Below are 57671 nucleotides of genomic sequence, written 5' to 3'. Positions count from 1 at the left end.
TCGGCAAGAACATGCCAACGCGCATGGCCAACGCCCACGCGGTACGTTGGCCGCTAAAGCGCGATTTGATGGCGGCCGCTTTAAATCGCCCGTATATCGCGTTTGCGCGAAGGCGATTTAATTACGGCGTTGGCGGGAGCGCGGCAGATGCCGAAGCCCCCCGGCATGATTTCAGGCTTTGCGGAAGATCTCTCCGGCAGCGCCAACATGCCCTGCCCCGCTACCTGGCCGAAGCCCAGTATGTTTTGTCGTTGAGCAGGTTCCAGAAGCGCTCTGTGTCAATGTCCAAAACAACGTCGGCGCGCTGCGCCCCGACAGGGGGGGCTTCTTCATAGGCCAGGGATTGCCCGTAGGAAAGTCCGTACTGGTCATTCACGTCGACAAAGACATTTTCCTTTCGGACAATTAAGGAAGGGTCAATGATGATGGCCGCAACAATCACGTCCCAGTCAAAGAAGGTAAAGTCCTCGTTTTTTTCAAAACTTTGCCCGACAAAGGAAGCTCGCAGCAATTGCGCCTGCCCGCTCTTGCCGAGGGTTTTCAGCAGACGGTCATAGTGCGCGCGCCGAAAAACGACCTTTTCGCACACGTCCAGCCCTACTATTGTTTGCTCTTTAAATGGCGCCCGCAATGATATTTTGGCTGCTTCGGGGTCAAAATACCAGTTAAATTCCGCTGCGGGAGTAATGTTGCCCGGCCTGTAGAAAGCGCCTCCCATGTAAACCACCCGTTTAATCAGGGGAACGATGTCCGGGGCTTTTCGGATCGCCAGGGCCAGATTGACGCAAGGGCCGATGGCGGCAATGGTTATTTGGCCGGGGTTGGCCCTGACCGAGTCGATGATAAAATCCACGGCGTGCTTTTTTATCGGTTTGACCGCCGGATCCGGGGCGATGCCGTAGCGCTTTATATAGTCCTCCTGCCAGGATTTGGGTTCAGGCAGGCCAAAGCAGCCCACCCATGCGTCCTGCCCCCTGCCGAACAGAGGGCGTTCCAGTTCAAACAGTTCATGCCGGTTGGGGCGCAGTGGATAAGCAAGGCCAGCCGCCACCGGGACGGAGCTTTTGCCCTCGATTTCAAGCTGGCGCAGGGCGGACGCGACCCCTGCCTTCACCCAACTGTTGCCGCTAACGATCGTTACCCCCACCAGTTCCACGCGGGGAGCATTGGCCAGCAAAATCATGGCCACGCCGTCGTCAAACGAGTCTACCATATCTGAGTCCAACAAGACCATTTCTTTTGACAAGGCCGAGGGTGCGTGAACCGTAAAGATAAAAAAGAAAAACAGGAAAAATGCAATCTGTTGCGCGATTTTCACTCTATACACCTCATTCCTGCCATATAGCCGGCTTGTGCTTCCCTCGGCGCGGCAAGAAAATTGTCGATTCCGCCGCCTGCCCCCCCCCCCCGCCATTGAAGGAAAATAAACTATCGTAAAACTTGGCGGCGCGGCCTTTTTATGTCCCGCGGTCAGCGCAAGTTGTAGAAAACCTCATGGCCGCGGTATTGGGCGGCTACGCCCAGCGCTTCCTCGATCCTGAGCAACTGGTTGTATTTGGACACCCGGTCGCTGCGCGCCGGGGCGCCGGTCTTGATCTGCCCGGCGTTGACCGCCACGGCGATATCCGCGATCACCGCGTCATCGGTCTCGCCCGAGCGGTGGGATATTACGCAGGTATAGCCAGCGCGTTTGGCCATTTCGATGGTATCGAAAGTTTCGGTAAGCGTGCCTATTTGATTTACCTTGATCAAAATCGAGTTGGCAACGCTTTTAGCTATGCCTTTCTCAAGGCGCTTGACGTTGGTCACGAACAAGTCGTCGCCTACCAATTGCAGTTTTTTGCCCAATTTTTTCGTCAGCGCGGCCCAGCCCGTCCAATCGTCCTCGGCCAGCCCGTCCTCAATGGAAATGATCGGGTAGCGTTCCGCCAAATAGGCGTAATAGTCGATCAATTGTTTAGCCGTAAATGTCTTGTTCTCGCCCGCGAAAGAGTATGTGTTGGCCTTTGCGTCGTATATCTCGCTGGCGGCGACGTCAAGCGCCAGCGCCACCTGTTCGCCCGGACTGTAGCCGGCTTTTTTGATCGCCTCGACGATAACCGCCAGGGCTTCCTCGTTCGATTCCAAGTTGGGCGCGAAGCCGCCTTCGTCGCCGATGGACGTGCTGAGTTTTTTTTCTTTAAGCACGGTTTTCAAGTGATGGTATATCTCCGCGTTCATACGCAGGCCTTCAGCGAAGGACGCCGCCCCTACCGGCATGATCATAAATTCCTGTATGTCGACGTTGTTGTCGGCGTGCGCGCCGCCGTTTAAGATGTTCATCATCGGAACGGGCAGTTCCTTGGCGTTGGCGCCGCCCAAATAAACGTACAGAGGCAGCCTGGACACGATCGCCGCCGCCTTGGCCACCGCCAGCGACACGCCCAATATGGCGTTGGCGCCAAGTTTCCTTTTGTTTGGCGTACCGTCAAGCTTAATCATAAGATTGTCTATTTCCACTTGCTCCAAGGTGGACATGCCGACTATTTCCGGCGCGATCTTTTCGTTTACATTGGCAACCGCCTTGGTCACGCCCTTGCCGAGATAGCGCTTTTTGTCGCCGTCGCGCAGCTCTACCGCCTCATGCGCGCCGGTTGAAGCGCCTGACGGCACGGCGGCGCGGCTGCACACGCCGCTTTCAAGCTCAACCTCCACTTCGATAGTCGGATTGCCGCGCGAATCCAATATTTCCCGCGCATAAACATCAACGATTTCCGTCATCAGCCAACATCCTCCTTGTTTTCTTGTAATGGCCGGCCCATGCCGGCCTCCCTATCCGGCGCGCTTGCGCCGAAGATTTTAAAAGCTTGCCCGGCCGCAAACTATAATTTCCCCTCTTTTGCCGGGCAAAGCGGCGCCTCATTGAGGGGACAGGGAAGGCAAGTCGTCCGCAAAGGCAGATCCGGCATTGGAAGTTCCAAGCGCAAAGCGCTTTGCCCCGCAAAAACGCCGCCGCCGCAAGCGGCGGTCAACTGACGATCAGGCTTTCCCCCGTCATTTGCGCCGGTTTTTCTATTCCCAGGATCTGGAGCATGGTTGGGGCGATGTCCGCCAGTATCCCTTCCCGCAGTTTTGCGCCTTTGTATTCGCCGCCAACGAGAATAAAGGGCACTTTGTTAGTTGTGTGCGCGGTATGCGGCTCAGTGCCGCCCTCTTCGCGCATCTGCTCGGCGTTGCCGTGGTCGGCGGTAATGCAGGCTACGCCCCCTTTGGCGACAACCGCCCCGACCAGCGCGCCCACGCACCTGTCCACCGTCTCCACCGCCTTTATCGCGGCGTCCAGCACGCCGGTATGTCCCACCATGTCGGAGTTGGCGTAATTTATGATGATAACGTCATACAAATCCTGCGCGATCAGTTCCAACGCTTTTTCGGTTACTATGGGCGCGCTCATTTCCGGTTTGAGATCATAAGTCGCGACCTTGGGCGAAGGGACAAGCACCCGGTCTTCCCCTTTATTGGGCGTTTCCACGCCGCCGTTGAAAAAGAAGGTAACATGGGCGTATTTTTCCGTCTCGGCCATTCTGAGCTGCTTCAGCCCGCAGCCGGCCAGCACTTCGCCCAGCGTCGCCTTTATGTCCTCAGGCGCAAAAGCGACCGGGAAAGGGAAGGTAGCGTCATATTCGGTCATGCAGACGTAATTGGCCGGCAGGAGGCCGTTGGGGCGGGGAAACGCCGAAAAATCCGGCAAAGCGAGGGCGCGGGTGATTTCCCGCGCCCTGTCCGCCCGGAAATTATAAAATACAACTCCGTCATCCGCCTTTATCCCGCCAAAGGAACCGGCGTCCATCCGAAACGGCAGGACGAATTCGTCCGTCAGGCCGGCCGCGTAAGAGGCGTTAACGCCCGAGGCCGCGTTTTCGGCCGTCCCGCCCTCGCGCAGCGCCAGGACGCGGTAAGCTTTTTCCACCCGTTCCCAGCGATTGTCGCGGTCCATAGCGTAATACCGTCCCGCTACCGTCGCTATCTCGCCTATGCCCGTCGCCTTGAGTTCAGCTTCCAACCTTTCGACAAATCCTATCCCGCTTTGCGGCGGCGTGTCGCGCCCGTCCAACAGGGCGTGGACGCATACTTTTCCCACTTTTTCTTTTTTCGCCAGTTTGAGGAGGGCGAAAAGATGCTCAATATGGCTGTGTACGCCGCCATCGGACAAAAGCCCGATAAGATGCAGAAAGGACCCTTTTTCTTTGACCTGCCGCAACGCGGACAGCAGCACTTGATTTTCAAAAAAGGAGCCGTCTTTTATCGCCTTGGATATCCGCGTCAGTTCCTGGTAAACTATGCGGCCGGAACCGATGTTCAAATGCCCGACTTCCGAGTTGCCCATCTGCCCCTCCGGCAGCCCGACGTCCGTGCCGGAGGCGATCAGGCCGGTATGCGGATATTCTGCGCAAAGCTTGTCCAGGCAAGGCGTTGCGGCAAGCTTTACCGCGTTGTATTCTTTCGACTCCCGCAAGCCGAACCCGTCCATGATCACCAAAAGAAGCGGCTTTTTTTTGTTCATGGCTTTCTCCTATTTATAGCGCGCGATCGCGGCGAACCCGCCGGCGGACAGGCTGGCGCCGCCTACCAGCACACCGTCTATGTTGTCCGTGTCCATAAGCGCTTTTATGTTTTTTTCATTAACGCTGCCGCCGTAAAGTATCCTGGCAAAGCGCGCGGCTTTCTCGCCAAAATTGGCGGCTATCCAAGCGCGGATGCGGCCGCATACTTCGTCGGCGTCGGCAGGGCTGGCCGTCTTGCCTGTGCCAATGGCCCAGACCGGCTCATAAGCCACCATCGCCGGCAACTCGGCCTGTTTTTCCAGCGCGGACAGACCGGCCGCCAGCTGCCTTTCTATAACCGCCGCCGTTTCGCCTTTTGCCCGCTCCGTCTCCCGCTCGCCCACGCAAAGCACCGGCGTCAGGCCGTTGCGCAGCGCGGCCCGGACTTTGTCGCCGCTTATGGCGTCGGTCTCGCCGAAAATATGCCGCCGCTCGGAATGGCCTACCAACACATACTGACAGCCTATGTCTGAAAGCATGGGGCCTGACACCGCGCCGGTAAAAGCGCCTTTGTCTTCATAATGCAAATCCTGCCCGCCATAGCCGACATGCCGCCCGTCAATGGCTTCGGCTACGCTTTCTAACGCCGTAAAAGGCGGGAATATGGCTATTTCCGCTTCCACTCCCGCCGTAAGGCGCGCTATTTCTTCCGCTAAAGCTACCGCCTCGCTCACCGTTTTGTGCATTTTCCAGTTGCCGGCGATCAAGGGGCGGCGCAGATCGTCCAAAGCGGCGACCCCCGGCAGAGTTTTTCCTTCCAGATATTCAAGCGAAGCGCCGCCGCCGGTGGAAATGTGCGTTATGTCAGCGGCAAGGCCTAATTTTTCAATGGCCGCGACCGAATCGCCGCCGCCGACTATGCTCACGGCGGCGGACGCCGCTACCGCTTTGGCCACCTTTTCCGTGCCGGCGCAAAAAGCGTCCATCTCAAAAACGCCCATCGGGCCGTTCCAGACGATTGTCCGCGCGTCCTTTAAGGCGGCCGCAAAAAGCTCGCAAGTCTTTTCGCCGATGTCAAGCGCCATCCAGCCTTCCCTGATCCTGTCCGCCGCGCAATTTTCGCGCGCCGCGCCGTCGGCGAAGCGATCCGCCGCCACTACGTCCGTTGGCAGCAAAAACTCAACGCCGCTCTTTTCGGCTTGCGCCAAAAGCTCTTTGGCGTAGCCAATTTTGTCGCTTTCCACCAAAGATTTTTGCATGTCATAGCCGAGCGCTGCCAAGAAAGTGTTGGCCATGCCGCCGCCGATAAGTATCTTGTCGGCTTTGTTCAGAAGGCTGGCAATGACCCCTATTTTGTCGGATACCTTCGCGCCGCCGAGAATGGCGGCAAACGGCCGCGTGGGATGTTCCAGCGCCTTGCCGAGAAAATTTATCTCGCGTTCCAGCAAAAAGCCGGCGACGCTCGGCAAAAACCGGGTAATGCCGTCAACCGAGGCATGCGCCCTGTGGGAGACGCCAAAGCCGTCATTGACATAAATGTCTGCCAATTTAGCCAGTTTTTCGGAAAATTCCGGTTCGTTTTTTTCTTCCTGCGCGTAAAAGCGCAGGTTTTCCAGCATCAATATTTCGCCGGGCCGCAGCCTTGCGGCGGCTTCTTCCGCCGCCGCGCCGATGCAGTCGGGCACAAACAGCACCTTTTTTCCCAGCAGTTGCTGCAGCCGTTCCGCCGCCGGCCTGACGGTAAACGCCTGGTCGGGTTTGCCCTTAGGCCGGCCCAGATGGGTCATCAGGATTACCGCCGCGCCCGCCTCAAGCAGATAATTTATGGTCGGCAACGATTTCACTATCCGCGTGTCGTCGGTTATCGCGCCGGATTTTATCGGCACGTTATAGTCCACGCGCACTATTACTTTTTTGCCTTTTACCGCAATGTCGCGGATATTTTTTTTCTCCATGCTCAAAAACCTTTTTTGCCGATATAGACGGCCAAGTCGGCGGTACGGTTGGAATAGCCCCATTCGTTGTCGTACCAGGACACTACTTTGACCAGGTTGCCGTTAACGACCATCGTCGAAAGCGCGTCAATAATGGAGCTGCGCGGATCGCCATTATAATCGCGCGATACCAGCGGTTCTTCGCTGTAGCCCATAATGCCCCGCAAGGTAGTTTCGGAGGCGGCCTTCAGCGCGGCGTTGACTTCTTCCGCCGTTACCGCCTTGGAGAGCTGGGCGCTCAAATCGGTCAAGGAAACATTGGGCGTCGGCACGCGCATGGAGAGGCCGTTGAGCTTGCCTTTAAGTTCCGGTATGACCAGCCCCACGGCTTTAGCCGCGCCGGTGGTGGTCGGTATGATCGACATAGCCGCCGCCCGCGCCCGGCGAAGGTCGCTGTGCGGCAGATCAAGTATCCTCTGGTCGTTGGTATAGGAATGGATGGTAGTCATAAAGCCGGCCACTACGCCGAAACTGTCGTGAAGGATTTTGGTGAAAGGCGCAAGGCAGTTGGTCGTGCAGGACGCGTTGGAAATGACGTGGTGAGCCTTGGGATCGTATTTTTGCTCGTTCACGCCAATGACGACCGTTATGTCCTCGTTTTTGGCCGGGGCGGAAATAATCACCTTTTTGGCGCCGGCGTCGATATGGGCTTTCGCCTTCAAGGCGTCGGTAAACCGTCCGGTGGATTCTATGACCACCTCGGCCCCAATCTCCCCCCACGGGAGTTTGGCCGGGTCGGTCTGCGCCAGCACCCTCACTCTTTTGCCGTTGACCAAAATGCTGTCTTTTTCCGCTTTGACGTCAGCGGCGAAGGTACCGTGCACAGAGTCATATTTCAGTAAATGCGCCAAAGTCGCGGCGTCCGTTAAATCATTCACCGCCAGGATGTCAATGTCGGGATTGTTTAGCGCTGCCCGCAAGACGTTGCGCCCAATGCGGCCAAACCCATTGATTGCCAATTTTACTGCCATTCTTACCAACCTCCGTTTTTTATTTTAAATAGTGATCTTTCATGACGATCAACTGAAAGCCGCCGCCGGGCACCGGCAAACCGCCCACGTTTTTCTCGCGGCGAATTTTCCCCATTGCCTATTTACATTTTACTCTCTTTCGGCGTATATTGTAAAATGTTTTTATTTATATATACCGTTCCCATGTTAAAATCATACTGTCTTTTCGGCCAATTTGCCGCCCCGCTTCGCTCTGAAGCCTCGCCGAATGCGGGTTCGCCTATGTCTTGCGCCGCGCAAGGCGGCAAAGCGCCTCGCAAATCCTGTTCGTGTTTTAAGCTGAAAACAGCATTGATTTTATGAGACGCTTGACATAAGAAGTTTTATGCGGTTAAGCTGGTTGACTTCGCTGGTTCCCGCATCGTAGTCCAAAGCCGCCAGATTGGCGCCGGGGTAAAGGCGCTTGAGTTCTTTGATCACCCCTTTGCCTGTGATATGGTTGGGCAAACAGCCGAAAGGCTGGAGGCAAAGCACCCCGCTGACGCCGCTTTCGAGCATCGCCGCCATGTCGGCGGCAAGGCACCAGCCTTCGCCGCTCTGGTTGCCGAGCGAAAGGATCTTTTTGCCGATGTTGACAAGCCCGGCGAATTTTTTAATCTGCCCGAAGCGCGGGTAGCCGCTGAGAGCATCCCGCATGCTGTCGCGCCTTTTTTCAATAAACGCGCTCAGGTATTCGCAAATCCATTTTTTTATTTTGCCGTACCCCAATTCATCCGCCTGGAAAACATGATCATAAAGGCAGTAAAGGACAAAATCGGACAATTCCGGCAGGCAGGCTTCGCCGCCTTCCGCTTCCACCAGCGAAACGACCCGGTTGTTGGCGTCCGGGTGAAAATTGATCAGGATTTCTCCCACTATCCCTACTTTTGGCTTTGAGGGCGGGCGCAGGCCAAGGGCGGCGAAATCTTCCACCATGGATCGCATGTCTTGCGCGAAAATTTTCCGATCGGCCATCAGGATGGATTTTTCCGCCTTTTTTGCCCAGAGGCCGTAGAGTTTTTGCGCCGAACCCCCATCGTTTTCGTAAGGGCGGGAAGCGAGAAGCAATCTTTGCAGCATATCGCCGTATAACAAGCCGTAAGTCAGTTTGTTCAAAAGCCAGGGCGTCAGCCTAAGGGCCATTTCATTTTTTTTGGCGACCATGCCGACGGGAATCACCGGTATCCGTTCCAGTCCAGACAATAAGAGAGCGCGGCGCAGGAAAGCCACATAGTTGCTGGCGCGGCAGCCGCCGCCGGTCTGCGACATCAGCACCGCTGTCCGGCCAAGGTCGTGCTGCCCGCTCTGCAGGGCGTGAATGACCTGCCCGATGGATACAATCGCCGGATAGCAGGCGTCATTGTTTACATAGCGCAGTCCCGTTTCCACCGCTTCACGGCTGACTTCGGGCAGGACTTTGACCTGGTAGCCGGCCGTGGCCATAACCGGTTCCATAAATTGCCAGTGGGCCGGCGACATTTGCGGCGCGAGCAGGGTATAGCGGGAAAGGTCTTTTCGGCTCGTCAGGGCGGCGGGGGTATATTTATACGTCTCCGGGCGGGAATTTTTTCTGGCGGTGCGCCGCCTTTCCTTCACGGCGGCCAGCAGGGACCTTATCCTGATGCGGGCGGCGCCAAGGTTGTCCCCTTCGTCAATTTTAATGGCCGTATAGACTTTGCCGGCCGCTTCAATTATTTCGGCGACCTGATCGGAGCAAACCGCGTCTATGCCGCAACCGAAAGATACGAGGTTGACTATTTCCAAATTGTCGCATTTAGCGACGTAATCGGCGCTTTTATAAAGGCGCGAATGGTATACCCACTGATCCACCACGCGCAGCGACATGTCCGCCCCGCCTTTGTGCGCGATGGAATCTTCGGTCAGCACGGCCAGGCCATTGGCGGTGATGATGTCCGGTATGCCGTGATGCGCTTGCGGGTCAAGGTGGTAAGGGTGCCCGGCCAGCACAACGCCCGTCCGCCCGGAATTCGCCAGGTAGTCAAGCGCCCGCTCGCCGGCTTGCCGGACGTCGTCCCAAAATTTATGCTGCGCCCCGTAAGCTTTCTTTAAGGCGGCTTCCACTTCCCTGGCGGCCAAAAGGGGCAAAAAACCAAGTTCTTTGCGCAAGGTTTCGGCCACGTGGCCGTGATTGCCGAGATCAAGGAAAGGGGCGACAAATTTAACGCCACATTCGCGCAAAAGGTCGATGTTGAGGCGCAAGACTTCGGCGTAAGAGGTAACGAGCGGGCAATTATAGCTGCCGTCCGTGCGATAGTCGGCGGGCGGGGAAAAAGGCAGGCAGGGATAAAAAATAAAGTCGATTTTTTTCCTGGCCAGCTCCGTTATGTGCCCGTGCGCCAATTTAGCCGGATAGCAGACGGTTTGCGAAGGTATGGTGTCGAGCGCGCGGCTGAGCATCTCTTTGGAAGAGGGCGGCGAAAGTTCCACTTTCAGGCCGAGCGCGTCAAAAAACGTAAACCAGAAAGGATAAAGCTCATAAAAGCTCAGTACCCGCGGCAGCCCCACGCGGCCGCGCGTTTTTTCCGTTTCGCTTTGCTTGTAGAAATCAAACAGGCGCTCATATTTCCATTTGTAAAGATTGGGCAGGGTCGGCGGCGGCTTGGGCGATTGCCCGGCCAGGCCGCCGATTACCGGCAGTTTGGCCAGATGGCTGGCTATGCTTGATTTGTCGGCCAGGGCGCTCAAAGGATTTTGCGTCTCCTCGCCGCCCGAGCCGCGTTCGCACCGGTTGCCCGATATGTAGCGGCGCCCGTCGGGGAAACTGTTTATGGTCAGCAGGCAGCGGTTGGCGCAGCGGTGGCAGCGGCTGCTTTTTACCTTTACGCTAAAGGACAAGAGCGCGTCCTTCCCGATCATGACGGAGGGCTGGGGCGACACCCTATATTCTTCCCGCGCCAAAAGAGCCGCGCCGAAAGCGCCCATCAGCCCCGAGATATCCGGCCTTACGACATGGCGGTTTATGGACAGCTCAAAAGCCCTCAGCACGGCATCGTTTAAAAAGGCGCCGCCCTGCACGACGACCTTGTCGCCAAGTTCTTCCGCGTTCGCTATGCGTATGACTTTGTAAAGGGCGTTGCGGACAACGGAATAGGAAAGGCCGGCCGATATGTCGCCGACCGATGCCCCTTCTTTTTGCGCCTGCTTCACCTTGGAGTTCATAAAGACAGTGCAGCGCGAGCCAAGATCCATAGGCTGCGCCGCGAAAAGAGCCGCTTTAGCGAAGCCGGGCGCGTCAAGGCTGAGCGTTTTGGCGAACGTCTCAAGGAAAGAACCGCAGCCGGAGGAGCAGGCTTCGTTAAGCATCAGGCGGTCGATAAGCCCGTTTTTTACCGACAGGCATTTGATGTCCTGTCCGCCGATATCAATGATGAAACTGACGTCAGGGGCGAAAAAGGCCGCCGCTTTATAATGCGCCACGGTTTCCACTTCACCGACGTCTATGTTCAGCGCCGCCTTCACCAGGCCTTCGCCGTAACCAGTAACGCCGGCTTTGGCGACCGTGACGGCGCGCGGCATGAGGCGGTATATCTCGGAGAGAGCGTTCATGACGGACTGCAGGGGGGAACCGAGGTTGGAGCCGTAACTAAAGTGGACAAGCCCCCCGTCTTCGTCTATCACCACCGCCTTGGTGGTGGTGGAGCCGGCGTCAAAGCCAATAAATACTTTCCCGTCGGCCGGCCAGCCTACTTTGGGCAGAGTGGCCAGCGCATGGCGCTGCTGAAAAATCCGAAGGTCTTCAATATTTTCAAAAAGCGGCGGCAAAGGGCGCATCTCCGGTTGGCCGCCGGCGGCGGCCAACCGCGCGGAGCGGGCGGCCAGCCCGGAAAAAGTTTCCGGGCAGTTTTTCTTGGAATACAAAGCCGCGCCCAGCGCCACGAAATAAGGCGCTTCCTTGGGACAGATAAAGTCGCCTGGCGACAGTTTGAGGGTTTTGATAAAGCGTTCGCGCAGCTGCGGCAAAAAATACAGCGGCCCGCCCAAAAAAACGACCCGGCCGCGGATAGCGCGCCCACAGGCCAGGCCGCCGATGGTCTGGTCAACCACCGCCTGCAAAATCGATACGGCTATGTCCTCTTTGGCCGCGCCTTCGTTTAAAAGCGGCAGTATGTCGTTTTTCGCAAAAACGCCGCAGCGCGCGGCTATCGGATAAATGGCGCGATGCCTTGCCGCCAGCGCGTCCAGCCCGGAGGGGTCTGTTGACAAAAAGGAAGCCATCTGGTCGATAAACGCGCCCGTACCGCCGGCGCAGGTTTCGTTCATGCGCTGGTCGACGCCGGCGTCGAAAAACGTAAGTTTGGCGTCTTCGCCGCCCAACTCGATCGCAACATCCGTATCGGGCAGATAATGCCGTATTGCCTCGGCGCCTGCCACCACTTCCTGGATAAATGCCCCCCCCAGCGGTTCCGCAAGGGCCATGCCGCCCGAACCGGCGATTGCGAGCGTCGTCCGCCTTTCGCCAAATTTGGCGGCCGCCTCCTGAAAAAGCCCGTCCAGCGTCTGGCGCACATCTGACAGATGCCGCCGGTAGAGCTGGAAAATCAGCTTGTCGTTTTTATCGATCACGGCCAGTTTGACGGTGGTCGATCCCACGTCCAGGCCTGTGCGGAACATTTCTTCTGCCGGCGCGCCGGGATTTTCTCGCATCGTTTTTGCCTCTTTCGCCAAAAATGTTGGCTCTTTCCCCCTTAAAGCTGAAAATCCCTTTGCCGGTCGCCTGCAAACTGCTGCCCGCCAGTCAATGAAAATCCGGCTTGTCCATTTTTCAACTGGATCGGGAAAGAACCAAAATGCTTTGCCCAATATACCGTGACAGTTGCAAACCCCAAACCGCGCGCGGCCTTCAAGTCCGCCCTTTGTCCAGCCGGCAGGCGACCGCTTCTATCACGTCTTTGGCCGGTATCGCGTAAAGATAACGCTCGTTTGTGTTGGTGTCCACTTCGCCGACGCGCGGCAGGGAGCGGTAGTCGCCCGCCCAGAGGAGGGTATGTTCTGCTTGCCAGGGGTACCACTGTTTGAGGTTGCTGGGACCGAAAAGCACGACCATGGGCGTTTTTAGCGCCGCCGCGATGTGCATGGGAACAGAATCCACGCCTAAAAACAGTTCGGCTTTTTCAATAAAGACCGCCAGTTGCGTCAAGGTCAGCTGGCCGGCCAGATTAACGATCTTTGCGCCCTCGGCGCAGCCGGCGATGATCTCTTTGACCATGGCGATTTCATTTTCCGCTTTTCCCGCCGTCAGCACCACGGTTTGGCCGCGCGCGTTCAAATAGTCAATCAATTGGCTAAACCCGGCGGTTGACCAAGTTTTAAATGCCCAGCGCGCCGTAGGCTGGATAAGCACATAACCGCCAAGATTCTCTCGCCGGCTTATGGTTTCAAAGTGTTCAAGGTCGGCCGGCCGGTAAGCCATAACTACTTCTTCCGAACGCTGTTTTAGCCGCAAAGGGGCAAGGACACTGAGATCGTTCAATACCGTGTGCTGCTCGCCGTGATTTATCCTGTCCACCAGCACGGCATGGCAGGCGCCCCACAAAAGTCGGGAGCGCCGCCCCTCATTAAAGCCGATGCTGAAGGCGGGTTTGAGAAGGCGGCAGTAAAGTCCGCCGCGCCAGCGGTCGGAAAGATTTATGATTATATCGTAACGCGTGGAACGCACCTTGTCAAACAGCGCCTTTTCCCCGGCGATTTGCGCCTTCAGCCCCTTGCGCTTCAAGCCGCGGTCAACGCGCCAAATGTTGTTTGCCGCGCCGTTTGCCGCCAATACGTCGTCCGTGCCGCCGTATACCAAAACGTCAACCAGGGCATGCGGATAGTTCATTTTCAGGGTGGACAGAACCGGGGTGGCCAACAACACGTCGCCAAAATGCATGAGTTTTATGAGCAGGATATGCCGTACTTTTTCCGGCGGCGGCGGCAAGGGAGCCTTTCCCGCCGCGCCCTTTTCTTCGCCGCGCGCGGCCTGCGAAAGGCCCAGCAGCAGCCAAAACAGCCTGGTCACGGCGGAATTGCCAAAATTAAATTCCGTCAGCCCATGCGCCAAAAAACCGGCCGTTGCGAGAAAAGCGCCCAAAGCAAGGAAATTTTCCTTTTCCTGGCGATACCGGGCAAGGTTGAGGCGCAAAATAACGTAAAAAAGATAAATAAAAGCCGCCAGGCCCATAACGCCGGTTTCGGCGGCCATCTGTAAAAAGTCGTTGTGCGCGTGCTTTAGGCAAGGCTCCTTCGCATCCGGCAAGATATAGCGCGCCGCATAAAGCCGTCCGAAATTGCCTGGCCCCACGCCCAGCAGGGGGTAGTCCTTCAGCATGTTTGCCGCGCTCTCCCAAAGGCAAAAGCGTTCCAGCATGGAAGGGTCCCGTCCGGCGGCTATGGCGTCCATTCTTTCTCGCGCCGCCGGCGCGAAAGCGTAAACGCCGCCGATTGCGGCCGCCGTAACGCACAAGCTCAAACATATGGCTTGGGCTTTTTTGCGCCGCAGGAAAAAATAAAGCGCCAGAGAAAACAATACGGCGACCCAGGCGCCGAAAATCCCATTATAAAACAGCGCCGCCGCCGACAAAACAAAAACCGCCCCGCAGAACGCCCGCCGCTTGAAAGCCGCCCGCCCGCCGCTTACGGCCGCCGCCGCGAGCACCGGCAGCATCAGTTGCAAGAGGCCGGCCAGGCTCATGGGCGACTTGAACAAGCCGGACGCTTTCCCGCCGCCGAAACTGGCTATTACATAAATATCGGTGCACAAAAGCCCCGCCGCCGCCGCGAGGAAAATCTTAACGGCCTTCTCCCGGCCGCAGGCGAAAGCCGCCAAAAGAAAAAAAGGCCCGCTCCGGCAAAAAAGCGAAAAAGTCCGGCGCGCGCTGTCCGGCGCGTTTACCCCCGTTAGGGAGGAGAAGGCCAAAACCAGAAAAAAAAGCCCGAACGCATATAGGAATTTCCTGTCGCAGGCAAACGCCGCCCGCGCGGCGCGCAGCTTAGCCAAAACCAGCGCCGCCGAAAGCGCGAGCGCAACGCTGCCCGCCGCCGTGCTGACGTTCAGGCTGAAGGCCAAAAACAGCAGCGAGCGATAAATGTATTTGTCCCAGGCAGGGCCGGCGATATGTTTGACCGCGTTTTTAAACACAGCCCCAAAACTCCCTTTATATCCCTTATTGCAAAGGCTTCAAACTTTCTATTGTTTGGAAAAATTGTGGGCGGCGTTCTTCCAATAAACTGCCGGCCGCCAGATAAAATATGTAAAACATTTTGTTTTCAAGAATTATTGCCCTTACGAACGATGCCGCGTTTTCTTCATAAGTTATTACAAGCGCGGGATGGGCGCCAATTTTTGTGAAGGCAGCCGCCTTTATTTTTACGCCGGCGCCCTCTTCTTTAATCGACTTGACATGCATATCGGCAAATTGTTTTTTGTCCCGCTTTGGCATATCGTCAATCGTAAGCCCGGCCTGGACATTGACAGGATAGGCCAGCAGCGTTATAACGGCGAGTTCCCCTTGCCGGGCGTCCGTTTTCCCTATAACGAACATGCAGTCTTTGTCTGCTATTTCCAGATCGTCTTTTATGTCCCGCCAATCGCCCGGAAGGGCCAGTTGAAAATTGTACTCATGGTTTTTATAGGCCGCCGCGCCGCATACATTCGCAAATACGAAAAACAAAGCGACAAAAAGAACCGCCTTTTTCATTTCGCCACATCCTTTGCTTTGTCGCCTTGGCAAACCTGCCTTTGCCAAGGCGACAAAAGCCACTTTTTCATTCTATGCTGCGTTTGGCCACGGCGTGGCCGCGTTTTTCTTTGTAGTTTTCCAGCATCAGGTAGCCAATCGGCACGACCACCAGAGTGAGCAAAGTGGAAGTCGTGATGCCGCCGACCATGGCGACGCCCATCGATTGCCTAAGTTCCGCGCCTTCGCCCATCCCGAAAGCGATCGGCAGCATGGCGAGGACGGTGGAAAGGGTCGTCATCATGATCGGGCGCAGCCGCAAAGAGCCCGCTTCAACGAGCGCGGCTTTTATGGGCATGCCGCCCTCACGCTGCAGGTTGGCGTAGTCAACCAGCAGTATGGCGTTTTTGGTAACGACGCCCATCAGCATGATTACGCCGATAAGCGACATCATGTTGATCGTCTGCCCAGCCATCATCAGGCCGAGTATGGCGCCGATGATCGAGAAAGGCAAGGAAAGCATTATGATCACCGGCTGGCTGAAACTTTCAAATTGGGCGGCCAGCACCATGTAAACCATGATGACGGCGATAACGAGCGCCTTGATTATTTCGCTGAAAGCGGACGCCATCATGTCGCCCTGCCCGATGAATTTATAGCGGTAGCCAAGCGGCATGTTGACTGCCGGCATGATCTGGTCCCTTACTTTGTCCAGTATCTCGCCCGGCGAAACACCTACCGCGTTGGCATAGACTATGACCTGCCTTTGCCTGTCCTCGCGGTCAATCTGCGTCGGCCCGGACGACAATATGACTTCGGCGACGTCGCCCAGCCGCACGAACGCATTGCCGCCCGCCGGCGCCCTGATATCGGCAACGTCGTTTATGTTCAGGCGGTAGCGGTCGGCCAGCCGCACGCGTATGTTATAATCTTCGTCCCCGACGGTGAAACGGTTGATGGTGGTCCTGCCGGAGAAAGCGGTCTCTATCAGCCTGCCCAGCGAATAGGAATTGACGCCCACGGCGGCCGCCTTGTCCGGATCCAGCCTTATGGTAACTTCCGGCTCCATTTCCGAGCTGGATATATCGACGTCCGTTGCGCCCGGCAAATCGCGCAGGATAGTTGCCGTTTGGTTGGCGTAACGGTTGAGTTCTTCAAGGTCGGAGCCCCTGATGCCTATTTGCACCGGCCTTTGGTCGCCGCGCCCGCCGCCCTGGTTGCTGAGCACCGCTACTTTTATGCCCGCGACGCCGCGAAACTTTTCCCTTGTTTCGTCCATGATTTCCATCATGGTGCGGGCGCGTTCGCCGGATGGATAAAGTTTAACGTAGATGTTGCCCTCGTAGACCGGCCGCCTGCTGCCGCCTATGTTGAGGTTGACCGTTTTTACGCCCTCCGTCGCCAGAAGGCTTTTTTCCAGCGGCTCGGCCAATTCCAGCATCCGCTCAAGCGAGCTGCCGGCCGGGGCTTTCATGCTGATGGAAAATTCGCCGGAATCATAAGTCGGCTGAAATTCTTTGCCCATAAAAGGCGTGAGGAACAGGTTGAACAAAAGCGAGGCGAGCGCTATGGCGAAAATGCTTTTCGGCCTGTCCAGCGCCCAGTTCAACAGTTCAAGGTAAAGCGCCCTGCTCTTTTGGAAAAGGTTTTCAAATTTATCCAGGAATGTTTTCAGCCATTGAAAACGGAAAGCACCTTTTTGCGCTTCCTCGATGCTCTTCAGCCAGTGCGCCGAAAGCATCGGCGTGAGGGAAAACGCCACTATGAGCGAAAAGGCTATGGAAAAAGCCACGGTCATGCCAAATTGTTTAAAAAACTGGCCGACGATTTCGCCCATGTTGCCTATGGGCACAAAAACCGCCAGCAGGGAAAAGGTCGTGGCGAGAATCGCCAAGGATATTTCGCTGGTCGCCTGATAGGCCGCCTGAAAGTTATTTTTGCCCATCTGCATGTGCCGGTAAATGTTTTCGATTATGACGATCGCATCGTCCACCAAGATGCCGACGGCCAAGCTAAGGCCCATGAGCGACATGTTGTTGAGAGTGAAGCCCTGCCATTTCATCAGGGCGAAAGTGGCGATAACGGAAGTTGGTATGGCCATGCCGCCGATAACGGTCGCGCGAAAGTCGCGCAGGAACATATAAGTAATGAGAATGGCCAGCGAGCCGCCCAAAAGTATGGACGTCCAGACATCGGCGACGTTTTCTTTGATGTAATAGGACTGGTCGCGGACTATCGCGACTTCAAAATCCGGCGGCAGGTCGTTTTGGACAATGCTTTCCATGGCCGCCACTACGCGGTCAGCCACCGCGACCGTATTGGTTCCGGACTGTTTGCGCACGGATATGCCGACGCTGGGTATGCCGTTGGTCCTTGAGTAAGTGCGTTCTTCCTGCCAAGAATCGGTAACGTCCGCCACGTCGCCCAAATGAATGAGCCGCCCGTCCTGGTTGGCCACCACCACGGCTTTGAGATCGTTTATATTGCGATATTTGCCCAGCGTCCGGACAGTCAGCTCAAAGCCGGCCTCTTTGACTTTGCCGCCGGGCGTGTTGATGTTTTCCTGATCCACTTGGCTGAAGATGTTTTGCATGTTCAGGCCGTAGGACTCAAGCTTGCGCGGGTCGGCCAGTATCTGCAGCTCGCGCGGGCTGGCGCCGACGACGGCGGCCTCCGCCACGCCGTCAAGCATTTGCAGCTCGTCGACCACAACGTCTTCGATGATTTTCCTTACTTCGCCGCGGCTTCTGATCTTGGAGGAAAAGGTATAGAAAAGGATTGGCTGCGAACTTATGTCAAAGCGCTGCACGACCGGTTCGTCAATGTTCTCCGGCAACCGCCTCCGGATGCCGGCCACTTTCTCCCGCACTTCGCTGGCGGCCTGACGCGGATCCGTGCCAAGCTCAAATTCAATGGTGGTTTGGGAATACCCTTCGCGCGCCATGGACGATATGGTCTTTATGCCCGACACGGAACTGACCGCGTCCTCGACCGGTTTGGTTATGAGCGTTTCCATCTCCTCGGGGGACGCTCCTTCATAAACAACCGTAACATTGACGTAAGGAAGGTCTATTTCCGGGTACAAATCCATGCCAAGGCCGGGATAGGAAATAATGCCGAACACCACCAGCACTAAGACGAACATGGTGGTAAAGACCGGCCTGGCGATAAAAACTTTAATCATTTGCCGCTACCCGCCCCATCTGTTGAGCCCCGTGCGATTTTAACGCCCTGGCGCAATTTGTTCTGGCCGCCGGTAACAATCCTTTCGCCGCCCGACAAGCCTTTCAGGACTTCGACAAAGCCGTTTTCCACCGCGCCGGTCTCCAGCAGCACCTGCTGGACGACGTCTTCGTCGTTGACCAGATAAACCGTCTGCTGGTCTTCGCGCATGACGATTGCCGACTGCGGGATGGCCACGGCGCCCTTTTTCAATTTGCCCCGGATCGCCACCCGCGCGAACATGCCGGCTTTCAGTTCGCCGGATTTATTGGGTATGGTTATCTCGGTTTTGAAGGTGCGCGCCGGCTGGGCGGCCATAGGCGATATCCTGCTGACCCTGCCGCTGAAAGCCCTGTCGCTGTAGGCCGCGACGCTCACCTCTGCCTGGGCGTCCATATAGATGCCGGCAATCTGCCCCTCGCTGACATCCGCCTGCGCCAAAAGCGTCGTCGTGTCGGCGACGCTGACAATCGGGCTGCCGCTTTTCACATAATAGCCGGCGTAAATATAGCGGCGGGTAACCACGCCGTCGCGCGGCGAGCGGATCGCGGCCGCGTCTATGCGCTCCCTCAGCACTTTCAGCGCCCCTTGCGCGGCGGCGTGGCGCCCCAGCGTCATGTCGCGGCGAAAGCGCGAATTGTCCAGTTCGCGCTTGGATATGGCGTTCTGCTCGAAAAGTTTTTGATTGCGTTCATATTCGATTGCCGCGTCGCTGCTTTCCGACAGGGCTTCATACAAAAGCCCTTCCGATTGGAAAGCCTGCGCGGACAGTTCCAGCACGTCCATCTGCGCGACGACTTGCCCCGCTTTTACAAAATCGCCTTCGTCGACAAAAAGCCGGTCGAGCCGGCTGTCCAATTTCGGCGAAAGATCAGCCGACCACACCGGCTCAAGGTTGGCCGAAAACAAAAGCGTCGGCGCGATGTCTCTGCGCTCGACCACGGATATTTCCACCGGCGTTGCCGCGCCCTGGAAAACTCTGGCCGCGCGTTCCTGATTGCTCCGCATGTTGGCGTAAATACGGAAGGCGACAATCGCCAGGATGACGGCCGCAGCGAGGGCAGCAATCCAAACTTTCCTGTTTTTTCCTCCCAAGGCGCCAAATTTGTTCGTTTCAGTCTGCATGCTTGTTTTCTCCCATTAGGCAGGATGTGTGATTTTTGTAGTTATATTCTACCGCAATCGGCAAATCCCTACAAGTTCACAAAAAAAACACAAATTCCGCGCCTACGCCCCGCCTTTTCCCTGCCGTCCGCGCAGCAGCAATGCCAGCATCTTTTTTGCTTTCGCGCTGTAAACGCGCAAAGAAGCGGCATCAACGGCGCGGCATTTTTGCAGCATGACGCCATCGCCGCCGAACCAAAACGGATAAACGCCGCCCAAAAAATATCCGCGCGCGCTAAGGCAATCGACGGCAAAGCTCACATAAGGCGAAACGAGCGGCAGACAAATCTCCACCGTCTCCAACCCTTCCGCCGGCGCGCCGGCATCCATATCCCGCATTTTCGCCGCGAAGTCCCCCCCTATTTCGGCGCAGTCTGCCTTCAAGAGGCCGATTGCCGGGAACTTGCGCCGAAAGAATACGCTCTCGCCGCTGGGCGGCCGGTCTTCGCAGAGCGGGAAAAAACTTCTCGCCCGCAAGCCCTGATAGAAAAAAAGCAGGATTTCGGCATAGCTTCTTGGTATGTAAACAGGCCGGACGAGCGCCGCCGGATGCTCGAAAAAGGCCGTGACAAAACTTATCCGCCCCGTGCCGCCCACGAGGGCCGGCATGGCGGAAAAGGCTATCGCGCAGTCTGTGCCGCCGTTTTGCGCGGACTTTCTTTGCGAATAGCGGTGATTTGCGACGTTTTCCATAAAAACCGCGTCATAATCGATCAACAAGGGAAATTCCCGCCGGGCGGCGGCCAGCAGCCCGGCGGCCGTTTTTCCGTCGCGGTAGCCTTCGGCCACCGTCAACATTCCCAACTCATAGACACGGGGGTTTTGCGGCAGGCGTTTAAGGCTGACCATGCCAACGACGTCTTTGCCGGCAAAGGCCAGCGCCACCAGCTCATCCCGCCGGCAGTGCGCCGCCCACGCCTCGCCGGCCGTGGGCAGGGCAAGGTTGCTGTAGCTTTTGGCATATACTTTTTCTATTATTTCCCGCACCGAACCGGCGGTTTGCTCTTTTAGCAGGCTGAAACTTACGTCTTTGGGCATGGCGCCCCTTTCGCCGGCTCCCGCGCGCCCAATTTATATAGTAAATTTATGCGCGTTTTGCCGCATGTTCTCCGCCAGCTGCGAAAGGTTGCCGCTGGCCGCGGCGATATCTTTCACGGACTCGGACTGTTCTTCCAGCGCCAAGACGGCTTCCCGCGTGTCTTTGCTGATGTAATTGCTTAAATCGTACACTTCCCCCACCACTTTTATAATATCACGGGTTTTTTCCGTTACCTCCCGCATTTTGCCGGCGATCTCGCGCACATGTACGCCGATGCCCTGCGACATGTCGGCCAGTTGCCGGAAAGCCTCCCCGCTCTCGCGCACGATTTCGCCGCCGCGCCCCACTTCGGCCACGCCCGTTTTCATAGATTCCACCGCTTGTCGCGTCTCCGCTTGGACCTGCTGGATGAGGCCGGCAATTTTTTCGGTGGCGGTTTGAGATTGTTCGGCCAATTTTCTCACCTCGTCGGCCACAACGCTGAACCCGCGGCCGTTTTCCCCCGCCCGCGCTGCCTCGATCGCCGCGTTGAGCGCCAAAAGGTTGGTCTGGCTGGAAATGGCGGAAATGGCTTCCACTATGTCGCTGATCTCATGCGAACGGGCGCCCAGCGTTTCCATCATTGCCGCCGTGTTGTTGACGGCGCCCTCAATTTCTTTCATCTGTTTGGCCGCCAGCGTAATTGAGCGCGCGCCCTCCTGCGATTTCTTGATGGCCATTTCCGCGCCGTCCGCCGAATCCGCAGCCAAATCAGCGGCCGCGCCAATCTTTCCGGCCACGTCCGCTACAATATTGCGGACGTTGTCAATTGAAACCACCTGCTCGCTCGCCTGCCCGGAAATTTTTTCGGCTTTTTCCGTAATGGTCAGCGCCGTACCCGCCGACTGTCCGTAATGCGCGTTGATGTTTTCGGAAGCGGCGACAAGTTGTTCCGCCGTATCCTGCAAATGCGTTATAAGGTTCCTTATCTGCGCTATCGTGCTGTTATACTGCATGGAAAGCGTGCCCAGTTCGTCTTCGCGATATATTTTGACGAAACAATCCAGCCTGCCTTTTCCTATGGCTTCGGACACTCTCGCCAGTTCTTCGATCGGCAGCCTGATATGCCGATAAAGCATATAACAAAGGACTATAGTGATAATCAGGCTGGCCGCCTGTATAACAATTGAAACCATTTTGTTCCAATCGTAGATCTGGCGGCATTCGTCGGCGGAAGAATCGGCCTGGTCTTTGTTGAATTGCTTCATCGTCTCGCCGGCTTTCAGCAGCCGCTCAAACGCCTGGAGCGACTGCCCGTCGAGGATGGCGCGCGCCTCTGCCCCCAAGCCCCTCTGCCGGAGCGTTATGGCTTGCTCGCTGGCCTGTTGGTATTCGCGCCATCCGGCCATAATTTCTTCGATATAGCCCATGTCTGTTGCGCGGTCTTCTTCGCTGTCATAAATCGCTCCCTTTATCGTTTCCACATAACTGTCGAAAATCGGTTCTATCAGCAAGGCGTTTTCCGCGCGCGCGTCCAGGTCTTGCCGTATTTTCTCCGGATCCACGTGCGCGATCGCGCTAAGCTCATAGCTGCGCGCTATATACGTGCGGTCAATAATAGACTGCGCGTCCACAAGCCCGTCCATGCAGTCTATGGCGATGTCATCGATTTTCTGCTGGATATTGCCCATGGAATAAAGGGCGTAAGCGCCCAAAATATTTATTAAAACCAAAACGGCCGCAAACGATAAGATAAGTTTTGCCTTAATCGACAGTTTTTTCATAAATAGCCAAATCCCCTTTGCCCCTTTATTTTTACGTTTTTTAGCGCATGTTTTATGATAAGTTATTTTAACATTATTTCAATAAAAATTAAATCGCTATTTTTTTGCCGCAAGCGAAAGCCAAATGTTATAATTATATTTATATATGAAAACATATATCACGCAGGGGCGAGGATTTTCGGCACGAGGCAAGAAAGGTTGAGCGCCGCGCACCCGCCCCGTGGCGCAAAAGCGAAAGCCTGACGCGGCATCGTTACAAAAAGGCCGGCCGGTCGAGGCACATGTTTCCGTACACGATTATAATTGATGCAACCGAGCAAACATAAGGAGATTTATCCGTGCGCAATTCCAACATCAGAAATTTTTCCATTATCGCCCATATCGACCACGGCAAATCGACCCTGGCCGACCGCTTGATCGAAATGACCGGCACTTTGCCCGCCCGCGACATGGAGCAGCAAGTGCTCGACAATATGGCGCTTGAGCGCGAGCGCGGCATAACCATCAAGGCCCAGTCCGTGCGCATTGATTACAAAGCCGGGGACGGGCGCGCTTATGTGCTCAACCTTATAGATACCCCCGGCCACGTCGATTTCACCTATGAAGTGTCGCGCTCGCTGGCGGCCTGCGAAGGCGCTCTCCTGGTCGTCGATGCCACGCAGGGCATCGAGGCGCAGACGCTGGCGAACGTCTACTTGGCGCTGGAAAACGATTTGGAAATAATCCCTTTGATCAACAAGATAGACTTGCCCAGCGCCGACCCGGAGCGGGTCAGGCGGGAAATAGAAAGCGTCATAGGCATCGACGCGTCCCAAGCCATATTGGTCAGCGCCAAGACCGGGGCGGGCATAACCGACGTGCTGGAGGCGGTGGTAAAGCGCGTGCCGCCGCCCGGCGGCTCCAGCGAGCCGCCGCTCAAGGCGCTTGTTTACGATTCTTTTTTTGACTCTTACAAAGGCGTCATCTTATATATACGGGTAATGCAGGGCGAGATCAAAAAGGGCATGAAAATACTGCTCATGGCTACGGAAAAAGTTTATGAGGTTACCGAAACCGGCGTGTTCAAACCTTACCCTGTCAATACCGGCAAGCTGTCCGCCGGCGAGGTGGGCTTTTTCGCCGCCGCCATAAAGACCGTCCGCGATGTGCGGGTAGGGGACACGGTAACGGACAGCGACAACCGGGCGGCCGATATGCTGCCGGGATACCGCAAAGCGACGCCCATGGTTTTTTGCGGCCTGTATCCGGTCGATACGTCCGAATACGGCAGCCTGCGCGAGGCGCTGGACAAATTGCAGCTCAACGATGCCGCGATAATCTTTGAGCCGGAAACTTCAGCCGCCTTGGGCTTTGGTTTTCGCTGCGGCTTTTTGGGGCTGCTGCACATGGACGTGGTCAGGGAGCGCCTGGAGCGCGAATACAACCTTACTTTGCTCACCACCGCGCCCAACGTCGTCTATCATGTGCATAAAACCGACGGCTCCATGTCGCCGGTGGACAATCCTTCCCTTATGCCCGACGCGTCGCTGATTCAAAAAATCGAAGAGCCTTTTGTCAAGGCCACGATCATCGCGCCCAAAGATTTTATCGGCGCGGCCATGGAACTGTCGCAGGACAAGCGCGGCGAATACGACGCCATGACCTGGCTTGACAGCGCGCGGGTCATGCTCAAATATTACATGCCGCTGAGCGAAATCATCTATGACTATTTCGACCGGCTGAAGTCTTCCACCAAAGGGTACGCTTCGCTCGACTATGAATTGAGCGGCTACCGGGAGGCAAACCTCGTCAAACTTGATATTTTGCTCAACGGCGAGCCGGTCGACGCGCTTTCGGCGATTGTCCACCGCAGCCAGGCGCAGGCGCGCGGCCGGCGGCTGGTGGAAAAGCTGCGCGAGCTTATCCCCCGCCAGATGTTTGAAATACCCATCCAGGCGGCCACCGGCCATAAAGTTATCGCGCGCGAGACCGTCCGGGCCTTGCGCAAGGACGTGCTATCCAAGTGCTACGGCGGCGACATTACCCGCAAACGCAAACTGCTGGAAAAACAAAAAGAAGGCAAAAAGCGCATGAAGCAGGTGGGCAGCGTGGAATTGCCGCAGGAAGCTTTCATGGCGATCTTGAAAATGGACTGAACCTATGCGCGGGACAATTTTTGCGGGCATATACATCCACATACCGTTTTGCCGCCAAAAATGCCATTATTGCGACTTTCCGTCCTACGCCGGGCTGTCCGGCCTGTACGGAGCTTATGTGGACGCCGTTTGCGCGGAGATATCTTCGGATGCCGTCGCTTTTTCCCCCGATGCCACGATTTTTTTCGGCGGCGGCACGCCGACCGTACTGGCAGCGGAAGAAATCGGCAGACTGGCGGCGGCGCTAAAGGCGAAAGGGCTTTGGGAAGGCGCGCGGGAACGCACCATAGAGGCCAACCCGGGCACGATAAACAAACCTTTGCTATTGAAATTGCGGGGCATGGGCTTTAACCGTTTGAGCATCGGCGTGCAAAGCTTTTCCGATCGGCTGCTGAAGGCGATCGGGCGGACGCACTCGGCGGCCGATGCCTTGGACGCGGTAAAGGGCGCGAAAGAAGCCGGCTGGGAAAACGTCGGCCTCGATCTCATGTACGGGCTGCCCGGCCAAACAATGAAAGATTTGCGGGAAAGCGTTGCGCTGGCCGCGGAACTCGGGCTTCAGCATATATCCGTCTACGGCTTGGCCGTTGGGGAAGGCGCCGCCCTGGCGAAAATGCTCTCTTGCGGGGAAACGTCCCTGCCGGACGAGGAAACGGACGCGGCCATGTACGAGTGGGTAACGGGCTATCTGCCGCGCCGGGGCTACCGCCGCTATGAGATAGCAAATTACGCCCGCCCGGGTCATGAATGCCGGCACAACATTTTATACTGGCAATACAGGCCGTACCGTGGTTTCGGCGCCGCCGCTACGTCTTTTGACGGCAAGATGCGCACGACCAACCCGCTTTCCGTACCGGAATACATAAATTCCGGCGCGCCGGAAAGCGAGGAAATCGGCGCGGCCGACGCCATGGCGGAATTTGCCTTTATGGGCTTGCGGCAGGCGGACGGGATAGACCCGGCGGATTTTCGCCGGTTGTTTGGCCGCGACATTTATGAAGTATATGGCGCGGCGATCGCAAAAAACGCCCGCAAAGGATTGTTGACGGCAGGCGAGCGGATAGCCTTGACCGAAACGGGGATGCAATTCGGCAACCGGGTTTTTTTGACTTTTTTACCTTTTTTGGGGGCAACCCCTTGACAGTTCGCTTTGATGATGTTATTGTTAGACTATGGTTAGCACTCTATCGATGAGAGTGCTAACAGAAAAAGGGGAGAGCGGCCTGTAAAGGCAACGGCTATGCTCAACGACAGAAAAAGGCGCATACTGCAACTGATCATAGAAGAATACATCTCGACCGCCGAACCGGTCGGTTCGCGCGCCATATCGCGCAAGCACGAATTGGGGCTTTCTTCGGCGACCATCAGGAACGAAATGTCCGACCTTGAAGACATGGGCTACCTCGAACAGCCGCACACTTCGTCCGGCCGGGTGCCTTCGTCCCTCGGATATCGTTTGTATGTCGATTATCTGCTCTCCCCCGAAAAGATTACCGAACGCGAAATCGCGCTCATCCAAAGCTGGTTCATGGTCAAGGCCAGAAAGCTCGACGAGGTTTTTCGCGCGACGGCCAAGATACTTTCGCGGATCAGCAAAAACATCTCCATCGTCCGCACTCGAGAAGAGAAGTCGCGCCAGTTCAAGTATATCCGCTTTCTGCCGCTTGACGCCCGCCGCATCATCCTTGTGCTGGTTACCGACGCCGGCGTGGCGGACAACGTCGTCATCAACCTGCCCGACGGCGCGGAGCTTGAAGACTTTGAGCATGTCGCCCAGATCATAAACAAAAATCTTTCCGACACGCCGCTTGACATGATCAAGCGGGAAAAACTCGACGATCTATGCCGGAACGTCTTTGACAACGCGTTTTTGTCCAAGTATTTGTTTGGCGCCTTGAGTTCCCTGCCGCTGCAACAAACAACCGACAAGGTTTTTCTCGGCGGCACCGCCAATATCTTCAACCAACCGGAGTTTAAGGATGTCGGCAAGATAAAGGAAATTTTGGCCATGCTGGAAGAAGACGGCTTGATAAAAGACATCTTAAGCGTCGGCGAAGAATCGGGGACGCAGATCACCATCGGCGCGGAAAACAAGTTCAGCGGCATACAAAATTGCAGCATGGTACAGGCGACTTACCGGCTCAACGGGCAAATTGTCGGTACGTTCGCCGTACTCGGCCCTACGCGGATGAAATACGGCAAGGTCATTTCGGTCATGGACTATCTGCGCAAATATTTGCAGGCGGTTCTTTCCAGCATAAACAATACAAACGATTCCTGACAGAAAAGGGTGAAAAAATGACAGATGAAGTGCTAAACGGCGAACAGACGCCGGAAAACCAGGATCCGGCCGCAAAGCGTCCGGATTTGCCCGAAACGCCGCCGGCGCCCGAAGAAGACGGAGCCGAACAGGAAGCGCCCGAAGGCGATCAGCAGGCCGGATTGGAGGAGATGACGGCAAGGCTGAAACGGCTGCAGGCCGATTTTGATAATTTCCGGCGGCGCAGCCGGGCGGAAGCTGAACAGTTGTCGCTGTTCGTCAGCGCCCGGCTGGTGGGCAGTTTCCTGCCGGTAATGGACAGCCTTGAGCGCGCCTTGGCCGCCGGCGAAACGGAAGGCGCGGAAAGCCTGAAAAAGGGCCTTGAACTTATTTGCCGGCAAATGGAGAAAAGCTTGGCCGACGCAGGGGTGGAAAAGATAGCCGCTTTAGGCGGCACATTTTCGCCGGATTTGCACGAGGCGGTGATGAACAGCCAAAACCCGCAGCTTCCGGACGGGCAAATCGACTGCGTATTCGAGGAAGGGTATAAACTCAAAGATAAAGTAATACGGCACAGCAAGGTAAGAGTTGTCAACAATTCATAATTTCAAGGAGGTTTTTTTATTATGGCTAAAGTGATAGGAATAGATTTAGGGACAACAAATTCGGTTGTTGCCGTTATGGAGGGCGGGGAGCCGACGGTTATCCCCAATCCCGAGGGCAGCAGGCTCACGCCTTCGGTGGTGGGTTTTTCCAAGTCCGGCGAGCGGATGGTCGGTCAATTGGCCAAAAGGCAGGCCGTTTCCAACCCTGACCGCACCATAAGTTCCATCAAGCGGCAAATGGGAACCGACCACAAAGTAACGATTGACGGCAAAGATTATTCGCCGCAGGAGATTTCCGCGATGATCCTGCAAAAACTCAAAGAGGACGCGGAAAAATATTTGGGCGAGGGCGTAAAGCAGGCGGTCATAACCGTGCCGGCTTATTTTACCGACAGCCAGCGCCAGGCCACCAAAGACGCCGGGCGCATAGCCGGCCTGGACGTGCTCAGGATTATCAACGAGCCTACGGCGGCCGCCTTGGCTTACGGCATAGACAAAAGCGACGACCATACCATACTGGTGTTCGACTTGGGCGGCGGGACGTTTGACGTTTCCATACTGGCGCTGGGCGACGGGGTATTCGAAGTCAAGGCTACCAGCGGCAACAACCGCCTGGGCGGCGACGATTTTGACGAGCGGGTGATGAACTGGCTTGTGGCGGAATTTAAAAAAGACAGCGGCATAGACCTCTCCAACGACCGGATGGCCATGCAGCGGCTGAAGGAAGCGGCGGAAAAAGCGAAAATAGAACTTTCCGGCGTTTTGACCACCAATATAAACCTGCCTTTTATCACGGCCGACGCCAGCGGGCCAAAACATCTTGACATGAACCTCAGCCGCGCCAAATTTGACGAAATGACGGCCGATCTTGTGGAAAAGACCATGGGCCCGACCCGGCAGGCCCTAAGCGACGCGGGGCTGAAACCTTCCGATATCGACAAAGTTATCTTGGTCGGCGGATCCATCCGCATACCGGCCGTGCAGGAAGCGGTCAAAAAATTCATCGGCAAAGAGCCGCACCGCGGCGTCAACCCTGACGAGTGCGTAGCCGTCGGCGCGGCTATCCAGGCGGGCGTACTGGCGGGCGAGGTAAAAGACGTGCTGCTTTTGGACGTAACGCCGCTTTCTTTGGGCATAGAAGTGCTGGGCGGCGTGTTCAGCAAGATAATCGAACGCAACACCACCATCCCGACTTCCAGCAAACAGGTGTACTCAACGGCTTCCGACAATCAGCCGTCGGTCGACATACACGTGCTGCAGGGCGAACGCGAATTTGCCGCCGACAACAAGACGCTGGGGCGCTTTGAACTGTCCGGCATTCCCCCTGCGCCGCGCGGAGTGCCCAAAATAGAAGTGGAGTTTGACATAGACGCCAACGGCATAGTCAACGTCAAAGCCAAAGACCTGGGCACAGGCAAAGAGCAAAAAATTACCATTACCTCCTCCAGCGGCCTCAAAAAGGATGAAATCGACCGCATGGTCAAAGAGGCCGAGGCGCATGCCGCCGAGGACAAAAAACGCAAGGAAGAAGTGGAAATCCGCAATCAGGCCGACTCGCTTGTCTATCAGGCGGAAAAGACCGCCAAGGACATGGCCGGCAAAGGCGAGGACGATCTTATCGGCAAGGTAAACGCCGCAGTTGAAACCCTGAAGGAAACTTTGAAAGGCCAGGATTTGGAAAAAATAAAAGCGGATACCGAGGCTTTGACCAAACCGCTTTATGAGCTTTCCGCCGCCTTGTACAAGCAGACGGAAGCGGCCGGCGCGGCCGGCGCGGCCGGCGCCGACGCGGGGCAGGCGGACGGGAAAGCCGGCGACAATGTTGTTGACGCCGAAGTAGTTGACGACAAAAAAGGCAATTAAGTTTTGGGCGGTGTGATAGGTGAGCAAAAAAGATTACTATGAAGTGCTGGGCGTGCCCCGCGGCGCTTCCGACGACGAAATCAAAAAAGCCTACCGCAAACTGGCTCGCCAATATCACCCCGACGTAAATAAAGACAACGCCGGCGCGGCTGAAAAATTCAAAGAGGTCAACGAAGCCAACGCGGTGCTTTCCGACCCGGAAAAACGCCGCCAATACGACCAGTTCGGGCATGCCGCTTTCGAGGGGGCGGCCGGCGGCGGGTTTGATTTCAGCGGGTTTACCGGCGGCGGGGTGGAAGATATATTTGATATGTTCTTCAGCGGAGCGCGCGGCGGCGGCCAGCGCGCAAGCGCTGCGGAACGGGGCGCCGATCTGCGCCTCAATCTTGAGATAAGTTTTGAGGAAGCCGCTTTCGGCGTCGAGAAAGAAGTCAAAATAAAGCGCAGCGAACCCTGCGCAAGCTGCCGCGGCAGCGGCTCCGCTTCCGGCGGCCACGCCGACGTGTGCCCGGAGTGTCACGGATCCGGACAAATAAAAGTTACGCAAAACACCATGTTCGGGCGGATGGTCAACGTCCGCCCCTGTCCCAAATGCCAGGGCGAGGGCAGGATCATCAAAGATCCCTGCCGGGCTTGCGGCGGTACCGGCTGCGTACGCAATACGGCCACGATCAAGGTGCGCGTGCCGGCCGGGGTGGACGAGGGGACGCGGCTCAGGGTCAGCGGCGGCGGCGATGCCGGCCTGCGCGGGCGGCAAAGCGGCGATTTGTATGTGTACATCTCAATCGCCCCGCATAAACTCTTCGCCCGCGATGGGCAGACGGTATTTTGCGAAGTGCCGATAAGCATTGTGCAGGCGACGCTGGGCGCGGAAATTGAGGTGCCGACGCTTGACGGCAAGGCCAGTTTCAAGGTGCCGGAAGGCACTCAGCCCAATACGACTTTCAGGCTCAAAGGCAAAGGCATACCGCGCCTGCAGGGGATCGGCGGCGGCACCCGCGGCGACCAGATGGTAAAAGTAAAAATAGTCGTGCCCAAAAACCTCACAGGCAAACAAAAAAACCTTTTGAAAGCTTTCGCCGACGAAACTGGCGACAACATGAATCCAGAAGAAAAAGGGTTCGCCAAAAAGCTGAAAAGCCTTTTCGGCGGCTGACGCGGGACGCGAGGCTTATGCAATGGATTGGCTGGAAGTAGCTGTACCTGCCGTATATGCGGCCACCGAAGCGGTGGCTGATATTTTTGTGCAGCTTGGCGCGGGCGGGACGGCCATTGAGGATCCCCGTGAGCTCAATTTTCACATAAAATCCGGGCTGTGGGATTGTACCGATCTTAAAGAGGCCGCAGATACCGGCGTGGCGATAGTAAAGGCGTATTGGCCGGAGGACGGGCGCATAAAAGACAGGCTGTCTGTTTTGGACAAGCGCCTTGCGCTTGTCGGGGAAAGGGTCCCCGGCGCGATAGCGGGCAAAATCAGCTTTTGCCGGGTCAAGGAAGAGGATTGGGAAAATTCCTGGAAACAATATTTTCATCCTGTCCGCATCGGCCAAAGAATAGTGATTAAACCCTCCTGGGAAGGCTATGCCGCCAAGGACGGCGATATAATCATACACATCGATCCGGGCATGGCCTTCGGCACGGGCACGCATCACAGCACCTGCCTGTGCGCGGAAAAGCTTGAGCAAATCATACGGCCCGGCCAGACGGTTTTTGACGCGGGAACCGGTTCGGGGATACTTTCCCTGCTGTGCGCCCGGCTGGGCGCCGAGCGGATAACGGCCGTCGACTCCGATCCGGTGGCCGTCGCCGTTGCCCGGGAGAACGTCCGTTTAAACGCTCTCACGGACAAAATAAACGTGCTGGAAGGGGATTTGCTCGCGCCCGCCAAAGGCCGGGCGGACGTGATTGCCGCCAATATTACGGCCGACGTCATCAAAAGGCTTTTGCCGGCGGCCGCGCGCAAGTTAAAGCCGTCCGGCGTATTTTTGGCCGGCGGCATTCTTTCGGGGCGCGCGGACGAAATAATCGCGGCCGCCGGCGCGGCGGCTCTTGCGGCGGACGAAGTCGTGGAAAGGGAGGGTTGGGCGCTTTTGGCCATGCGCAAAAAGTAGATAATTATGCGCAAATTTTTCATTAAGGGCGAACTCTCCGCCGCCCCGGCCCTGTCGGCGGAAGATTCCCATCACGTGAAAAACGTCCTTAGGCTGAAACCGGGCGATTTTCTGTGCGTGGCCAACGAAACGGGGCAGACGGCCATAGCGGAAATAAAAAGCCTGAAGGGCGGACAGGTCAGCCTCAACCTGACGCAGCTGGCGCCCAAAAAGCGCGAGAGCGCTTTAAGTGTCGTTCTCGGGCAAGGCCTATGCAAAGGCGACAAAATGGATTTTGTCTGCCAAAAAGCCGTGGAACTGGGCGCGGCCGCCATAGCGCCGCTGGCGCTGGAACGCAGCGTCGCCCGCTATGACGCCGCCGGGGCGCGGCTGAAACAGCAGCGCTGGCAAAAGGTCGTTTTGGCGGCCGGCAAACAATGCCGGCGGGACATCCTGCCATGCGTGTACGCCCCTATGTCCTTGCCGGAAGCGCTTGTCCGCTTCCCTTTTGATTTGGGGATAATCGCTTATGAAGGCGAAACCGGGCAAGGGCTGCGCGAAATTTTGCGCGGCGTCAGCGTGCGCCCGGGCAGAATTCTGTTGCTTATCGGCCCGGAAGGAGGGTTCGGCGCGGCGGAAATAAAGGCGGCGGAAGAAGCCGGCGTACGGCGCGCAAGCCTCGGCCCGCGCGTACTGCGGACGGAAACGGCGGCCATTGCCGCTTTGTCCGTCATCATGTACGAATTTGGCGATTTGGGGGAAACCAATGCGTAAAGTGGCCTTCCTGACGCTCGGCTGCAAGGTCAACCAATCGGACAGCGGGGCGATGGAACAATTGTTTTGCCGGGCCGGTTATCGGGTTGTGGACTTTACGGAGCCCGCCGACGTTTATATAGTGAACACCTGCGTCGTAACCGATGCCGCCGAGCGCAAGTCCCGCCAGATGATCCGGCGCGCAGCGCGGCAAAATCCCGGTGCCGTGGTCGCCGTAACCGGCTGTTATCCCCAGACCGGGGCCGAAACGGTCAAGCGCCTCAAAGGGGTGGATATAATCGTCGGCACGGACAAAAGGCTGGAAATAGTCTCCTTGGTGGAAAACGCCCGGCAATCCGCCTGCCTGGACGCGGCGGGCGCGTTCCCCACCGGCGCGGGCTTTGAGGAATTGCCGTCAGGCAATGTAAATGCGCGCACCCGCGCGTATCTTAAAATACAGGAAGGCTGCGACCAGTATTGCAGCTATTGCGTCATCCCTTACGCCCGGGGCCCTTCGCGCTCGCGCCCTTTAGCAAGCGTGCGGGCGGAAACCGTCCGGCTGGCGGACGCGGGATTTCGCGAAATAGTGCTCATAGGCATACATCTTGGCGCCTACGGCGCGGAAAGGACTGCGGGCGGAAACCTTTGCGCCGCAGTGAAAGAAGTCCTGTCTGTTGGCGGCCCGCAACGGCTGCGGCTGGGCTCGATAGAACCGACGGAACTGGACTTTGAGCTTCTTTCCCTCTTAAAAAACGACCGGCGGCTTTGCCGGCATCTGCACCTGCCCCTGCAGTCAGGCTGCGACGCCGTTCTGCGGGCAATGCGGCGCCCTTACCGGGCGGCCGATTTTCAGCGGATTGTGGACGAAGCGCGCCGCCATGTCCCGGACATGGCGATCACCACCGACATTATTGTCGGCTTTCCCGGCGAAACGCCGGCAATGTTCGCCGAAACCTGCGCCTTTGTGGAAAAGATGGCTTTCAGCAGGGCGCATATATTCCCGTTTTCCCCGCGCGCGGGTACGCCCGCCGCCAATTTCCCCGACAAAGTCGGGCGGGAGGAGAAAGCCGCCCGGGCAAAAGAACTGGCGCGGATCGCGAAAGAGGCGGAAAAAAATTTTTTAAGCGGCCTACGGGGGAAAGAACGCGACGTATTGTTTGAACAGGCGGAGGGAGAAACGCTCATGGCCGGCCTGACCGACGACTACGCAAAAGTATTTGCGCCTTTGGACAATTCCCTTTTGGGCGGGATCGCCCGGGTATCGATTGCCGGCCTTAAAGCCGGCGGCGTCGCGGCAAAGATACTTCGCCAAAAGGCTTTATCGTGACATGATCTGTTGCAGTAGGTTTTCCCCGCAATAGGGACAACGCCCGTCCCCTATTTCATTGGGGCAATCTAAGCATTGGCGCATAAATGTGTGCTTTTATTAAATTTCTTGCCGCCGCGCCGTTCTGTCCGGCGCTTCTTCCTTGGCCGGCCTGTCCTCCTGAAACTCGGTCATCTGCGGCCGGTAGCGTTGGGGCAGCCGCGATGCATAGGCGCGCCGATTTTCCCTGCTTTTTATAGTAACATTGTCATAGAAAATGCGCCACAGGCGGCGATAGGCCTTTTCTGCCTCATCGAATTCCGGCGGGATAAAGTCCCCGGCCTCAAATAGCCGCTCTTGAGCGCCGCTATAGACAAACGCCGATCGGTGGGCACGATCATAGATAAGAAACCGCTCGTTGGGCAGGCGCTCCCTAAAATGCCGGCCCAAAAGGCGCAAAATAAAATTCTCCGGCTCTATCACCGCCAAAAGTACGCCGCGATACTGGGAAAAACGCAAAAATCCCCGGTATCTTTCCGCTTCTTTGTCCCGGCGCAGCACCGCCTTATATAATATGAGCACGCGCTCGTCCGCGAGCATTTCCAAAACCGGCGGGCCTTTTTCACAGGCAAGCTGCAAAAAGCGCAGCATGCAAAGTTCCTTGCCGTCCAAGCAGGTAAGGAAGGCGCGGCGCAGAAAGCGCAAAACCTCCCCGCCCAAATTTTCCCGAATGAAATTCGCCGTCCAGTCGGCCTTTTCCGCATCGCGGCGCACCTGGCGCACGGCGAAAAGCGGCAGGGCATAGGCCGGTTCCCGGCAGACGGCGCAAGGAATTTCCCGGCGGCGCCAACTGGCGAAGGCGCAGCAAAGAAAACCGCTGAAACTGCCGTCATAGCTATAAACGACCGCTTTCTGCGGACAGTCGGCAAAACGCCGCGCAAAGGCGCCGGGCGGCCGATTTTTCGGCTGCGCCGCTTTCGGTTTCACGTCTTCCCGGCTATGCATTTCCCCCACCCCTCTTCCCCCGCGCTTTCCCGGTCGAACAATTCCAGCTGCCGCTGCCCGAAATTCTCTTGTCGGCGGTATAACTTCATTTCCTGCGGCGACATAATAAAGGGAAGGAGCATTTCCGGACGCGCCGGCAAAATTTGCCGGGCCTTGTCCCGGCAAACGATAAAATATTGGGCGCGTTTTATTGCCACGCCGATTTTGCGCAAAGCGGCCAAATCCAAAGAAGCGCTTTTGCGGGCGGCGACGATCCGCCGGGCGCTGACGACGCCGATGCCGGGTACGCGCAGCAATTCGGCGTAGCGCGCCCTGTTCACGTCAACCGGGAAAAATTCGGGATGGTTGACCGCCCAGTTGCACTTGGGGTCGAGGAAAGGATTAAAATCGGGCTGGCGCTCGTCAAGTATTTCATCGGCGGTGAAATTATAATGCCGCAGCAGCCAGTCGGCCTGATAAAGCCTGTGTTCGCGCAGGAGCGGCGGCTTGGCGCCGACCGCCGGCAAGTCGCTGTCGGCCACCATCGGCAGATAGGCGGAGAAAAATACCCGTTTTAAGCGGAATTTTTGATAAAGCCCTTCGGTCAGTTTAAGTATCTGCCGATCGGTTTCGGGGGAAGCGCCGATGATCATCTGGGTACTCTGCCCGGCCGGCGCGAAGCGGGGGACGTTTTTGTACACCGTAAGCTCGTGCGAATTTTCCGCGGCGCGGTTTTTGATAAAGTCCATCGGCCCTAACACCGCCCGTTTGCTTTTGTCCGGCGCCAAAAGCCTCAGGCTGGCCTCGGACGGCAACTCGATATTTACGCTTATCCGATCGGCCAAAAGCCCCAATTGTTCATGCAAGGCGTTGCTGGCCCCTGGTATGGCCTTGGCGTGTATATAGCCGTAAAACCTGTATTCGCGCCGCAAAATGCTTAACGTCCTGACAATGAGCTCAACCGTGTGGTCAGGATCTTTAATGACCGCCGAACTCAAAAACAAGCCTTCAATGTAGTTGCGCCGGTAAAATTCCATGGTCAGAAGGGCCAACTCGCGCGGCTCAAACACTGCGCGCGGTATGTCGTTGCTGCGGCGGTTGACGCAATACTTGCAATCGTATACGCAAGCGTTGCCCATAAGCACCTTCAAAAGCGAAACGCACCGGCCGTCGGCGGTAAAGCTATGGCAGCAGCCGCCCAGCAAGGCGCTTCCTATGCCGCCGGGGGCGGCCGTTCTCGCCGCTTTGCTGGAAGTACAGGCAACGTCATACTTAGCCGAATCCGTAAGTATCTGCAATTTTTTCGGTACATCCATCGCGCCCATCTCCACGAACATTTGTTTGCAAAAAGTATAACATGTATTGTTTGCCCGCGCAAAGTATTTTTTGTTTGCATGTCCGAAAATGGCTGGCATTTTTAGTTAACAGGGCTTAAAATAATTCCGGGGTGAGGAAAATGCGGCAGAAAGAAACGCTGGACCCGGATAGTTGCTATGCGGCGGTCAAGGCGCGGGATTCACGCTTTGACGGCCGGTTTTTTGTCGGGGTGCGCAGCACGGGCATTTATTGCCGGCCCATTTGTTCCGCCCGCGTGCCTAAAAAAGAAAACTGCGTTTTCTTCGTCAGCGCGGCGGCCGCCGAAAGAGCCGGCTACCGTCCGTGCCTGAAATGCCGGCCGGAACTTGCGCCCGCTGACGCGCTCGCGCCCGTCGACGCCGCCGGGCGGCTGGCGCGCCGGGCGGCGCTCCTTATGGAGGAAAATGGCCTTGCCGATACCAGCCTTGCCGGTCTGGCCGACGGGCTCGGCGTTACGGACAGGCATCTTCGGCGGGTATTTTTCGCGCAGTTCGGCGTTTCCCCTTTGCAATACCTGCAAAACCGCCGGCTGCTTTTGGCTAAAAGCCTGCTCACCGATACGGCCCTGCCCGTAACCGAAGTGGCCTTTGCCGCCGGCTTTGGGAGCGTCAGGCGCTTTAACGACATTTTTCGGCGCTTCTGCCGGCTGTCGCCCAGCGCCCTGCGAAAAAACGGCGGGGAACAAGACGGCGCGCAGGGGGGAATAACTTTGCTGTTAGGCTACCGCCCGCCCTACGATTGGGACGGCATTCTCGATTTTCTGGCCGGGCGCGCCATTGCCGGCGTGGAGAAAGCCGAGGGGGGGAAATATTGCCGCAGCGTGGGAATGGCAAGCGGCGGGAAGAATTATTGCGGCTGGCTGGCGGTGGAGAACCTGCCGAAGAAAAATTGCCTCTCCGTAACTTTGGCAAGCAGCTTGCTCCCTTTATTGAGCAAAATTCTTTCCCGGGTGCGGAATATGTTCGATTTAGATTGCCGCCCGGCCCAAGTCTATGAACAACTTTCCGTTTTAAATGATTTGCGGCCCGGCCTGTGCAAGCCCGGGTGCCGGCTTCCCGGTTGCATCGACCCTTTTGAGGCGGCCGCGCGGGCGGTCATCGGCCAGCAAATCACCGTCAAAGCGGCCCGTACCTTGGCGGGCAGGTTGGTCCGGGTTTATGGGGCGAAAATTGCCGCGCCCGTCGCGGGATTGACAAACGTCTTTCCCTCGCCGGAAGCTATTTTCCCTGTTTTGGGCCCGGAGGGGGAAGAACTTACGGCAATCGGCCTGACGCGCGCCAAAGCGCGGGCTGTCCGGGCTTTGGCGGAAAGCATCCTGACAGGGCGGCTCAATCTTTCCGCTTCCGCCAGCCCGGAGGAAGCCGTCTCCCTTATCAGGGAAATGCCGGGTTTTGGCGATTGGACGGCTGAATACATTGCCATGCGCGCTTTAGGCTGGACGGATGCCTTTTTGCCAACCGACCTTGGCGTCCGAAAAGCATTTCCCGGCCTGTCCGCAAGGCAACTGCGCCGCCTGGCGGAAGCGTGGCGGCCCTGGCGCGCTTATGCCATGCTAAATATTTGGCAATATCAACAATGAGGGGGATGTCCAAAATGAAACTCAATCGCTATAACTACCTGGTCATGGCCGCCCATACCGCCTGCGACATAAATCAGGGCGCTTTGCCGGCAATTTTGCCTTTTTTGATTTTGCATAACAATTTGAGCTATACATCCGCGGCCGGCCTGATGTTCGCCGCCAACTTCATTTCCGCCGCCGTGCAGCCTTTGTTTGGCTATCTGGGCGACAGGGCGTCCTACCCTTGGCTGATGAGCCTTGGCATCGTCATGGCGGGCAGCGGCCTGGCGGCCATTGGTTTTCTGGAAAATTATTGGCTGATTTTTTTCGCGGCCATGCTCTCCGGCGTTGGCATCGCGATCTTTCACCCGGAAGGGGGGCGGATGACCAATCTGATTTCAGGCGGAAAATCCGCCCAGGCCATGAGCTTTTTTATCGCCGGCGGCAATTTGGGCTTTGCCCTCGGCCCATTGCTTGTATCCTTTGCTTTTCTAAGTTTTGGCGGACAAGGCAGCGCCGTCCTTTTTGTGCCGGCGGCCTTGATGTCCGGCCTGTTGATCCTTTGCCAAAAAAACCTGCGCGTTTTCAACAAAAAGCCGCCAAAGGAAAAACAAGCCGCTTCGCCGGCGCAAGCGGACGACTGGCTGAGTTTTTTTCGGGTGTCGCTGCTTTTGATCTGCCGGTCGATCATGACTTACGGCCTGATGACCTTCATACCGCTGTATTGGATTAACATCCTAAAGCAAAGCGCCGCCTCCGGCAACGCCAAACTCACCGTCTTTTCCCTGTCTAACGCCGCAGCTACCATATTGGGCGGCTATTTCGCCGACAAGTATGGTTATGGCAAGGTAGTCAAAGGCAGCTTTTTCACCCTCCTGCCCGTCCTTTTGCTTCTTCTCAATACCGGGGACGCGCTTTTGGCCACTTTGCTCATCCTGCCGCTGGCCTTCTCCCTCAATCTTTCTTTCGGATCGCTCGTTACCTTGGGGCAGGGGTTTCTCCCCGGCCGCTTAGGGATGGCCTCCGGCATCATGCTGGGCGCCAATGTCAGCATAGGCGGCCTGTCAATGCCCGGCCTTGGCTGGATAGGCGACCATTACGGCTTGACCGCCGCCATGTACGCTATCGCCGCAGTTTCCGCATCAGCCATCTTGTTCACTTTTGTCTTGCCCAAGCCGCGGATGGCGAAAGCTATGCCGTAACGCCCCCGCCGCCGGAGAAGCCTTCCGGCGGCGAAAGTCCGGCGCCCGCGCAAACAGCAAAGCCAGCCCTTATGAGGGCTGGCTTTGCTGTTTTATGTTTCCGGTTTTTAGTTTACGCGGCGGCAATTTCCCGCAAGGTACGGTAAAAGTTTTCCACATCAATAGGTTTGGTCAAATGGCCCTTCATGCCCAAAGCAAAACAGCGTTTCTTTTCTTCGTCAAAGGCATGGGCGGTCAGGGCGAAAATCGGAATGTCCCGATATCGCGGCATGCCCAAAATAGTTTTGGTCGCTTCATAGCCGTCCATTACCGGCATTTGCAGATCCATTAAAATCAGGTCGAAGGGCGCCCGCCCCTCATTGGCCAAAGCAGCGTCCGCCAGGCGTTCCAAGGCTTCCCGGCCATTTTGCGCCCCGGTAACTTCAACGCCGACGGCGGCCAACAATTCCGTGGCAATCAAAGCGTTGACCTCGTTGTCTTCCACCAGCAGAACGCGCATGCCGCGCAGCAGGGCGTTTTCATCGGCATCCGCCGCTTTTGCCGCCGGGGCGCCCTGCGACGCGTCGGCAAGCGGGAACGCGCAGGAAAAGCTGAACGTCGTCCCCGCGCCTTCTTTGCTGGCGACGGTTATTTTCCCTCCCATCAGTTCGGCCAACTGGCGGGCAATGGTCAGGCCAAGCCCGGAGCCGCCGTATTTGCGGGTGGCGGAGTTGTCGGCCTGGTTGAAAGCGGAGAAAATATTCCCTATTTGCTCTTCGCCCATGCCGATGCCCGTATCCGCCACGGCGAACCCAAGCGTAACCTCGCCGTTTCCCTGCCGAGCGACGGCGGCGCGAACGGCAATGGAACCTTTTTCGGTAAATTTGTAGGCATTGTCGATAAGATTGATAAATATTTGCCGCAGGCGCACCGGATCGCCTACGACGGCGGGCGGCAGGGAAGGATCCAGTTCAAGGCGGAAGGCTATGCCGGATGCGGCGTTTTGTTCCTGATAAAGACTTGCCAGGTCGTTAAACATTTGCCGGACGTCAAAAGAGACGGTTTTTAATTTTATGGCGCCGGCATCGGCTTTGGAAAAGTCAAGAATTTCATCAATAATGTCAAGCAAGGCGGCGGCGGAGCGACCCATCTTTTTCGTATAATCGCGCTGCACGCTGTCCATCGGCGTTTTGAGCAGCAGATGGGTAAGCCCGATGACGGCGTTCAAAGGCGTGCGTATTTCATGGCTCATGTTCGCCAAAAAGAGGCTTTTGGCTTTATTGGCCGCCATAGCTGCCGACATGGCGTTCTTTAAATCAAGCAGCGTCCGCACACGGGCCAGCAGCTCGTCTTTGTCAAACGGTTTCTGGATATAATCATTGGCGCCGGACTGAAAGCCCAAAACGATGTCCTGTACCTGGTTTTTGGCCGTCAGCATAACTATGGGCAAATCAAACAGCGAATATCTTTCCCTTAACCGCCGGCAGACTTCATAGCCGGACATTTTGGGCATCATGACATCTAAAAGCACTATGTCGAATTTTTCGCCGCCGTTGATCATTTCCAGGGCTTCCGCGCCGCTATAGGCTTTAAATACCGAATAGTCCCTTATTGTCAGAAGATTGCTCAGCACTTGAATATTGACCGGCTCGTCGTCAACGGCAAGTATCTTGCAAGCCCCTTCCGCTACCCCGTTTTCTCCGCGTTCAACCGGCAGGCCGCTCCCGGCGAAATCTTCCGTATCAATGATCGCCCTTGCGTTTTTGGCCGCAACGGCATCCGCGCCCTGCGCGTTTGACAGAGGCAGCGTAAAGGTAAACTTGGAGCCTTTGCCCAATTTCGACTCAACGCGTATGGCCCCGCCGTGCAATTCGACAATCTTTTTAGTTATCGACAGGCCCAGCCCCGTCCCGCCGTATTCCCTCGCCGTGGAACCGTCGGCCTGCTCAAAGGACTCAAAAATTCTGTCAAATTTGTCTTCGGCAATGCCAATGCCCGTATCTTCAACGGAAATTGCGGCCATGTTGTTTGCAATCACGGCCGATACGCCGATCCGGCCTTTTTCGGTGAACTTGACCGCGTTGCCGATAAGATTGTAAAGTATTTGCTGCAGCCGGTTTTCGTCCGCGCCGACCAGCGCGAAAGAACTGTCGATCTCATTGGCCAGCGTAAGGTCCTTGTCCTTGATCATTGGTTTGGACAGGACTATAACGGTATCTACGATTATTTTCAGGTCAACGGGCTTTATGCGCAATGCTATTTCTTTGTTCTTCAGCCTAGTAAAGTCCAATATATCATTTACCATGTGGGAGAGCCGCTTGCCGCTGTTGGCGACAATCGCCAGGTTGTATTTTTGCTCTTTGGTGAGCACGCCGGCCGCCCCGTCGATCATGGACTCGACGATGCCAATAATGCCGTTGAGCGGCGTCCGCAGCTCGTGGGAGGTGTTTGCCAGAAACTCGTCCTTCAATTCGTTCAGCTTGTTCAGGTAAAGGTTCTTTTCTTCTAACTCCTTGGCGTACTTTTGCATTTCTTTGACAAGATTGTTGATTTTCGCCGCCATAAAGTGAAACGCTTTTGACAAGGCGCCGATTTCGTCGTTGCCCTGGATTAACGGCGGCTCTACGTCAAAATTCCCCTCGCCAAGGATTTTCGCCGCATTTGACAATACGAGCAAGGGCTTTGTAACGCTTTTGGCGATTAGATGCAGTATTAAGGCGATGATACAAATAGCTATTACGGACACGACGGCGACATAGTTTCTGATGTTGTTCGCGTTGTCCATAATTGTGGACATAGGGATGCTGACCGCGACCGACCAGGGAGTAGTAACGTCGCTGAAGCGGATGGGGACGTAGACAGTATAAAAATCCTTGCTGGCGGCAATGTATTTTTGGCCGTTTTTTATGGCGCCTTTCGCTTCCTCCGCGTAGCGCAGCGCGGCCGGATCCGCCTTGAGCAGCGCCAGCGCCATCTCGGGCGTCAGCAAGGACAGATCCAGATTGGCTTTATCGTTATTTTCCGCGTAATCTGCCAACTTGGCGGCAAATTGCATGTTTCGCTCGTATTTTTCTGCCTGTTCTTTGTCCGATGGATCACTTGCGGGGTTTTCGGAAATATACTCATTTGCGTATTTTATAGACTCCGCAGCCTTGGAAGGGTCGGCCGCCAACATCTCATACGCCAGGCCCTCCGCCAAACTTTTCCCCAAACGCGGCTTGTCGGGATGGGCCACGATGACGCCCGCGTTGGAAAAAATTTCCGTATATCCTTCCTGCCCGTGCGGATTTACCTTGGAAATCATCTCCTGCAACTTATCAAGGACTATGTCAGAAGAAACAATGCCGATGAACTTGTCGTTATGAATTATCGGGAAAACCATGCTGGCCAGCATTACAGGATGCCCCTGCACTTCGTAGGGGTAAGGGTCGGTAATATATTCATGCCGCCCTTCTTTTGGTATGATATACCAATCCGCTATGTCAATGTCATACAAAGGCTCGACGGCGATGTTGCCGCCGAGTTTGTTCCAATAAGGCGCGTACCGCCCCGTGCCGTCATATTCGGGGCCGACTCCGGCGTACTGCCGGTCTTTGCCATCCAGCGCGTCCGGGTCATAGGCGACGCAGAAAGCCGTTATATATTCTTTTTCCGCCAGAATGTTTTTTAAAATGTCGTTCATCATCTTGCGGTCAGTGAGATTGTTGGCCTTTAATGTTTCAAACACCGTCGAGAGGGTTTCCGAAGTTACCCTGGCGCCCTGCAGCTGCGCTTTAATCTCGTTCTTGTATTTGTCGGCCGTTTCCTCCGCCAGGTTGAACGCGCCCTTTTTTGCCATTTCGGCCGATTTGTCGGAAACAATGGCCGTCAGCGCTATAAAAGATACAATGACGACGCTGGAAACCAAAAAAAATATTTTTGTTTGCAAACTCAAATTTTTGAACATAACGTTACCTCATTTTGTGTATTTAATACTGTTCTCAGGTCAAAACATGGCTATGGCATGTTTGGAAACTCGCTTTCGGCATATTGCCAAGATAATTTTTCGTTGCGCCGGGAAGCGCCGGCAACGCATGCCGGAGGAAACCTCACAGGAGGCGCTGGCAAAGCAGGGCGGCAAATCGGCCGCAAAAATAGTATGATTTTAACTAAGAACAGTATAACATCAGATGCTTCATCAATTACAAAACAAAAGAACGGAAACCGATTGTAAAATCGATCCACGCTCTGATTACTCAAATTAAGTGCCCTGCCCGCGCCGGAACCCGCTTGTTTTATCATGGCGGCAAACTGAACTGCGCAATATTGTTGCCCCTGCCCGCGCCATTGCCTTGTAGGTTGCCTTCAGAATACTATTTTAAATTTATGCCGCAGCCCATTTGCAGCCCGGATCCATGATTTTCCAATAGACCGTAGTTCAAATAGCCGCTATTTTGCTGGAGCGGGCGACGAGGCTCGAACTCGCGACCCACGGCTTGGGAAGCCGGTACTCTACCACTGAGCTACGCCCGCTTAAAAACTCGACACCTTAAATAATAGCTTAAAACATGGATTTTTGCAACACGAGATTTTTCTTTTGAATTTTTTCCGGTCAGCGCGTAAAATCAATTGCCCTCTATTTGCTTTCTTGCCGGCATTTAAGGCAGCCTTGCAAAAAATCATGCAGTATTCTGGCGGTTAAGCCCCAGATAACATGTTTTCCATATTGATAAAAATATAAGTCGTAAATTTTTCTGACCCGCGGCCCACGAAAATAACCGGGCAGCAGGTCGTAAGGGAAATCATCGTCGGCCGGCTGCGTAACTACTTTTATTTTGCCGACCCGCGGCCGCATGTCCAGCAGGCGCTCAAAAGGGACGGTGAATACTTCCGCCACTTCGTCGCGGCTGGGCTTTATTTTCTCCGGCGCCAATATCCTGCCGACATAAGGATGGACGATCATGCCCATTTGCGCGGCCAAAGAGTCCAGCGGCCCGTATATTTCAACGTCGGCGGCGGCAACGGACAATTCTTCGCAGGTTTCCCTGAGCGCGGCAGCGCCGGCCGTTTCGCCCGTCTCCATCCGTCCGCCGGGGAAACAAATCTCGCCCGGCTGCCAGTCGAGGGTGGCTGAGCGCACCTGGAAAAGCACGGCCGGCCCTTCATCGGTGCGCAGCAACGGCAAAAGTACCGCCGCCTGGTCATAATCGGATTCATATTCGTAGCGCAGCCGGGACGGGCGTTTTTCAATGAATTTTTTTATCTTGGAATATTCGTCGCTCATGCCTTTGCCGCCTTGCCGATAGCCTGCCCCATGTTTTGGCCGGTAAATTTGCGTTACGCGAACAAATTCACCAACAAACCGTAATACTTGCTCACGTCGCCATAGGGCACGGCAAAATATACGCTTAAAGGGTTCCTTTGAACGCCGCGCGCCATGTTCCGCAAGACAAAGGCGAGCCCGCCGCCTTTTCCGCCTATATTGGCGATAAGCTCCGGCGACTTTCGCAGGCTTTCCGCCCCGGCGGCCTCGTCCAGTTCGAGCTCATAGCCGTTTTGCCTCACGCCCAGCCTGCCCGCGCCTTCGGCCAGACCGTCCGCGAACAGCCGGGAGAATACCTTAAACATTTCATCGGCGCGAACCGTCCTGCTATTTATAGCGAAAAAGGCTTTTTCAAAGGCGTTATAGCTTTCGACCAGATTGCCCAGCGCGCGCATGGAATAGCCGTTGTCAGGCTTAACGCTTATCCGCGCCTGGCCGGTACGCGCAAAATCCAGTTCCAGCTTGCCGTCGTCCAATACCAGATGGTTATGGGGGCGGACGTACTCCCGTCCGTCCACTACGACCCTTAAATCCTTGCCTTTTGCCGCCGGGCGCATGGCGAGCCTTGACAATATGCCCCCCCGATCGTCATAAAGGTCAAAAGCGCCGGCCGCGCCGCCTGAGGCGGCAACGACTTCCAAACGCGCATAGCCGTTTTCCCTTACGGCGAAAGCCCTGGCTGTTTTAGCAAAAGCATTGAGCGCGCCGGCCAGTTTGTTGACGATGTCAAGGGCCGTGTCAGTGCTGTTTGCGTATAAAATGGCTTTCTCGACATGCCCGCCCTTTTCGACCGCGACCGAATAAGTCCCGCCCTCAACGATGTTTTGCGTGTTGCACCAGACGGGTTCTGTGGCAAAGCTATAGTCGCCCGCCAATTCAAGCACTTGCGCAAGATAATCCTTTTTCGCGGCCAAGGCGAGCGCCCGGCCGGAGGCAAGGCCGTCCGTCTCCACTGTGAGCTTCGGCCATTCTTCTTCGACAAACTCTTCCGCTTGCTCCGCCAGGTTGCCGGCGGCATGCATAAGCGAAAAAATCTGCTTTTTATATTCATTTTGCGGTATGGCCGCCTCTTGCGCAAACAAGTTTTCGCTCAAGATAAAATTGGCCGCCGCAACGCCGTAAATCCTGGCAACCGAAGGCGCGGGCGCTTTAGCGTCCGCCGCCCGTACCGACCGCTTTTTCTCAAAATACTTCATGTCATACAAGCCGTAAGGCGTAAGCTGAAGTATTACGCTCATGCCAATCTCTCCCCGGCAGGCAAAAAATAAGGGTTCAATACACAAAGCGGCAGAATAGGGGGCTCCCCCATTCTGCCCTTTCAACAAACGTCCGCTTTGGCGGCGGACTGTCCCGCCGCCCTCGACCCAACACTAAGGCCGCTAAGCCAGAAGCTGGAGCCTGCCCCGCGCAAGGCCCCGGCATTCGGCGCCAATCCCCCGCCCAACGCGGCGCCCGTTTGTCAAGCTAACGCCGGCCGCTGTCAAAGCGGATGCCAACGCCCGCACTTTCTTCGCTGATTCCCTCATAGGCGGAAAATATTTCAAAGTTCTTCTGCAAAAGATTGCGCGACCGAATCAATTTGGAGTAAAGTTCCTTGTCCATTTCGGCTATCCGCCGGATCAAAGCCTGCCCGTCCGCGCCGCTGACATAGCTTTGCGTATCCGGAGTTTCTTTGATAATGGCGGACAGCGTTTCCCTCTGCTTTAAAATATCCTCAAAAAGCGCCATGTCGTCCACGCAAGTAAATTTATGCAATTCCTCGCTTAAAAATAGGTAGTCCCGCCAAAGCGCCTCCATGCTTTTTTGTTCGGTCATACGCTTATGGAATCTCCGACAACTTTCTGGCTTGGCGGCGTAGGCCCCTTAGAGCCTTGCTCGCGGGCGATCTTCATGGCATCGATCCAACCGTCGCGGATGTTGGTGATAACCACCTTGGCGTTGGCTATATATTGCGCGTCTTTTTTTAAGTTGGCCTGCAAAAGTTGATGGTTTGCATACTCATAAAGCCTGTAGAGATCTTTGGAAATGGGATAGTCCATATTGAGCACGGACATCAGCTCGCTGACTATGTCCTGCGCCTTGACACACGCGTTGTGCGCCGCCTGGATGTCTTTGTCGCCTATCGCGGCCGCCGCGCTGTTCATGAATTTGAGGCAGCCGTTGTAAAGCATAAGTATAAGTTTTTCCGGCGTGGCTGTCAGTATTTGCTGCTGTTTGTAAACCTTCGCGCTTTCCGGAGTCATGCTCACTGTGATTTCATCCTTTCAGTTCTCCTTTTTCTTTCAGGAACTACTTACTTGCTGCCGCCGCTCGCGCCCAAAAAATTAGTCAAACTGTCCTGCTGGCTCTGCAACTGCTTGAGAAGGCTTTCCATGGCGTCGTATTGTTTGTAGTATGTTTGCATTTGTGCGTTCATGCGATCAATTTTGGCGTTCATCGCTTTGTTGTTGCTGAGTATCTTTTTGGACAGGGTGCTGGTTTGATCCTTGTCCCCCGCGGCGGAGCCCGCTTCGTCGTTTATCTTGTCAAGGGCGGTTTTCAGCTGATCGTAGAGTTTGTCGGCAACCCCGTCCGTTGGCTTGCCCTGCGCGTCAACGCCGCCGGTGAATATTTTGTAAACCGCCTCGGGATCGTCCTCGATCGCCGCCCTTAACTTATCGTCGTCCACTTCCAAGCGCCCGTTGGTGGAATAACCGCCCGTCTTCAGTCCGAGGGAAAAAAGCGAGTCATATTTGCCCCCCGTCGCCGTTGTCGTAACGCCAAGCGTGCTGGGGGAGCTGCTGTCATATTTTGCGCCCAGCCCTTTTACAGAGGTATAGATGGTGGCGCGCAGATCGCTGACAATCCTTTGCAAAATGGAATCATTGCGCAAAATGCCTTTTTTGGCGTTGGCATCCCACTCTTTTATCTGCTCGGCGGTCATTGCCTTTTTCTGCTCGGTGGTCAGCGGCTTGTAAGAGGACTGCTTCTGTTCCAGCATAGTGCTGTTTAGCGCGTCCAGAAGGGTATTGTACATCTCGACAAAATCCTTGACCGACTTAAAGATGCCCTCGGTGTCGTTTTTCACGGTTACGGTCAGGGTTTTGGAAGGATCGGCTTCTTTAAGGCTGTAGGTTATGCCGGAAATAGTAAACTCGTTGGACGCTTGCTTGAGGCCGGATATGCCGTCAAGATCAAATTCCGCATCGCTGCCCTGGATAATATCCAAATCGGTGCCATTATTCGGCAATTTCAGGGCGTTCATCAAAAAATCTTTGCCGGTGCCGGCTGTGCCGGTAAAATCAATCTTCGCCGCCTCGCCGGTTTCGTTGGAGCTGATGAAGAAACGGTCGGTATTGGCGTCATAGCTGGCGGTAACGCCCGCGCCGGAATTGTTGATCTTTTTTACTAGCTCGTTCAGGCTTTGGGTAGGATCAACCGATACGGACTTGCCGTTAATAGTTATGTCAATAACGCTGGTGTAGATGGCGTCTCCCGAACCATCGCGGAACTGGCTTTCAATCGAAGCCTTGTTGCTGCTGGATCCCATAGCGGACTGGCTGCCGGCCTGGGCGCCTGACGCCAGCTTTTTTACCGTTATGGTATGCGTGCCGGCCGGCGCCTCGCCGTTCGCCTTGACCGTCAAAGCCGATTCATTGCTGCTGGCGGCGCTTTTCAGCAAAGTCGCGCCGCTTAGCTTATAATTATAGACCTTGTTCCTGAACTCCTCGATCTTTTTGTATACCTCGGTATACCGTTCCTTTTTCCAAGTCATCAGCTGGGTGTTTTGCCCCATGCGATCTATCTGCAACTGCAAATGAGCCACTTGTGCTTTCACCAGCGACTCGGTATCAAATCCGGACATTATGCCGTCAATGCGCGTTGCCACTCTAACATCCCCCTATTTATTTAATTTGCCCGCCGCTTCCGGCCTTAGGCCTTTTTGTCAATCATCGTGCCAATATATTTTCTTATGTTGGCTATCATATTAAGATATTCTTCCGGCGGAAATTCCTTGAGCACTTTATGGCTTTTCAGATCGACAAACTTCACAATCAAAAAGGAAGTGTCCTTGTGCACCTCAAACTGCAGCTCGGCGTTCCATTGCGCCATGAACTTATTGAGCGTCTCGGTTATGGCGGAAATTTTATTTTCGTCATTGGCGATTTCTTCGTATTTGGCTTTTTGCTCATCCGCAAAAACGCCGGCCTTTTCCTTTTCGACAGGATTCTGCGCTGTTTTTGCGTCTTTTTCCACAATCTTGTCCTTGTTTTCCGCTTTGGGCAGCTTAACTGACCTCTGCGGAGAAACAGCTTCCCTTTTCCTTTCGGTAGCTTTCGGTGCACTGACAACATTGGCATAGCGTCCCTGCGCAGCAACTGAATTGTCAATAGAGTAACTTCCCATGTTAATACACCTCTATATGCAGATTTATCCAATATACTAATATATCGTAAAAAAAGAGGGGAAACTTTAGGGTGTTTAACAAAAATTCGTAAAAAAATTTAAAACTTCCCCTGGGACAGGACAAAAATTTTGCGCAAAATTTCTTCCTGATTGATATTTTCCGGCGTCAGGGTTTCGCCCAGATTGATTATTTCCGCGCCGCGCCGCCGGTAAAGGGCGGCCTGCCCGTCCGAAAGCGCGTCCGCGTCCAGGCAGATGCGCCCGCCGGCCGGCAAGGGCAAATATTCTCCCCGCAAAGGCACGCAGACCGTTTTTATATATCTGCCCAAAATATCGGCCGCCACCGACAAATCGGAAAGGTTCAAAATCAGGGACGGCTTAAGATGTTCCGCCAATTCCGCTATGCCGTCTATCCCCGCCGTGTTGGGCATGGGCATGATCATCTGCCCGTAGGGGATGATTGTCTCTTCGTAATTTATCCTGTTGTCATTCGCGTATTTTGTCATAATGACCCCGTGCGAAGGGTCGAAATAAAGCAGGCTGCCGCTGGTGGTCAAAAATTCGCAGGTGTTGAGCAGGCAAACATTCTTTTTAAGTGAGGCTATGAGGAAACGGCACAGCTCCAGGGAAAATTTGCTGAGCGGATGCGCGTAATTTAAAAACTGCCCCACAAGCACCAATACGCAGTCCGGATCGGCCTCTATTTTGGCCAGCTCCCGCAATTCGCCGCAAGACAGCTTTTCCAGCTCGGCGCTGACCCCGGCCAATACCTCCGCTTCCAGCGAAAAAATATCCCCTTCGCTTTCCGCGCGGTCGATAATCTGGATCTGCCGGTTTTGGCAAAGAATATAATATTTGTTCTGCGCGGTCAGTTGGTCGCTGGCAAGGCAAACCTCCAGCAAATATTTATAGACCGCGCCCGTCTTGCGCGATTGCAGCAAAAACGACAGGGCGTATATCTGCGCGTACAAACCGTACCCTTCGCCCATAACCGCGACAAGGGCGGCGCAATACTTTTGCCTGACCGCGCCGCCGGTCAGCATGTCGGCCTGCAGCATGGAGAAAAGTTTATGCCCGACCTCCCGGCGCCGCATGACCCTCTCCGCGTTGCGAAAGATTAGCTCCAGAATGTCTTCCGCCTGCTTAAGCAGCTTTTTGTCCAACTCCACCGGCGTAACTATGTCGGAAAATTTTGTCTGCGCGTCTACGGCCTGGCCGTCCAGATCGATGTAATTGGCACCGGCGATCATCGGCTCAAGCAAATAGCACTCTTGCCCGTGGCGGTAAATGTTTTGCCGCGGGCGGCTGTTTTCCGGCTCTTGCGCCGCGAAGAAGCCCTCAATCCCTTCCAGCCTGGCGCCGTAAAAATCATCCCCGCCCACGGCGTTAAGATCGCTGACAAATATAGGCTTGCGCAGATTTTCCTCCGCTTTTGCCGGCTCGCCGAGCAAGGCCAAGTACACGCCTTCCAGCCCGGCCGCGTAATCGTCCGCCCCGGCGCCCGCCCAAAAGACAAAGTGCCGGAAAGTCTGCTGGAAAACGCGGTAGCAAAGTTTGAAAAAATCCCTGTTGTCCGCGAGAAAGAAGTAGTCGTTTTCGTCCGCGCCGTCTTGCCAAACCTGCTGCAGCAGGCCGAGCAGACTATGCGGCATGAGCCCTTTGCCAAGCGCGTCGCCGAACGAATGAACTTCAAAGCCCGCTGTCACCGCCCGGGCGGAAAAATCCTCAAAAGCGCGCTGGCCGCTGAAACTTTCGCCAAAACATAACAGGATTTTTTTCTTCACCAAATACAGCCTCCAATTTTTGGCCGCAAATTATCAGCAATTTAACTTTGCGATATAATACGGCATCAGTTCCCCGCCGAAACTTAGCTTGAAATCGCCGCGCAAAGGGCTGTTGACACCGACAAAGTCAAATTTTTTCAGCCCCATGCCATGCGCCAGCTTCATGCTTTCAATTATTAAAAAGGTTCCCGCGTTATAAAAGCGATAATCAGGATGATTTGCCCCGAAGAGATAATAGGCGCTGTTTTTGTCATAAAGCATGACTATGGCGCTAATCCTCTTTCCTTCGGCGGTTTGCGCGTAGCGCAGCACTGCCTGCCCGCTTTCAAGGACAAAGCGCAAAAGCCGCTCCGTCAAAAGCATGATGCCGCCGTCCAGCTCTACCCCCTGCCGCTCAAAGGTCAGCCGGTAAAGCAGCAAAAAATCGCCTATATCGCCGCAGCCTTCGGCCGCTTCATACGACAAAGCGTATCTGCCGGCGTTTTGCCTATAAGAATATTTGCGGTTGTCGCCTAACCCGGAAAATATTTCAGCAAAGCCGGAAACATCCTTTACTGCGGTATAAGCTATGCCGATGTCATATTTCCCGTTCCCGGGCGCATCATAATTATACCAAGAAACGCCCCTCATGTCCGTTACATTGTAATGGCAGGAAAAACAAATTTTTTCGCGTTTTTCCGATACATGCCCGACCAGGGCGGTTGTCGCGGCAAGCCGGTCTTTATAGCGTTTATAGGCCCTCTCGCCTTCCCGCGGCGGCAAGAACAAAAAACCGTTGTACGGCGCGTAAGGAACTGTCCCGCCGCTTACGCCGGAAGCGTTTACCGGCAGGCAAAGCCCCCCCAATATTTTGCCGCCTCTTGCGGCGACGAACTTTTCGCCGGCGAAGCCGACCGCCGCCAAATACCCGTCGCTGCTGAAAGGAGTGCTTTCTAGGGAATTGGCGCATAAATACTGCCAGCGCGGATCGTCCGCCGCGACCGGCTCGACCATTATCTCTTCCATTTTAAGTCCGCCAAGTGGCTCAGCCCGCAGCCAAAATCCAGCACGGAAGCGTTGTTGAGATCGCCTATTTGCGCGAGAACTTCAAACCGGGCGCGCTGGCTTTCCCGCGTCCAGTGCACCCCTTCCGAAGAATCGCCGAATTTTCCCAAGGCATGTAAATATTGTTCGTTAACATGGTCCTGATCTTCGCTCTTATACATCAAAAGGCCTCCCGCCCGCCCAGGCTTTCCGCAAACGCGGCTACGCGGACGGCCGAGCGGCCGTCCAGCCAAACAAGTTCTTTTTTATGTTCCTCTATAAATTTATCATCAAGCGGGCGGACAGTCAACAGTTCCCGGCGCAGCCCTTCGTAGTCTCCAACCGGCCTGGTCAGGCCAAGTTTGTTGGTTACGCAGCCATCGGGGGCGGCAAGGCGCGGCTGATAGCTTATGGTCTTTGCCCCCATGAGCGCGGAATGTAAAAGCGCCATGGAACTCATGCCGACCACCCACTCATATTCCGGCAGCAGGGCAGAAAAATCGCCTTGCGCCTCCATATCTTGAAAAGCGCTCTTAAATTCGACGCTGTCCTTAGGGTGAAATTTCACTCTGAGCGCCAAGCCTGAAGCGGCGGCAAGTTGACAAAGGTCAGACAGCGCGTCAAATTCCGTGTAGCCGAGTGTTTTGCCGTACAGTACGGACAGGGGCTGAGAAACAAACAGCACGCGCCCTTTGTTTTCCCGCGCGCGAGGGCGGGGCGCGCTTACATACCGGTCAAGGCCGGGCTGCCCTAACACCGCTATTATCGATGGCGGCACGCCGTCGGCTATGGCCTCTTTCTTCGCCAAATCGTCCATCACGGCATAGTAGTCGGGATAACGGACGGAAGACCCAAACTCAAAGCGCGCCCGGTAATTTGACCAATAGTCCAAAACCGCCAGGGTTTTGATTCCCCGCTCTTGGCAAAAAGCGCGCGCGCGGTTTTCCAATTGGCTGCCCCAGCTCGTGCCGGTAACGAGCGCGACGATCTCCCGGGCCGCCGCCAGATCCTCTATCCGCGCCGCTATGTCGGCTTCGTCGGCCGCATGTTCGCGGTTCAGCGCGCCGGCCGGCCCGGCGCAATAAAAGGCGGCCGGCCGGCCTTTTGCCAAAAAGCGCGCGAAAACCGGCTGCACGGCTTCGCAGCCGCCCGGGTCATGCGCCAGGAAAATCGTCTTTTTCATGCCGCCGAATCTTTCCTTCTTTCACCGCAATTGGGCAACGCTTTCCCGCCGGCTGCCATTTTTATACGATCTTTCGAGCGCTTCCGCCACTAAAAGCGGATATACGGCATCGCCAAAACGGCAGGCCGGTTCATCCGCCCCCCGCAAAACGCCGGCCAAATTGGCCACGGCGCCGGCGATAAGCGACTCTTCATTAAAAAGCCCTTCGTCGCGGCGGCAAAGGCTGAGCTGGCTGAAGCCGGAAAAAAGGGCGTGCTCTTTGACCAAGTAATAAAAAACGTCATTGCCGCTGTTTCTGAACTCAATTTTGCCCTTGGCAAAATACAGGTCTATTTCAAAAATGTAATATTGCCTGTCGTCAAAAGCTTCGGCAACCCCTTTTGCCCCGCTTTCCGTTTCAAACAGGAAAGAAAAAGACGGGTCGCCGTCTTTTTCCGCGCTCGTTTGCACTTTATCGGCAATCAGTACGCTTTTTATTTCCCCCGCCCACAAGCGCAGCAAATCAAACAAATGAGCGCCCGTGTTATATACGCCCCTTGTATAGCGAGCGGCTATCTTTTGCAGCCGCCCGAACTCTTCCTTCTTTATGCTTTCGGCTATTTTACCAAGGCCAAGGCTCCAGCGCCGCGAAATATTCGGCACCAGCAAAGCCCCTCCCGCCGCCAGCAGGGATTTCAACCGGGCGGCTTCTTCGGTGTTTTTGACCAAAGGTTTCTCGCAAAAAATAACCTTTGGCTGCGCGTTGCGCAAAATAAACTCTATGTTTTCAAGGTGAAGCCCGGGCGGGGTGCATACGCTGACAACATCCAAAGCGGGATTTTCGGCTATCAGTTTTTCCATATCGGCGTAAAAATTGACCGGCCCCGCCAGTTTACGCAGCAACCCCTCCCGCTCCGGCTTAGGGTCAGCCGCGCCGACAAGGGAAAAATCCCCGTTAAGCATGTAAGCCAGCACGTGCGAGGAAGGGCGCTTTCTGCCCGGGTCAAAATCATAGGTCAGGCCGATTTGCCCCAGCCCGATTACCGCCGCTTTAAAGCGTGCCATCGTTTCCTCCTGAAAGCATGGGCTAAGTTTGCGCGCCCGGCGGCAAAGCCTTCTCATAAGCCGCCAAAGCGTCCCTGTTTTCCCATGTTTTGCCCACCGCCAGCAAAAATTCGTCGATATGTTCTTCATTAAAGGGTACGCGGCAGGTATCGGCCGTCAGCAAAATCTCATATTGCAGTTTTTCCGTAACCGGGCAAAGGCCCTTCTTATATTCCTGCGTAGGTTTAGGGATAAAGGCGAAAGGATAAGCAGTGTTGTTGTAGACTTTCTTATGCTGATAAATGTTCATAAGGTAAATAGGTTTCACATAACCCTCCGCCAGGGGCATCCCCTCCGCCTTGACGGCTTGGGCGAAAGTATGCCGCGAAACGCCCCAGGCGGTTTTGTCGAAGTTAAAGGGATAGACATAATAGGCGTGCGAAAAATCCTTTGGCACATATACGCCCGAAAGCCCCGGAAATTCCCGCAAACCTGCGGAAAGCCGCGCCGCCAAATCCCGCCGGCTCTTTAGAAAACCATCCAATTTTTTCAGCTGTTCTATGCCGATCGCGGCGTGCAGCTCGGTCATGCGGTAATTGGAACCGAGCGCTACCCTCTCCGCATCCCCTGTGTCGTCCAAAGCCACTTCCCCGTGATTCCTGACCAAGCGGCAGCGGTAGGCCAGTTCCTCGTTGTCGGTCAGTATTATGCCGCCCTCGCCGCTATGGATAATTTTGTGGTAATTAAGGCTGAAAACACGCAGGTCGCCGAACGGCCCCTCGTTGCCGCCAATGCCGGAACCCGGCGCCTGGGCGTGATCCTCTATGAGCCAGAGGCCATGCTTTTTTGCCGTTTCCCTTATTTTGACAAGATCGGACGGCAGGCCGAAAATATTTACTGCCAGCACCGCTTTGCTGTAAGGGGAAAGCCATTTTTCTATCTCGTCCGGCCTGATATTGTAAGTTTGTTCGTCAATATCAAGAAAAATGGGTACGGCGTTGTTCATCAGGATGGAGGACGCGGTCGCGGACATGGTATAGGGGGAAGTCATCACTTCGTCCCCGGGGCCTATGCCGCAGGCCGCCACCGCCGCATGCAAGGCCGTCGTGGCCGAGTTGAAGGAAACGGCGTATTTGGCCTTGAAACGCTTGGCGAAAGCGCTCTCTATTTCCAGCACTTTCGGCCCGCCCAGAAAACCCGCCCCCGCTTTGCCTAGGAAAGCGGAAAGCACGCCGGAACGCATTACGGAAACAACGGCTTCTTCTTCTTCTTTGCCCATCGTATTTGTCCACGGCACAGCCTTTTCCCGGATAGGAGTTCCGCCCAGCAAGGCCGGTTTCTCTTTTTTTCTGTCTCTCATGTGTTCATTCCGCCTTTTTTCGTGAGGGTCGCAGGCGCTGTCCGCCCACATTTAACGCTGCAAGAGATGCCGGCGCGCGGCGCTCAGAAAACGTCCCAGCTTACGGGCGTGCCGCGCTTGAGGTCGCGAGCCGCTTTCCTCCCTATTATTATATCGTAATATTTGGGCGGCAGCCCAAGCCCCGGCCTCACGGAACGCATATTTTTTTCCGTGATGGGCTCCCCTTTTTTCACGTCTTCCGTGATATAAAGGCTGCGCCGGGACAACAGGGATTTTTTTTCCTGTTCCGATGCCTCGTAGCTTACTTGCCCCAGGGCCTGCCAGGCATTTTTACTCTCCCGCGCCAGCTGCCCCAGTTCCGCCGGTTCCATGGAAAAAGCCGCATCCACGCCGCCATCGTCTCTTGACAAGGTAAAATGTTTTTCAATTATGACCGCCCCCAAAGCCACGGCGGCGACAGCGGCGCCAATTCCCATAGTATGGTCGGAAATCCCCGTCTCGCACCGGAACAATTCCCTCATGTGGGGAATTGTCAGCAGGTTGCTCCCTTTGGGCGTAGCCGGGTAATTGCTGGTGCATTTTAGCAGCACCAGTTCCGGGCAGCCGTTTTCCCTGGCAGCCTGCGCCATTTCCGCAAGCTCCGCCACGCCGGCCATGCCGGTGGATGCGATGATCGGCTTGCCGGTGCGGGCGATTTTCCTGATAAGGGGCAGGTCGATGTTCTCGAAGGAGGCGATTTTATAAAAAGGAACGTTCAATCCTTCAAGAAAATCTACCGCCGTAAAATCAAACGGCGTGCTGAAAGCGCAAAGGCCAAGCTCCCGGCAACGCTCGAAAATCGGCCGGTGCCACTCCCAAGGCGTGTATGCCTGCCGGTACAGCTGGTAGAGGGATTGCCCGCGCCACAGGTTATCCGCGTCGGAGATGAAAAACTCTCCCTCGTCTATATCCAGCGTAAGGGTGTCGGCGGTATAGGTTTGCAGTTTAACCGCGTCCGCCCCGGCTTTTTTGGCCGCTTCCACTATCTCCAGCGCCCGCGCCAGCGAATGATTGTGGTTGCCGGACATCTCGGCTACGATAAAAGGCGCCCGTCCCCGATGGAAAAAATTTTTGTGTGTCATTTTATCTCCTTTTGCCGCGTTGCGGCAAAATACCGCCGCACCACCGATTAGGCGCGCAAAATAGCTTCTTTGAGAAAGTGGGCGCCCGACCCTATAGTGCGGGCTGACTTTAAGGCGGCTTGGCTCATGCGCAGAAGGCGCTCGGGCTCGCGCTTGTAGCGCAGGATGGCTTCCCGCCAGGTTGTCGCCGCAACGTCGGCGCTTTTGCCAAGATACTCCGCAAAGCCCAAAGCAGCGAACATTTTAACTCCGGTTTCCTGGTTGTCCGCAGTCGAAACTATCAAGGACGGCAACCCCAAGAAACAGCGTTCCACGGTAGCCAGCCCGCCAGCGCCTATGGCCAGGTCGGCTTCGTTCGCCAAAGCGGCCATGTAATCTATTTGGCAATGAAACTTCGCCCACGGCAGCCTCGCGCAAAGCTCTCCAATCTCGTCTTTTCTTTCGTTGCCGCCGCCGACTACTACATCAGCCGTAAAGCCCGGCGCGCCTTCCATGGCCAGCAGGACTTTTCCTGTCTCGCCGCTATAGTCGCCGCCGCCGAAAAATATGAGCGCGTTGCGCAATTTTCCCGTGCGGCGGCGAAGGTTTTGCCTGGCAAGATAAAATTCTTCCCGCAAAACCGCGTACTCCGGCCCAAGGAACTGCCGGCAGCCGGCGGGCGTAAGGCCGCCGTATTTTTGCGCCAGCCCCGGCTCGAAACTTTGGTTGGCCAGAATGTCGCAGTCATGCGGCTTGTCCGCCAAATCGTCGATGACTATGATTTTCCCGGCATAGGGGCGCAATTTTCTTTCCCATTCCAGGCCAAGGGAGTAATGATCGACTATAAGGCAGTCCGCTTTTTCCCTCAGGGCTTGTTGTGTTTCCGCAGCGTCCGTATCCGAGGGCACGGCCAGCCATTTTTCATATCCCGTCAGCGCCGGGTTTTCGCCATGAAAAGGCAAAAGCTTCAAGCCAAACCCCCTGTTTTCGGCCAAAGACGCGACATTGCCCGGCAGGTCGCGGCAGATAAAGGTTATCGCCGCCTCTTTTTTCAGCGTTTCCGCCAGCGCTATGCAGCGCATCAGATGCCCGCCGCCGATCAGCGGCGAAGAATCAGTCCTAAAAACTATACTTTGTTTCATGCTCCGGCGCTTTATTGGTCAAAAAATTCCGGCCTGTTTTCCCGCAAAAGCCGGTACTTCATTTCCGCCAGCGCCCAATCCTCCATATTGTCTATGTCCTGTACCAACAGCTCTTCAAGCACAAAAGGCACGATCGTGGGAAAGGGTTCTTTCGCTAAAATATATTCCGACTTATGAAAATAAAATTGCCCGGCATCATGGTAAAACGGCTGCAAATCCTGTGAACGGCTGTTCTTGTACTCCGGCCATTTATAAACAAGATGGCCCGCCTCGTCCAAAACAAAAGCGCGCTGCGGCGGGAAAGAGAACTTGACCACCGGCGTAAGGCAGTCGGCCCCGCTTTCTATAAATTTTTCCATGCAAGCGCGCAAAGCGCCGGGCGTAACAAAAGGCGCGGTCGGATACAGGCAGCACAGCCGGCCAAAATGCGACCCGCGCTTGGCATACTCTGTCATCACTTCGTATAACACGTCAAACGTCGTCGCGTAGTCGTCGGAAGTTCTCTCGCTGCGCATAAAAGGCACGTCCGCGCCGTATTTTAGCGCCACATCAGCAATTTCCGCATCGTTCGTGGACACCATCACTTGGTCAAACAAGCCGCTGTTTAAAGCGGCCTTAATGGGATAGGCGATGATCGGCTGCCCCAAAAAATCCTTGATGTTTTTCCGCGGTATGCGTTTGCTGCCGCCGCGCGCGGTGACAATGGCAACCGTCTTCATATTCTTTCCCTCCTGCCGCGCGGCGGCGAAAACCCGCCGTGCGCCTCCATAAATTCCCGCGTTTCTTTGTTCACTTCAATTTCTCTATTTCCTCGCGCGTCAGGCCGGTAATGCTCATGATGTTTTCCGCCGGCATCCCGATTTTCAGCGCGTTCCGCGCAACGTTGGTTATCCCCTCGGTCAGTCCC

Annotated in this window: 41 protein-coding genes and 1 tRNA gene; 11 read left to right on the top strand and 31 right to left on the bottom strand. The window is 55.7% G+C overall.

The annotated features are described in order from the left end of the window. Positions 1-220: 220 nt before the first annotated feature. The 12 genes from LBO03_04775 to LBO03_04720 form a co-directional block, all read right to left on the bottom strand. Complete coding sequence (locus LBO03_04775) at positions 221-1234, bottom strand: nucleoside hydrolase (protein MDR3348903.1); 1014 nt, start codon at positions 1232-1234, stop codon at positions 221-223. A 236-nt stretch (positions 1235-1470) separates the two neighbouring features. Then, complete coding sequence (gene eno, locus LBO03_04770) at positions 1471-2760, bottom strand: phosphopyruvate hydratase (protein MDR3348902.1); 1290 nt, start codon at positions 2758-2760, stop codon at positions 1471-1473. 247 nt (positions 2761-3007) lie between these two features. Then, positions 3008-4543 carry a 2,3-bisphosphoglycerate-independent phosphoglycerate mutase gene (gpmI, locus tag LBO03_04765; GenBank protein ID MDR3348901.1) on the bottom strand — a complete coding sequence of 512 codons (1536 nt, stop codon included), beginning with the start codon at positions 4541-4543 and terminating at the stop codon, positions 3008-3010. A gap of 9 nt (positions 4544-4552) precedes the next feature. Then, positions 4553-6478 (bottom strand): triose-phosphate isomerase, encoded by a 1926-nt coding sequence (gene tpiA, locus LBO03_04760; GenBank protein ID MDR3348900.1) that lies wholly within the window; start codon positions 6476-6478, stop codon positions 4553-4555. Between the two features lie 2 nt (positions 6479-6480). After that, on the bottom strand, positions 6481-7488 hold the full coding sequence (gene gap / locus LBO03_04755) for a type I glyceraldehyde-3-phosphate dehydrogenase (protein MDR3348899.1): 1008 nt from the start codon (positions 7486-7488) through the stop codon (positions 6481-6483). Between the two features lie 336 nt (positions 7489-7824). After that, positions 7825-12171, bottom strand: coding sequence for an acyl-CoA dehydratase activase-related protein (locus LBO03_04750; GenBank protein MDR3348898.1), 4347 nt, complete (start codon positions 12169-12171; stop codon positions 7825-7827). Positions 12172-12367: 196 nt separating this feature from the next. Further along, on the bottom strand, positions 12368-14644 hold the full coding sequence (gene rfaQ, locus LBO03_04745; GenBank protein MDR3348897.1) for a putative lipopolysaccharide heptosyltransferase III: 2277 nt from the start codon (positions 14642-14644) through the stop codon (positions 12368-12370). A 25-nt stretch (positions 14645-14669) separates the two neighbouring features. Further along, positions 14670-15203, bottom strand: a complete 534-nt coding sequence (locus LBO03_04740) for a hypothetical protein (GenBank protein ID MDR3348896.1) — start codon at positions 15201-15203, stop codon at positions 14670-14672. A 67-nt stretch (positions 15204-15270) separates the two neighbouring features. Beyond that, positions 15271-18366 (bottom strand): efflux RND transporter permease subunit, encoded by a 3096-nt coding sequence (locus LBO03_04735; protein MDR3348895.1) that lies wholly within the window; start codon positions 18364-18366, stop codon positions 15271-15273. Next, positions 18363-19529 carry an efflux RND transporter periplasmic adaptor subunit gene (locus LBO03_04730; protein MDR3348894.1) on the bottom strand — a complete coding sequence of 389 codons (1167 nt, stop codon included), beginning with the start codon at positions 19527-19529 and terminating at the stop codon, positions 18363-18365. Before LBO03_04730 ends, LBO03_04735 begins: the two co-directional genes overlap by 4 nt. A gap of 102 nt (positions 19530-19631) precedes the next feature. Next, the gene (locus tag LBO03_04725) at positions 19632-20606 is read right to left on the bottom strand and encodes a hypothetical protein (protein ID MDR3348893.1); all 975 of its coding nucleotides are present in this window, start codon (positions 20604-20606) and stop codon (positions 19632-19634) included. 33 nt (positions 20607-20639) lie between these two features. Next, on the bottom strand, positions 20640-22370 hold the full coding sequence (locus tag LBO03_04720; GenBank protein ID MDR3348892.1) for a methyl-accepting chemotaxis protein: 1731 nt from the start codon (positions 22368-22370) through the stop codon (positions 20640-20642). Between the two features lie 338 nt (positions 22371-22708). On the opposite strand from LBO03_04720, the gene lepA reads away from it, so the two are divergent. The 9 genes from lepA to mtaB all read left to right on the top strand — a co-directional run bounded on the left by lepA (position 22709) and on the right by mtaB (position 33403). Further along, positions 22709-24505, top strand: coding sequence for a translation elongation factor 4 (gene lepA / locus LBO03_04715; GenBank protein ID MDR3348891.1), 1797 nt, complete (start codon positions 22709-22711; stop codon positions 24503-24505). A 4-nt stretch (positions 24506-24509) separates the two neighbouring features. Continuing rightward, on the top strand, positions 24510-25646 hold the full coding sequence (gene hemW, locus LBO03_04710) for a radical SAM family heme chaperone HemW (GenBank protein MDR3348890.1): 1137 nt from the start codon (positions 24510-24512) through the stop codon (positions 25644-25646). A gap of 99 nt (positions 25647-25745) precedes the next feature. Further along, complete coding sequence (gene hrcA / locus LBO03_04705; GenBank protein ID MDR3348889.1) at positions 25746-26786, top strand: heat-inducible transcriptional repressor HrcA; 1041 nt, start codon at positions 25746-25748, stop codon at positions 26784-26786. A gap of 17 nt (positions 26787-26803) precedes the next feature. After that, the gene (gene grpE / locus LBO03_04700) at positions 26804-27370 is read left to right on the top strand and encodes a nucleotide exchange factor GrpE (GenBank protein ID MDR3348888.1); all 567 of its coding nucleotides are present in this window, start codon (positions 26804-26806) and stop codon (positions 27368-27370) included. Between the two features lie 21 nt (positions 27371-27391). Then, on the top strand, positions 27392-29233 hold the full coding sequence (gene dnaK / locus LBO03_04695) for a molecular chaperone DnaK (GenBank protein MDR3348887.1): 1842 nt from the start codon (positions 27392-27394) through the stop codon (positions 29231-29233). 19 nt (positions 29234-29252) lie between these two features. Beyond that, positions 29253-30389 (top strand): molecular chaperone DnaJ, encoded by a 1137-nt coding sequence (dnaJ, locus tag LBO03_04690; protein ID MDR3348886.1) that lies wholly within the window; start codon positions 29253-29255, stop codon positions 30387-30389. 22 nt (positions 30390-30411) lie between these two features. After that, positions 30412-31344, top strand: a complete 933-nt coding sequence (gene prmA, locus LBO03_04685) for a 50S ribosomal protein L11 methyltransferase (GenBank protein ID MDR3348885.1) — start codon at positions 30412-30414, stop codon at positions 31342-31344. Between the two features lie 6 nt (positions 31345-31350). Then, the gene (locus tag LBO03_04680) at positions 31351-32097 is read left to right on the top strand and encodes a 16S rRNA (uracil(1498)-N(3))-methyltransferase (GenBank protein MDR3348884.1); all 747 of its coding nucleotides are present in this window, start codon (positions 31351-31353) and stop codon (positions 32095-32097) included. Continuing rightward, a complete protein-coding gene (gene mtaB / locus LBO03_04675) occupies positions 32090-33403 on the top strand; it encodes a tRNA (N(6)-L-threonylcarbamoyladenosine(37)-C(2))-methylthiotransferase MtaB (GenBank protein ID MDR3348883.1) in 1314 nt (437 codons plus the stop codon). The genes LBO03_04680 and mtaB overlap by 8 nt, the downstream gene beginning before the upstream one ends. A gap of 99 nt (positions 33404-33502) precedes the next feature. On the opposite strand, the gene LBO03_04670 is transcribed toward mtaB, so the two are convergent. Both LBO03_04670 and LBO03_04665 read right to left on the bottom strand, forming a co-directional pair. Then, positions 33503-34387 carry a TIGR03915 family putative DNA repair protein gene (locus tag LBO03_04670; GenBank protein MDR3348882.1) on the bottom strand — a complete coding sequence of 295 codons (885 nt, stop codon included), beginning with the start codon at positions 34385-34387 and terminating at the stop codon, positions 33503-33505. Beyond that, positions 34366-35682: a putative DNA modification/repair radical SAM protein gene (locus LBO03_04665; GenBank protein MDR3348881.1), complete on the bottom strand. Its 1317-nt coding sequence runs from the start codon at positions 35680-35682 to the stop codon at positions 34366-34368. Before LBO03_04665 ends, LBO03_04670 begins: the two co-directional genes overlap by 22 nt. A gap of 140 nt (positions 35683-35822) precedes the next feature. Between LBO03_04665 and LBO03_04660 the strand changes: the two genes are divergently transcribed. Beyond that, positions 35823-37301, top strand: a complete 1479-nt coding sequence (locus LBO03_04660; protein MDR3348880.1) for a helix-turn-helix domain-containing protein — start codon at positions 35823-35825, stop codon at positions 37299-37301. A 14-nt stretch (positions 37302-37315) separates the two neighbouring features. Beyond that, entirely contained in the window at positions 37316-38482 is a 1167-nt protein-coding gene (locus LBO03_04655; protein ID MDR3348879.1) for an MFS transporter, read from the top strand. 112 nt (positions 38483-38594) lie between these two features. Here the strand turns inward: LBO03_04655 and LBO03_04650 are convergent, their stop codons facing one another. The 17 genes from LBO03_04650 to pseF form a co-directional block, all read right to left on the bottom strand. Next, the gene (locus LBO03_04650; protein MDR3348878.1) at positions 38595-42407 is read right to left on the bottom strand and encodes a response regulator; all 3813 of its coding nucleotides are present in this window, start codon (positions 42405-42407) and stop codon (positions 38595-38597) included. A 491-nt stretch (positions 42408-42898) separates the two neighbouring features. Beyond that, positions 42899-42973 (bottom strand) — tRNA-Gly (locus LBO03_04645). A 103-nt stretch (positions 42974-43076) separates the two neighbouring features. Then, the gene (locus LBO03_04640; protein ID MDR3348877.1) at positions 43077-43724 is read right to left on the bottom strand and encodes a CoA pyrophosphatase; all 648 of its coding nucleotides are present in this window, start codon (positions 43722-43724) and stop codon (positions 43077-43079) included. A 53-nt stretch (positions 43725-43777) separates the two neighbouring features. After that, positions 43778-45001 carry a hypothetical protein gene (locus LBO03_04635; protein MDR3348876.1) on the bottom strand — a complete coding sequence of 408 codons (1224 nt, stop codon included), beginning with the start codon at positions 44999-45001 and terminating at the stop codon, positions 43778-43780. 226 nt (positions 45002-45227) lie between these two features. After that, positions 45228-45578 (bottom strand): hypothetical protein, encoded by a 351-nt coding sequence (locus LBO03_04630; protein ID MDR3348875.1) that lies wholly within the window; start codon positions 45576-45578, stop codon positions 45228-45230. After that, positions 45575-46006, bottom strand: coding sequence for a flagellar export chaperone FliS (fliS, locus tag LBO03_04625; GenBank protein MDR3348874.1), 432 nt, complete (start codon positions 46004-46006; stop codon positions 45575-45577). The genes LBO03_04630 and fliS overlap by 4 nt, the downstream gene beginning before the upstream one ends. Before the next feature lie 50 nt (positions 46007-46056). Beyond that, positions 46057-47631, bottom strand: coding sequence for a flagellar filament capping protein FliD (fliD, locus tag LBO03_04620; protein MDR3348873.1), 1575 nt, complete (start codon positions 47629-47631; stop codon positions 46057-46059). Between the two features lie 44 nt (positions 47632-47675). Continuing rightward, the gene (locus LBO03_04615; protein MDR3348872.1) at positions 47676-48149 is read right to left on the bottom strand and encodes a flagellar protein FlaG; all 474 of its coding nucleotides are present in this window, start codon (positions 48147-48149) and stop codon (positions 47676-47678) included. A 98-nt stretch (positions 48150-48247) separates the two neighbouring features. After that, on the bottom strand, positions 48248-49933 hold the full coding sequence (locus LBO03_04610) for a hypothetical protein (protein MDR3348871.1): 1686 nt from the start codon (positions 49931-49933) through the stop codon (positions 48248-48250). Positions 49934-49966: 33 nt separating this feature from the next. After that, positions 49967-50938: a GNAT family N-acetyltransferase gene (locus tag LBO03_04605; GenBank protein ID MDR3348870.1), complete on the bottom strand. Its 972-nt coding sequence runs from the start codon at positions 50936-50938 to the stop codon at positions 49967-49969. Continuing rightward, positions 50926-51138: a hypothetical protein gene (locus LBO03_04600; GenBank protein ID MDR3348869.1), complete on the bottom strand. Its 213-nt coding sequence runs from the start codon at positions 51136-51138 to the stop codon at positions 50926-50928. Before LBO03_04600 ends, LBO03_04605 begins: the two co-directional genes overlap by 13 nt. Further along, positions 51138-52139 (bottom strand): hypothetical protein, encoded by a 1002-nt coding sequence (locus LBO03_04595; protein ID MDR3348868.1) that lies wholly within the window; start codon positions 52137-52139, stop codon positions 51138-51140. Before LBO03_04595 ends, LBO03_04600 begins: the two co-directional genes overlap by 1 nt. A gap of 21 nt (positions 52140-52160) precedes the next feature. Further along, positions 52161-53183, bottom strand: a complete 1023-nt coding sequence (locus LBO03_04590; protein ID MDR3348867.1) for a Gfo/Idh/MocA family oxidoreductase — start codon at positions 53181-53183, stop codon at positions 52161-52163. A gap of 22 nt (positions 53184-53205) precedes the next feature. After that, the gene (locus tag LBO03_04585; GenBank protein ID MDR3348866.1) at positions 53206-54522 is read right to left on the bottom strand and encodes a DegT/DnrJ/EryC1/StrS family aminotransferase; all 1317 of its coding nucleotides are present in this window, start codon (positions 54520-54522) and stop codon (positions 53206-53208) included. A gap of 83 nt (positions 54523-54605) precedes the next feature. Next, entirely contained in the window at positions 54606-55643 is a 1038-nt protein-coding gene (gene pseI / locus LBO03_04580; protein MDR3348865.1) for a pseudaminic acid synthase, read from the bottom strand. Positions 55644-55690: 47 nt separating this feature from the next. Beyond that, positions 55691-56764 carry a UDP-2,4-diacetamido-2,4,6-trideoxy-beta-L-altropyranose hydrolase gene (gene pseG / locus LBO03_04575; protein ID MDR3348864.1) on the bottom strand — a complete coding sequence of 358 codons (1074 nt, stop codon included), beginning with the start codon at positions 56762-56764 and terminating at the stop codon, positions 55691-55693. An 11-nt stretch (positions 56765-56775) separates the two neighbouring features. Next, positions 56776-57483 carry a pseudaminic acid cytidylyltransferase gene (pseF, locus tag LBO03_04570; protein MDR3348863.1) on the bottom strand — a complete coding sequence of 236 codons (708 nt, stop codon included), beginning with the start codon at positions 57481-57483 and terminating at the stop codon, positions 56776-56778. Positions 57484-57671: the final 188 nt, after the last annotated feature.

It is taken from the genome of Acidaminococcales bacterium (genome assembly GCA_031290885.1).
In the GTDB taxonomy this organism is placed as follows: Bacteria; Bacillota; Negativicutes; order Acidaminococcales; family JAISLQ01; genus JAISLQ01.
Note: the sequence above shows the minus strand (reverse complement) of the source record. Positions and strands in the feature narration are given on the sequence as shown.

Bases quoted from the DNA above. Each gene is read 5' to 3' on its own strand.
- LBO03_04605 (MDR3348870.1), bottom strand. From the start codon at position 50,938: ATGGAAGAGATAATGGTCGAGCCGGTCGCGGCGGACGATCCGCGCTGG.
- tpiA (MDR3348900.1), bottom strand. From the start codon at position 6,478: ATGGAGAAAAAAAATATCCGCGACATTGCGGTAAAAGGCAAAAAAGTA.
- gpmI (MDR3348901.1), bottom strand. From the start codon at position 4,543: ATGAACAAAAAAAAGCCGCTTCTTTTGGTGATCATGGACGGGTTCGGC.
- LBO03_04650 (MDR3348878.1), bottom strand. From the start codon at position 42,407: ATGTTCAAAAATTTGAGTTTGCAAACAAAAATATTTTTTTTGGTTTCC.
- LBO03_04595 (MDR3348868.1), bottom strand. From the start codon at position 52,139: ATGAAAAAGACGATTTTCCTGGCGCATGACCCGGGCGGCTGCGAAGCC.
- pseG (MDR3348864.1), bottom strand. From the start codon at position 56,764: ATGAAACAAAGTATAGTTTTTAGGACTGATTCTTCGCCGCTGATCGGC.
- LBO03_04590 (MDR3348867.1), bottom strand. From the start codon at position 53,183: ATGGCACGCTTTAAAGCGGCGGTAATCGGGCTGGGGCAAATCGGCCTG.
- LBO03_04680 (MDR3348884.1), top strand. From the start codon at position 31,351: ATGCGCAAATTTTTCATTAAGGGCGAACTCTCCGCCGCCCCGGCCCTG.
- eno (MDR3348902.1), bottom strand. From the start codon at position 2,760: ATGACGGAAATCGTTGATGTTTATGCGCGGGAAATATTGGATTCGCGC.
- LBO03_04725 (MDR3348893.1), bottom strand. From the start codon at position 20,606: ATGCCCAAAGACGTAAGTTTCAGCCTGCTAAAAGAGCAAACCGCCGGT.
- LBO03_04655 (MDR3348879.1), top strand. From the start codon at position 37,316: ATGAAACTCAATCGCTATAACTACCTGGTCATGGCCGCCCATACCGCC.
- pseI (MDR3348865.1), bottom strand. From the start codon at position 55,643: ATGACACACAAAAATTTTTTCCATCGGGGACGGGCGCCTTTTATCGTA.
- grpE (MDR3348888.1), top strand. From the start codon at position 26,804: ATGACAGATGAAGTGCTAAACGGCGAACAGACGCCGGAAAACCAGGAT.
- LBO03_04640 (MDR3348877.1), bottom strand. From the start codon at position 43,724: ATGAGCGACGAATATTCCAAGATAAAAAAATTCATTGAAAAACGCCCG.
- LBO03_04615 (MDR3348872.1), bottom strand. From the start codon at position 48,149: ATGGGAAGTTACTCTATTGACAATTCAGTTGCTGCGCAGGGACGCTAT.
- hrcA (MDR3348889.1), top strand. From the start codon at position 25,746: ATGCTCAACGACAGAAAAAGGCGCATACTGCAACTGATCATAGAAGAA.
- LBO03_04740 (MDR3348896.1), bottom strand. From the start codon at position 15,203: ATGAAAAAGGCGGTTCTTTTTGTCGCTTTGTTTTTCGTATTTGCGAAT.
- LBO03_04735 (MDR3348895.1), bottom strand. From the start codon at position 18,366: ATGATTAAAGTTTTTATCGCCAGGCCGGTCTTTACCACCATGTTCGTC.
- LBO03_04585 (MDR3348866.1), bottom strand. From the start codon at position 54,522: ATGAGAGACAGAAAAAAAGAGAAACCGGCCTTGCTGGGCGGAACTCCT.
- mtaB (MDR3348883.1), top strand. From the start codon at position 32,090: ATGCGTAAAGTGGCCTTCCTGACGCTCGGCTGCAAGGTCAACCAATCG.
- dnaK (MDR3348887.1), top strand. From the start codon at position 27,392: ATGGCTAAAGTGATAGGAATAGATTTAGGGACAACAAATTCGGTTGTT.
- LBO03_04630 (MDR3348875.1), bottom strand. From the start codon at position 45,578: ATGACCGAACAAAAAAGCATGGAGGCGCTTTGGCGGGACTACCTATTT.
- LBO03_04665 (MDR3348881.1), bottom strand. From the start codon at position 35,682: ATGGATGTACCGAAAAAATTGCAGATACTTACGGATTCGGCTAAGTAT.
- hemW (MDR3348890.1), top strand. From the start codon at position 24,510: ATGCGCGGGACAATTTTTGCGGGCATATACATCCACATACCGTTTTGC.
- LBO03_04750 (MDR3348898.1), bottom strand. From the start codon at position 12,171: ATGCGAGAAAATCCCGGCGCGCCGGCAGAAGAAATGTTCCGCACAGGC.
- fliS (MDR3348874.1), bottom strand. From the start codon at position 46,006: ATGACTCCGGAAAGCGCGAAGGTTTACAAACAGCAGCAAATACTGACA.
- LBO03_04635 (MDR3348876.1), bottom strand. From the start codon at position 45,001: ATGAGCGTAATACTTCAGCTTACGCCTTACGGCTTGTATGACATGAAG.
- LBO03_04660 (MDR3348880.1), top strand. From the start codon at position 35,823: ATGCGGCAGAAAGAAACGCTGGACCCGGATAGTTGCTATGCGGCGGTC.
- LBO03_04730 (MDR3348894.1), bottom strand. From the start codon at position 19,529: ATGCAGACTGAAACGAACAAATTTGGCGCCTTGGGAGGAAAAAACAGG.
- LBO03_04600 (MDR3348869.1), bottom strand. From the start codon at position 51,138: ATGTATAAGAGCGAAGATCAGGACCATGTTAACGAACAATATTTACAT.
- LBO03_04775 (MDR3348903.1), bottom strand. From the start codon at position 1,234: ATGGTCTTGTTGGACTCAGATATGGTAGACTCGTTTGACGACGGCGTG.
- gap (MDR3348899.1), bottom strand. From the start codon at position 7,488: ATGGCAGTAAAATTGGCAATCAATGGGTTTGGCCGCATTGGGCGCAAC.
- prmA (MDR3348885.1), top strand. From the start codon at position 30,412: ATGGATTGGCTGGAAGTAGCTGTACCTGCCGTATATGCGGCCACCGAA.
- pseF (MDR3348863.1), bottom strand. From the start codon at position 57,483: ATGAAGACGGTTGCCATTGTCACCGCGCGCGGCGGCAGCAAACGCATA.
- LBO03_04670 (MDR3348882.1), bottom strand. From the start codon at position 34,387: ATGCATAGCCGGGAAGACGTGAAACCGAAAGCGGCGCAGCCGAAAAAT.
- LBO03_04720 (MDR3348892.1), bottom strand. From the start codon at position 22,370: ATGAAAAAACTGTCGATTAAGGCAAAACTTATCTTATCGTTTGCGGCC.